This is a genomic window from Deinococcus yavapaiensis KR-236 (assembly GCF_003217515.1).
GTDB classification, from domain to species: domain Bacteria; phylum Deinococcota; class Deinococci; order Deinococcales; family Deinococcaceae; genus Deinococcus_A; species Deinococcus_A yavapaiensis.
Window position 1 is genome coordinate 169891 of the sequence record NZ_QJSX01000008.1, and the last position, 43740, is coordinate 213630.

Consider the following 43740-nt stretch of genomic DNA (forward strand, 5'->3'; position numbering starts at 1 on the left):
GCGCAGGAAGGTCCGCGCAACGCTGTGCGTGCCGCGGCGCTCTCTCGGAGTGTTCCAGTCGAAGAAGGTGAGGTCGCTTCCCGGCGAGCCTTGGGCGTCCGCGTAAAAGAGATGGTAGGCCGAGGTGTCGTCCTGATTGACGGTCTTCTTCACGAGGCGCATCCCGAGGATGCCCGTGTAGAACGCGTGGTTCGCCGAGGCGTTCGCCGTGACGGCGGTAACGTGGTGCAAGCCGAGCAAGTCCATGCTTCATCAGAACCGCTCACGGCGGTTCAGGGTGGCGTTTCGCTCACAAAGCGGGCCTCGTCGTGCGCGCGGATACGCTCGCCTGATAAGCTGCCTCATCGATTCGCACGTTTCATTCGCGCGTCACGGGAGTTTTATGAACGAACTGCAGCACCTCGGCGTCTACGCCCGCGAACTCAAGAAGCACCTGCCGAAAGAAGTCTTCGATCCCGTCCCGGGACGCCTTTGGTGGCTCGTGCCACACGTCTCGATCGTCGTCGGATGCGTGCTGCTCATCACGCTGACCGCCTTGCCGCTTCTCGTGAAGTTGCTGTTGAGCGTCATGATCGGCGGCGCGTTCGCCTGCTTGGGCTTCCTCGGTCACGAGGTGCTGCACGGCTCGGTCGTACGGCGCGCGTGGCTGCGCGATTTCATCGGAGCGGTGTGCTTTTGGCCGTTCGGCGTGTCCACGAAGTTGTGGCGACGCTGGCACAATGTCGAGCACCACGGGCAGACGCAACACCCCGATCTCGATCCCGACGCCTTCGACACCCTCGAAGCGTATGACGGGCACGTCGGCGTGCGCTTCCTCGCGAAGTTGCCGCCGCGCGTGCGCAGCTTGCTGTACTTCGTGTCGTTCACGTTCTGGTTCTCGCTGCACGCCATTCTCGTGCGTCGGGCCGTGCGCCACCAACTGTCCAAGCAAGACCGCCTCACCACCCGCTGGCAGACCCTCGCGCCGTACGCCTTCTGGGTGGCGTTCGGCGTGCTCGTCGGCCCGGCGAACTTCGTGCTGATCTACCTGTTGCCCGTCTTGATCGGGAACTTCCTCGTGATCGCGTACATCGCCACCAACCACGGCTTGAATCCTTTGACGGAGACGAACGATCCGTTGGAAAACAGCCTCTCGGTCGTCAATCCGCGTTGGTTGGACGCGCTGCACCTGAACTTCTCGCACCACGTGGAGCACCACGTCCTGCCGAGCGTGAACCCCGTGCACGCCCCGAAGATCAAGGCGGCTCTCAAGCGCTTGTACCCTGACCGCTACAAGGAACTGCCGTGGTTCGTCGCCCTGAAAGCCTTGTGGTTCACGCCGAGATTTTACGGGCGCGACCGCATGAGCCTCGTGGGACCCGAGGGCCGCACGTACGGCACGCTGGGACACGGCTTGGACGCCCGAAAGGTGCAACCGCGCGACGAGGCTTGACCTCGGCGAGCCGAGTCACTTCTCGACGTTGAAGCCTGGAAGGCAGCGCGACCGCCTTCCAGGCTTCAACGTTTGGTTTGTCGGCGCAAGGCGAGCGGGAAGGGCAGGAGGCCCTGGACGAGAGCTCGTCCGCTGCCCCGGGCGAGCTCATGTCACCCTGTTCGGCGCGGCGACGACTACTCTTCGGACAATCCCTTGGCGCACAAGATGTCCAACGCCGTCACGCCCAGCACCATCGCGAGGGCGGCGGCGGCGTTCGCGCGCTTCTGGCTTTTGAGGCCGACGGCGAGCGTGGCGATGTCGAGGGCGTCTCCGCCGATGCGCGCCAGCACCCAGGGACGCTGAGCGTCCGTGAGCAGCAAGCCCGCGCCCGCGCCGAGTTCCCGCGCGCCGTAAAAGCGCACGAGGCCTTCCTTGCCTTCCAAACCGAGCGCCTTCGCGAGGCGACCGGGCCACACGACCTCCACGAGACCGAGCGCGACGCTGAAGTACCCCAAGCCTTGGGCGAGCGTTCTCGAATTCATACGCCCAGAGTGGAGGCGCCCCGTGAGAGGGGCGCCTCGAGAAGTTCAAGGGGCGTCACGCGAAGGACGACGCCGACCGGAAAGTTGGTCAGAAGCTTTGCTGGGCACGCCGAGCGATCATCAAGAGCGTCCAGGCGAGCGCGCTCAGCACGAGGCACACCGCGAACACCGAGCCGTACCCGAACGCGCCCGCGACCGCCCCGATGCCGAGGCCGCTCAGCAAGGAGCCCGCGTTCATGGTGTTCGAGTACAACGTCGTCGCCACACCCAAACGACCCGGCATGAGTTCTTGAACGTACGCCATGCCGAGCGTCGCGAGAATCGCGATGACGACCGCGCGAATCGCCTGCGCGAGCACGATCGGCAGCACGCTCGGCGCGAGCGCCACGACGAGGTAGTACAGCGCGAACAGCACCAGCCCCCACAAGATGAGCGTCTCGTTGCCCGGACGCTTCTTGAGCAGCACGAAGCTCAACATCACCGGAATTTCCAGGAGGGCGCACAAACCGACGATGAGACCGACGCTGCCGTCCGTGCCGCCGAGGTCGCGCGTGACGTGAATCGGGAGGGCCGTCGAGCCCATGTGCATGGACGCTCCGTACAGAACGAAGGCCCCGGCGACGAGCACGATCGAACGTCCCGCCGTGGTCGCGCTCACGCCGTGCGCGGGCGTGGCTTTCTGCGCCTTGTCGGTTCGCTCGCCGACGCGCGAGAACAGCACGGGCAGCGCGGCGAGCGCGAAGCACACGGCCGTGGCGAGGAACAGCATGTGAAAGCCCGCGCCCGCCAAAATGGCCGCGCCGATGCCCGGCCCGATCACCCAGGCGAGCGAGAAGGCGGCGCGAAGCGTCGTCACGCCTTGCTCGCCGACGCTTCCCGCGCGGTTCTTCGCGAGCGCGAACACTTGCGGAAAGGCCGCTGCGCCCGTGCCGAGCAGAAGCGCCCCGATCACGAGCAGCAACGCGAAGTTCGTGGTGAAGGCCAGCGAGCCGTATCCGAGCGTCGCCGCGAGAATCGCGGCGATCACGATGGGCTTGCGGGTCGGCAGACGGTCGGACAGACGCGCGAGGAACGTGCTGATGACGATGCCGCCAAGGGCGGTGCACGTCAGGAACGCTCCGAGCATGAGAGGCGTCATGTTCGCTTCGCGTACCGCGAACAGCGAGAGGTACGGCGCTGCGAACGACGTCGCGAAGCCGAGCAGCAGCACCGAGACGGCGAGGCTGAGGAAGCCTGGCGTGTTCTTGAGGACGGTCAGCGTATTGGTGGTAGGCGCAGTGCTTTGCATAAGGAGGAGGCGCTCGGAGCGCGAGGACCCAGTGTAACCCTGCCGAGGCAGCGTGCTTCCCCGCGTGAACGAAGCGCGACCATCGGCTCGGGCGCGTCCTCATGCTGAGGTGGAAAAGCAGGCGAGGCAGGCAAGAGGGCCGCCCGGAGGAGGCGGCCCTGCGCGTGGAAGGCGGATTGGAGGGGTCGTTCAGCGAAGCACGAGCTTGTCGATTTCGGCCGTGCCGTTGTAAGGCGTCGTGAGATTCGCGTAGCCCTTGAGGACGACCTTGTAGTTCCCGGCGGCGGGATTGGGGATGTTGACTTCCTCGAAGGTGCTCGTGGACTGTCCGCTGCTGGCGATGAGGCTGCCGTTCGGAGCGTACACGTCGAGGTCCAAGTCGAAGGCGGGATTGCCCCAGTCGGTCTTGATGCGCAGGGCCGTGGCGCCACTCGGAACGCTCACGATGTGCTGATCTTGCGCGTTCACGACGCAGTTCACCGTCGGGGCGCACACGGCGGGATTCACGGTGCCGCTCCACGAGGGCAGCGCGGTCGTCGTCAGCGAGTAGCGCACGGGGTTTTGCGCGACGGCTTCCTTCACGGCGGCGTTGGCGTTGATGTACCCGTAGCCCACTTCCCACAGTTCGCGCTTCTTCACGACGACTTGGTTGGGATCGAGGCCGTTCGTGCTCTGCGCGACGTAGTACATGGGGCGCGACGTCTTCTTGAAGATCGCGAGGACGCCCTCCAGGGTGAGCTTGGGGTTCGCTTCGAGCATCAAGGCGATGACGCCCGACACGTGCGGCGTGGCCATGCTGGTGCCGCTGATCGTCGAGTACAAGGGGTTGTCCACGTCGGGCACGGTTGTCGCCGCGAGGCCGAGGGTGGCGCGCGCCGCGCTGATGTCCACGCCCGGCGCCGTCACGTCCGGGTGCACGAGGGCGTCGCCCGGACGGCCGCGACTGGAGAAGTCGGCGAGGTAGCCTTGCTTGTCGCCCGCCGCGACGCTGATGACGCAAGGGCTGGCCGAGTACGGATTGAGGGTGTTCGCGTCCGGGCCCTCGTTGCCCGCCGCGAAGGTCACGATGACGCCTTGATCGTACGCGCGCTTGGCGGCGAGCGAGATCGGGTTGTACGGCGCGAATTCACCGCTCGAACCCCACGAGTTCGAGATCACGCGGATGTTGTACGTGTCCTTGATGTCGGGCTTGAGGGCGAAGTCGAAGCCTTGCAGGGCGTACAAGATCGAGAGCGCCTCACCGGAACCGATGCCGACGAGCGTGGCGTCGGGCGCCATGCCGACGCGCTTGTTCGGATCGCTCGACGCCGCGCCCGACCCGCCGATGGTGCTGGCGACGTGCGTGCCGTGCCCGCTGGAGGTGTCGGAGTTCGGCGTGTCGACCGTGAGGTAGCCGCCCACGCCGACGTCCACGATCGGACCGACGATCTTGACGTTCTTCGCGACGTTCTTGAGGTCGGGGTGCGTGCCGTCGATGCCCGAGTCGAGCACGGCCACGCCGACGCCCTTGCCGCTCACGCCGTACGTGGCGCGCGCCGTGTCCGCCCCGATGAACTTCGCGCTTTGCGCCAGCAGGTAGTGAAGCGGCGCGTCTTGGTAGATCGACACGAGGCCCGGCAAGTTGGCGGAGAGCTTTTGAATCAGCTCCGGCGTGACGACCGTCTTGAGGGCGATCATCGGAAGGTTCTGGAACGCCCCGAGTCCCTTGCCGAGATCGACGGGCAGGTTCGCGTCCATCCAGGGAATCGCTTGGCCTTTCGTGGCGTCGTCGGCGAAGGACAAGATCAGCGTTCCGACCGAGCCGTACTTCATGCCCGACTGGATCTCGGGGCCGCCCGTGCGCGCCGTGGCGTACAGCGCTTGGCACTCGGTGAGGGTCGTTGCTTGCGCGGTCGCCGTGGCGCGCGCGGAGGTCGCGGACGGCAAGTTGCCCTGGCCGCACGAGGCGAGGAGGAGGGAGGTGCCGAGAAGGGAAATTCCGAGTGCGTTGCGCTGTTTCATGTGGTGAGCCCCCTGATGACGTGTGCGTCTTTGGTTGGAGGCATTACAGCAAAGAGCTCTCAAAAAAATCACAAATCGAGTGGTGGACCGCGTTCATTTCAGGTTGAGCAAAGGTCCAGACCCGTCGAGACGCTCCTGTACTCACGACGATCTCAGAAAACGCCGCTTGCGCCGACCGACTCGACAGGCGGCGACAGTGTGCCGTGCCGGAAGACGCTACATTGAAAGTACATGTTGCCAAGCTCGCTGCAAGCGCGATTGAAGCGAGCGCCTCGCCTCGTCGTGGCGCCCGTCGGGCTCGGCTTCGGGCAAGACGCCTTGACCGAGTGGGCCCGAACTGCCGGGCGCGCCGTCGTTCACCATCCGAACGACGTCACGCCCGAACCTACCCTCCTCGTGGCGCGAAAACGCTCTGATCTCGACGGCCTGCCGTCCGGTTGGACTCTCGAGGACGTGCTGATGCTGCACGAGCGCGACGCGACTCTGAACGAGTCGGACTGGCGAAGCGGCTTGTCACGGGCGCCGATCGAGTTCGCCGAGTCGAGCTTTCGGGAAGCGGAAGGCTGGCCGCGCGCGCTCGAACTCGCCGCTCGCGTCTCGCCGGACGCGCCGAGCCTCGCCGCGCACCCGCTGGTACAAAGCGACTTGCGTCGACTTCTGCCCGCGGGCACGCGCGACCTCGCCGTTCGCGTCGCCGTCACGCCCGTCGTCGTGCCCGCCGTCGTGCCCCTCCTCGATGTTTCGCACGCCGAGGTCGCGGAGCTGCTCGACCTCGGCATCTTGTTCGACGTGGGCGACGGACCGCGCTTGCCGAGCTTGCTGCGGACCGTGCTCCTCGACGTTCGCGCCGACGTCGCCTCCAGCGTGGCGAACGCCCTGCTCGACGCGGGACGCTTGCGAGAAGCGCTCGACGTCTTGGCGGAAGCGGGAGATTGGAACGGTTACCTGGGCTTGCTGGCCCGCACGTCCAAGGCGTCGCAAGGCGAGGATGCCTTGCGAGCCTCGCTGCGGCGCGTGCCCGAGGTTCGCCGTGAACACCCTGGCGCCTTGTACCTCAGCGGGCTCTTGGCGCGCGTGCGCGGCGAGTTCGCGCAAGCCGAGCGGTGCTACCAAGCGGCGGCCGAGCACGCCGACGCGCACCTCGCGCCGATCGTGCACAACGCCCGAGGCGTGACGCTCGCTCTGCAAGGCCGCGCGGACGAAGCGCTCGCGGCCTTCGACGCCGCCACCCGAATCGCGCCCCTGGCGTCCACCATCGCGGGCGAAGCGTGGCACAACCGCGGCGGCTTGCTGCTGCAAGCGAGCCGCTTCGCCGAGGCGGAAGCGAGTTTGCGCGAAGCGACCGCCGCGTTTCGCGCCAGCGGCGACGAAGCTCGTGAAGCGACGACGTTGCAGTTGCTCGGAACCTTCTACGTCGGGCGCGGCCTGCTGCCCGAAGCGCGCGCCGCCTTCGAGGACGCTCTGAACGTCTTGGCGCGGCTCGGGCGCGGCTCCACCGCGCTCGTTCGCGCGAACTTCGCCGAAGTGCTGTGCCTTCTCGGGGACCTCGAACGCGCCGAGGTGCAACTGGAGGTGGCGACGCGCACGCTCGGCAGCGCGCCCGACGCGCGCGCGGAAGGCTGGACGCACCTCAACACCGCCTTGCTGTGCGTCACGCGAGGCGATCTCGACGCGGCCGAACGACACTTGCGCGGCGTGCTGCTCGGCGCCCACCGCGAGCGCTCCCTGCTCGCCGAAGCGCACCTGCTCCTCGCGCGCGTGCACCGTCTGCGCGGCGAAACCGACCTCGCTGTCAAAGCGCTTCAAGGCGCTTCCTCGCTCGGCCTGCGCGCGCAACTGGAAGCCGCCGTCCTGCGCGGCGAAGGCTTCGAGGAAGTTCAAGCGCAAGCGCGTCAAGAGGAAGCGCGTCTCGAACTCGCCGTCGCCTTGCTGCACGGCAGCGGCAGCTCGGAATTGCGCGAAGCCCTCGACCTCATTCGCGCCCACCGCATGTACTCCCTGCTGTCGTTTCCTTCGCACGCGAGCCGCCTCGTGACGCTCGCCGAGGAGGACGAAGGCGTCCGGGACCTGTTCCCGCTGCACCTGCGCCTTCTCGGCGCGTTCTCCGTGCGCTTCCTCGGGCGCGAAGTGCGCCTCGCGGACTTCCCGACGCGCAAAAGCGCCGCGCTGCTTCTCACGCTCGCCCTCGGGCCGGGCCGCGTGTCGCGCGAGGAACTCGCCGAACGCTTCTGGCCCGACGCCAAGAACCCCGCGTCGAACCTCCAAACGGCCGTCTACCACTTGCGCGCGACGCTCGGAGCGTCCGTCGTGCGTTCCGAACGTGGCTTGCTGAGCCTCGGCTTTCCGGTACGCAGCGACCTCGCCGCCCTCGAAGACGCCCTCGCGAACGCAGAGCGGGCCACACCCGACGAGCGCCTGCGTGACTGGCCGCGCTTGTTGCGCTCGGCGGGCCGCTTCCTGCCCGAATTTCCCGAGGACTTCGAAGACCGCCGCGCCGCCGCCGAGGATGTCGTTCGACGCCTGCGCCTCGACCTCGCCGAAGCCGCGCCTTCCACGTCCGACCTGCGCTTGCAACTTCTGCGCGACGTCATCGCCGACGATCCCTACGACGTCACGACGCGCGAAGCGGTCATCGCGCTCTACACCGCGCGCGGCGACCTCGACAGCGCCCTGTCGGAACGCGAGGTGCTGAGGCGCGTCGAGCGGGAACTGCGCGGCTGAACGATCAGCCGAACGCGCTGATTCCGGTGATTTCGCGTCCGAGGACGAGGGTGTGAATGTCGTGCGTGCCCTCGTACGTGTCGACCGTTTCCAAGTTGAGCAGGTGCCGCATGACAGGGTAGGCGGTCGTGATGCCGCTCGCGCCGAGCACTTCCCGCGCGCTTCTCGCAGCGTTCAAAGCGGCTCGGACGTTGTCGCGCTTGGCGAGACTGACTTGGGCGTGCGTGTGCTGCCCCGCCTCCTTCAACACCCCGATGCGCCACGCGAGCAGCAGTCCCTTGGCGTGATCGGCCAGCATTCGCGCGAGTTTCTCCTGCACGAGTTGACGCGACGCGATCGGCGAGCCGAACGTCACGCGCCCCGAGGCGAACTCGCGCGCCGTCTCGAACACCGTCTCCAAAGCCCCGAGCGCGCCCCAGGCGATGCCGAAGCGGGCGTCGGTGAGGCACGACAGCGGCGCCCCGAGGCCCCTCGCGCCCTCTAAGCGGTGCGAGGCGGGCACGCGCACGTCCTCCAGCACGATCTCACCCGTCACCGACGTCCGCAAGCTCAGCTTCCCGTCGATCTTCGGCGCTCGGAAGCCCGCCGTGTCCGTCTCCACCACGAAGCCCCCGACCTTGCCCTCACCGGCCACGTGCGCCCACACCACGGCGACGTCCGCGTGCGGCGCGTTCGTGATCCACACCTTCGAACCGTTCAGGACGTAGGCGTCTCCGTCACGTACGGCGCGCGTCCGCATCGCGCCCGGATCGCTGCCGCCCTCCTCCGTGAGCCCAAAGCACCCGACGAGCTCACCGCTCGCGAGGCCCGGCAGGAAGCGCCGCCGCAAGTCCTCGCTCCCGAAGCGGTAGATCGGCCCCATCACGAGCGATCCTTGCACGGACGCGAGGCTGCGCAAGCCCGAGTCGGCCCGCTCCAACTCGTACATCGCCGCGCCGTACGCGTTTTGCGTCGATTCCGACCCGCCGTACGCCTCGGGAAGCGTCGGGCCGAGAAGCCCCTGCCGCCCGAACGTTCGCAGGAGATCGCGAGGAGCGCCGTCCTCGTCCCACCAGCCGCCCACGTGCGGCAGCACCTCGTTCGTGACGAAGTCGCGCGTCACGTCCCACACGGCGCGCTCGTCGGAAGTCAGAAGCGCGCGGACCGACAGGAAGTCCAGCATGCGGTCATGCTAGCAGGCGCGCCTCCGCCGTGAAGGATCAAGGAGCGGGTGGCGCGTCCGGCGACTGCACGTACGGCTCCGACTCGCCGAGCGGCGAGTCCTCGATCGTGCCGTTCGGCTCGGGGAAGTCCTCACCTCGAGGCTCCTGCGACACGTCACCGTCCGGAGCCTCGTCGCTCGGCGGAAGGGGCTGCACGTCGTCCGGAACGGGAACCACGGTCGGATCTTGGGTGTCGGGCGTCGGCGTCACGTCGGGCAAGTCGGGTAGGCCGTCCTGCGACGACTGATCTTGAAGTTCCTGCTGCTGTCGTTCCTGCTCTTCGGCTTGGCGTTGCAGTTCCTGTTGCCGAGCGGCTTCCTGCGCGGCTTGCTCTTCGGCTTGGCGTTGCAGTTCCTGCTGCCGGGCGGCTTCCTGCGCAGCCTGCTCTTCGGCTTGGCGTTGCAGTTCCTGTTGCCGAGCGGCTTCCTGCGCAGCCTGCTCTTCGGCTTGGCGTTGCAGTTCCTGCTGCCGGGCGGCTTCCTGCGCGGCTTGCTGCTCGGCTTGGCGTTGCAACTCCTGTTGCCGAGCGGCTTCCTGTGCCGCCTGCTCTTCGGTTTGCCGTTGCAGTTCCTGCTGCCGAGCGGCTTCTTGCGCCGCTTGTTGCTCGGCTTGCTGCCGCGCCGCTGCCTGCTGCTCGGCTTGGCGCCGCGCCTCCTCTTGCTGGGCCGCCTGCTGAGCTTGCCGCCGCTGCTCCTGCTCGCGTGTGGCTTGCTGCTGGGACGCTTGCGGCTTTGGCGTGGGAGACGACGTGCGATTCGGGTTCGAACGCCCTCCGAAGAAGTCGCGCAAACCTTGCACGACGCCGCCTCGCGCCGCCGCTTCCTGGACGAAAGCCATGTTCACGCCGCGCACCCAGTTGAAGGTCACGTCGCTCGGCTTCTCGAACGCCACGACGGGCCGACCTCGCAACGTGCCCGCCACGGCAGTTTGCCAAATCGGCGCGGCGATCTCACCGCTGTAGCTGTTGAGCGGCATCGCTCCGCCAGCTTGACGACCCACCCACACGGCGCCCGCCACGCTCGGCGTGACGCCCGCGAACCACAAGTCCTTCACGTCGTTCGTCGTACCCGTCTTGCCGCCGACTTGCCAGCCGGGAATGCGCGCTCGCCACGCGAGGCCGCCCGACCGAGCGCCGAGGTCGTTCACGACGCCCGACAGCATGTCCAACCCCAAGTACGCCACTTGCGGACTCCACACACGCCGCGAAGCCGCCTTCGGCAAAGCGAGCTCTTTGCCGTCGGCGTTCACGACGCGCTTCACGAAGGTCGGTTCGTGGTACGTCCCGCCGTTCGCGAACGTCGCGTACGCCAGCGCCATCTGCAAGGGGCTCGCTTCCAACGTTCCGATGGACAGCGACAAGCCCGCGTCGGGCGGCGGCGTGAGGCCGAGCGCGCGCACCTTGTTTTCCAAGGCGCGCACGCCGATTTGCTGCGCGAGCCGCACCGTCGGCAAGTTGAGACTGTGATCCAGCGAGTACCGCAACGTCACGGGCCGCCCGAGGTACGTCCCCGAGTAGTTCTGCGGCTGATAATCGCCCGAGATCGGCGCGTCGAGAACGGTGTCCGACTGCTTCCATCCTTTTTCCAGCGCGAGGGTGTACAGCAAGGGCTTCACGCTCGACCCGACTTGACGGCGGGCGTCCACGGCGTTGTTCCACTCGCTTTCGCGGCCCGGGCCGAGCTTCTGTCCGACCAAGGCCAGCACTTCTCCGCTGGAGGGCTGCACGAGGGCGAGACCCAGCGTCGCGCCGCTCGGCACGTTTGCTTCTTGCGACGCGACGTTCGCGGCGTTTTGCGCCTGCACGTCCATCGTCGTGTACACTTTCAGCCCTCCGCGCGAATACACCGTCTTGCTGCCGAAACGCTTCACGAGGTCGTCTTGCACGACGTCGAGGAACGCCGTGTACTTGCCTTCCTCGAGCTTGGGCATGTTGCGGATCTTGGCGTCCTTGTCGACGAGGGTGGCCGACACGACGTTGCCCTGCCCGTCGTACCGCACGCGCCATCCCGCCGGCTGTAGAGGCACGCGCCACGCGGCGTCCGCCTGCGCTTTGGTCACCATGCCGTCCTCGACCATGCGGTTCAAGAGGTCGCGCATCAGCGGACGGTAGCCCGCGTAATTGAAGTACCGCCGTGGACTTGGAATGAGCGTCGCGAGGTAGGTGCTCTCGGCGAGGCCGAGCCGAGAGGCGTCCTTGCCGAAGTACGCGCGCGCCGCCGTCTGCGCGCCGACGATGTCGCCTCGCGCGCCGCCCGCGCCCCAATAGATGACGTTGAGGTACGCCGAGAGAATCTCCTCCTTCGAGAAGTTTCGCTCGACTTGAAAGGCGAGGATCGCCTCGCGCACCTTTCGCTCTGCCGTCCGCGCTTGGTTGAGATCGGCGAGGATGGTGTTCTTCACGAGTTGCTGCGTGAGGGTGCTGCCGCCTTCGAGGTCGCCGCGCAGCGTGCTCCACAGCGCGCGCGCCAGTCCTTGGAAGTCCAGACCGTGGTGCTTGTAGAAGCGTCGGTCTTCGCTCGTGACGACGGCCGCCTTCAGCCACGGGCTGAACTCGCTCGCCTTCAGCAGCGTCCGGTTGGCGCGGTCACCGCCGCCGAGCTTCGGGGACAACGTGCCCACGAACTGCCCGGAGCGATCGAAGACTTGCGTCTTTCCGCCGAACTCCAGTGCGCCGAGGCTGTCGACGGGCGGAAGGTCGCGGCCCCAGAACATGACGCCGCCCGTCACCGCCCCGACACCGAGCAGCAAGGTGAGAACCGTTCCGGTCAGAAAACGCATCGAGGCATTCTACGCGAGGGAACTGACGAAAGTTCCCGGCTTCTCATGAGAAGCTCGACGCCCTTGGCGACGAACGCACGGTGAAAAATGCGTTCGGAAAGTGTGATGAAATGAAGATATGACTTCTCCCGCGCCGTCTCCCGAATTGACCTCAATGCTCGACTTGCACCGCCGCAAACAGCACGACGCGTTGCTGGAGCGCGGCCAAGCGCTTCTCGTCGAGCGCCCCGACGAAGTGCAAGCGCGGCTCCTCGTCGCGCAGGTGTTCGCCGAGCGAGGACAGTGGGGAAGCGTCGAGGAGGTCACGCGCGAAGGCTTACGGCTCGATGCGAAGCAGCCCGACTTGCTTCGGTACCTCGGCGCGGCCGTGATGAACCAAGGACGCGTCGCGCAAGCGGCGGGCATCCTGCAAGAAGCTTTGCAAGTCCAGCCGTCGCCGCAAACGGCCGTGAACTTCGCCATCGCGTTGCTGCAACTCGGCCACGAAGCCGACGGCCTTCGCGTCTTCCAGTACGCGGCGAGCCTCGCCAAGAACGACGCCGAACGCGCACGCATCCTGAGCTTCGCCGCCACCCAACTGTTCGCGCGCGACCTTCTCGGGGGCGCCGCGACCCTCTCCGAGGCTTTGCGGCGTCTTCAGCCCGCCGATCCCGTGGGATGGACCGTGTACGCGGTCGCGCTGTTCAAGCTCGGTCGCTTCTCCGAAGCCGTGGAGGTGTGCCTGGAAGGCTTGAGTCACCACCCCACGCACCCCGACTTGCACGTCACCCTCGCCGACGCGTTGCTCGAAGCGGGCCGCCACGACGAAGCCAAGGGGGCCGCCGAGGAAGCCGAGCGCCACCTGCCGCCCGAGCGGCGCGCGTCGTGGCGCCTGCACCGTGCGCTGAGCCTGCCCGTCGTGGCAGACGCCGCGAGCGAAATCGACGAAGCACGCGCGTTCCTGCGCGCCACCCTGGACGAACTGCGCGAACGCGTCCGAGAAGGGGAGAAGCTGTTGCCGCTCGTCGCCGTCGGAGGCCCGCCGTTCATGCTCGCCTACCACGGGCAGGACAACTTGGCGTTGCGCCGAGATCTCGCGGCGCTGCTGCGTGAAGCCAGCCCCGAACTGACGTACACCGCGCCGCACGTCACCGCTCCCCGAGCGCCAGGCAAGATCCGCGTGGGCTTCTTGTCGTTCATGTGGGGCAACTCCAGCCCCACGAAGCAGTGGCTCGGCTTGATTCAAAACCTCGACCGCGAACGCTTCCACGTGACGGTCCTCGCGCTCGGCCCGTTGCGTCAACCCGACAGCCCCGTGGCGCGGGCGCTCCTCGAAGCCGCCGACGAGTTCGTGATGCTGCCGCGCCAACTCGAACAAGCGCGCGAGATCGTCGCGCAGCGAGCCTTGGACGTCTTGCAGTACGCCGAGCCGAACGCCGACGCGCTCGAGTACCTCCTCGCGTTCGCTCGCCTCGCCCGCGTTCAAGGCACCTCCATCTCCTACCCGGAAACGACGGGCATCGACACCATGGACGACTTCGTGTCCACGCCCGAGATGGACCCCGACGGATTCGAAGCGCAGTACAGCGAACGGCTGGTTCGGCTTCCCGGCACGGCCACCTTGACCCACTACGTGGAGCAGACGCCGCCGTCGCGCAAGACGCGCGCCGACTTGGGCTTGCCCGAAGGACGCTTGTACGCCTGTCCGCAAGCTTTGTTCAAGTTCCACCCGGACATCGACGCCCTCTTCGAAACGCTGCTGCGCCGCGACCCCGAGGGGCACCTCGTCTTGATTCAAGGCGAGAACGCCTCGCAATCCGAGAAGTTGCTCGAGCGCCTGGGCCACAACCTCGGTGACGCCTGCGCGCGCGTCGTGATGCTGCCGCGTTTGTCCGGCGACGACTACAACCGCGTGCTGCAACTCGTCGACGTCGTGCTAGACCCTCCGTATTACACCGGCTACACCACCTCCATCGCCGCCCTCACCATGGGAACGCCGGTCGTGACGAGAGAAGGACGCTTCAACCGTGAACGTCACACGGGCGCCATGCTGCGGGCCGTCGAAGCCGACGCCTGCGTCGTGCCGGACCTCGACGCGTACGTCGAGCGCGCCGTCGAACTCGCTCATCCGACGGTTCGCCGTGCGTTCACGCGCGCCACCATCAGCAAGAACGCCCACCGTTTGACTCTCGAGAAGGCGACGGTGCGGGCGTTCGAAGCGTACTTCGAGGAGGTGGTTCGATCGATCGACGCGCAAGGCCGCCGCGCCTAACACCTGTTAGTTCCCGGTGTTAGACTTGAACGCGTGAGCCAAGAAGACCTCAAGAGGACACCGCTGCACGACGCGCACGTTCGAGCGGGCGCGCGCATCGTGCCGTTCGCGGGGTACGCGATGCCCGTGCAGTACGCGGGCGTCATGGCCGAACACCACGCCGTTCGCGAAGGTGCGGGCGTGTTCGACGTGTCGCACATGGGCGAGTTTCGCGTGACGGGACCGCAGGCGCTGGACTTCCTGCAGTTCGCGACGACGAACGACGTCGGCAAGCTCAAGCCGGGCCGCGCGCAGTACAACCTTCTGCCGAACGAGCGTGGCGGTCTCGTGGACGACATCTACGTGTACATGCTGAGCGAGGGCGAGTACTTCGTCGTCGTGAACGCCGCCAACGTCGACAAGGACTTCGCGCATTTGCAAGGAATCGCGGCGCGCTTCGACGTGAATCTCGTGAACGAGAGCGACGCGTGGGGTCTGCTCGCCGTGCAAGGCCCGAAGGCGGCCGAATTGCTGCAGCGTCACGCGGACCTCGACCTCTCGTCCAAGAAGAAGAACAGCGTCTTCAAGGCGACCCTCTTCGACTTCGACGTGATGCTGGCCCGCACGGGGTACACGGGTGAGGACGGCTTCGAGATTTTCGTGAAGGCCGACGAGGCCGAAGTCGTGTGGGACAAGCTTCTCGCCGTGGGCTTCACGCCCGCCGGGCTGGGCGCGCGCGATACCCTGCGTCTCGAAGCGGGCTTTCCGCTGTACGGGCACGAGTTCGGCGACGACATCCACCCGCTCAGTAGCCATTACACGTGGGCCGTGAAGGACAAGGCCTTCCACGGACGCGAGCACATCCTCGAGAAGGCGAGCGGGCACAAGCTTGTGGGCCTCACGCTGGACAAGGTCATCGCGCGCGAGGGAGCGCCCGTCAAGAGTGGGGGAGAAGTCATCGGGCGCGTCACGAGCGGCTCGATGAGCCCGACCCTCAAGGTGCCGATCGCCATGGCGCTTATCGACGCGAACTGCATCGAAGACGGTGAACTCACGGTCGAGATTCGCGGCAAGGAGTACCCCGCGAGGGTCACGGCCTTGCCGTTCCTGAAAAAGTAAGCCCGGATTCACGCCCCATGCCCGCAGGGGAGGCGCGTGGACGGTCCTTGCAATAAACCGCAATTCGTTTTCCCGCCTCGCCCTAGACTCAGGAGTCAACTATGAACATTCCCAGCGATCTTCAGTACATGTCCAGCCACGAGTGGATTCGCGTCGATGGGGACGTCGCCACGGTCGGCATCACGGACTTTGCGCAAGACCAACTCGGAGACGTCGTGTACGTCGAGTTGCCGGAAGTGGGCCGCGTCGTCAGCGCGGGCGAGACGGTCGCCGTCGTGGAGAGCGTCAAGACCGCCAGCGACATCTACAGCCCCGCCAGCGGCGAGATCGTCGAAGTGAACGACGGCCTCTCGGGCAGCCCCGAGCTCATCAACGAGGGGCCGTACGAGAACGGCTGGCTTTTCAAGATCCGCGTGGACACGGTCGGCGACACCATGAGCGCCGACGAGTACGCGAAGATCGCTCAGTAAGCGAGAACGAAGGACCATGACCAAACCTCTGCAAGAACTCCTTCAACAAGACGACTTCCTCACGCGCCACATCGGCCCCAACGAGCAGCAACAGCAGGAGATGCTCGAAGCGCTTGGTGTGGACAACTTGGAGGAACTCGTCGAGACGACCTTGCCCGAAAGCATCCGCTTCAAGGGCGATTTGAACGTCGGCGCGCCTGTTCCCGAAGCGCGGGCCCTGAGCGAGCTCAAGGCCCTGGCGAGCAAGAACCGCGTGACGCGCTCGTACATCGGCATGGGGTACCACGGCACGCTCACGCCCGCCGTCATTCTGCGCAACATCCTCGAAAATCCCGGCTGGTACACCGCGTACACGCCGTACCAAGCGGAGATCAGCCAGGGCCGCTTGGAGATGCTGCTGAACTTCCAGCAAGTCGTGATGGACCTCACGGGCATGGAAGTCGCGAATGCCAGCCTCCTCGACGAAGCGACGGCCGCCGCCGAGGCGATGACGCTCGCCAAGCGCGTCGGGAAGAGCAAGAGCAACGCGTTCTTCGTCGCGAACGACGTGCACCCGCAGACGCTGGACGTCGTGCGGACGCGCGCCGAGTACTTCGGTTACGACGTGGTCGTCGGCGATCCCGAAGGTGAACTTCCCGAGGCGTTCGCGTACCTCATGCAGTATCCCGGCACGTACGGCGTCGTGCGCGACCTCGCGCCGATCGTGGACGCCGTTCACGCACGCGGCGCCCTCGCGATCGTCGCGACGGACCTCCTCGCCCTCACCGTCCTGAAGAGCCCCGGCGAGATGGGCGCGGACATCGTCGTCGGCAACTCGCAGCGTTTCGGCGTCCCGATGGGGTTCGGCGGGCCGCACGCCGCGTTCTTCGCGTGCAAGGACGAGTTCAAGCGCTCCATGCCGGGCCGCGTCATCGGCGTCTCGAAGGACGCTCGGGGTCGCACGGCCTTGCGCATGGCCATGCAGACGCGCGAGCAGCACATCCGCCGCGAGAAGGCCACCAGCAACATCTGCACCGCGCAAGCCCTGCTCGCCAACATGGCCGCCGCGTACGCCGTCTACCACGGTCCGCAAGGACTCGGGACGATCGGCGAGCGCGTTCAGCGCCTCACGGGCATCTTGCACAAGCGCTTGACGAACGCCGGGCTGCGCGTCAACGAGACGTTCTTCGACACCCTCACCTTCGAGGCGAGCGACACGGACGCCGTTCGCGAACGCGCCCTCGCGAAGGGCATCAACGTGCGCTTCGACGGAAACAGGGTCGGCATCTCGCTCGACGAGACGACCACGCCGAGCGACGTCACGGACCTCCTCGAAGTCGTGACGGGTCGGCAAGTCGAGTTCCACGACGACGCCACGAGCGGCATTCCCGCGAACCTCGTCCGCACGTCCCCGTACCTGCAGCATCCCGTCTTCAACTCGCACCGCTCTGAAAGCGCCATGCTGCGCTACCTCAAGAGCCTCGAGAACAAGGACTACAGCCTCGTCCACGGCATGATTCCCCTCGGATCGTGCACGATGAAGCTCAACGCCACCTCCGAGATGCTACCCGTCACGTGGCCGGAGTTCGCGAACATCCACCCGTTCGCGCCAAGCGACCAGACGACCGGATACGCCGAGATGATCGGTCGCCTGGAAAGCTGGCTCGCCGACATCACCGGATACGACGCCGTCTCCATGCAGCCCAACTCGGGCGCGCAAGGCGAGTACGCGGGCCTCTTGGTAATTCGCAAGTACCACGAGGCGCGCGGCGAAGGGCACCGTGACGTGTGCCTCATCCCGTCGAGCGCGCACGGCACGAATCCCGCGTCCGCCGCGATGATGGGCATGAAGGTCGTCGTGACGAAGACGGACGAGGACGGTAACATCGACCTCGCGGACCTTCGGGCGAAAGCCGAGCAGCACTCGGCGAACCTCGCCGCCTTGATGATCACGTACCCCTCCACGCACGGCGTGTACGAGGAGCACGTGAAGGAAGTGTGCGACGTCGTTCATCGACACGGCGGGCAGGTGTACATGGACGGCGCGAACATGAACGCGCAAGTCGGTCTCGCCAAGCCCGGCCTTATCGGCTCGGACGTGTCTCACCTCAACCTCCACAAGACCTTCGCCATTCCGCACGGCGGCGGCGGGCCCGGCATGGGTCCCATCGGCGTGAAGGCGCACCTCGCGCCCTTCCTTCCGAACCACGCCGTTCGCAGCTTGGGCGAGAGCGAGACGGGCGCCGTCAGCGCCGCTCCGTACGGCAGCGGCGCCATCTTGCCGATCTCGTATCTCTACATCCAGATGCTCGGCAGCAAGGGCCTCAGGCGCGCCACGGAAGTCGCCGTTCTGAACGCGAACTACATCGCCAAGAAGCTCGAAGGACACTACCCCGTGCTTTACAAGGGCCAGAACGGTCGTGTCGCGCACGAGTGCATCATCGACATCCGGCCTCTCAAGGCGGCGACGGGCATCACCGAGGAAGACATCGCCAAGCGCCTCATGGACTACGGCTTCCACGCGCCCACCATGAGCTTCCCCGTGCCCGGCACCCTCATGATCGAACCTACCGAGAGCGAACCCAAAGAAGAACTGGACCGCTTCGTGGAGGCCATGGTCGCCATTCGCCGTGAGATTCGCGAAGTCGAAGACGGCCTCATCAAGGCCGAGGAGACGGCGCTGAGGCACGCCCCGCACACGATGGACGACCTCGTGGACGCGAACTGGGACCGCGCGTACTCGCGCGAGCAAGCCGTCTTCCCGACGGGGCACACGCGAACCGCGAAGTACTGGCCCGCCGTGAACCGCGTGGACAACGTGTACGGCGACCGCAACTTCTTCTGCTCCTGCCCCCCCATCGAGGAGTACGCCGAACTGGAGTTCAGCCAGTAAGAACGAACGACAAAGAGGCCTGTCACGAACAGGCCTCTTTGTCGTGGAGTTTCACCCCGGACGCGAAGCCGACTCGCAATGGTAGGGTAACCGGTATGGAAACCCGCGCCCATCGCATCAAACTCAAACCGGGTAGCTTGGAGCGCGTTCGAGAGTGGGCGGCGGAAATCACGTGGCGACGCTCCGAAGCGCTCGCGACGCTTCGTGACGAAACCGTCGTCCTCGAATGCTTCTTCCTCGAGCAGTCGAGCGACGGCGACTACCTCATCGCCGTCATGACCGCCCAGAGCTTCGAGCAATCTCGCGCGGCCGTTCAGACCTCGTTACACGAGATTGACGCGTACCACCAGCAGTTCAAGCGCGACACTTGGGAATCCGGGAAGCAACTCGAACTGCTCGTCGACCTCAACCGTATCGACGAGCTCGCTCGCTGAAGTTCGGTAGGTGCGCGGAACCGCGTCATCACGAGGCGGTCGTCACCCATTTCGTCTGAAGCGGGTCGAGCACTTCCAACGAGTCCCCGAGCTTTTGCGGCAGAAGCGGCAGGAAGTCGGCGACGTGCGATCCGCCCGCACCGCGGGTTCGACGCCTTTCAGCATAGCGGCCAGCGGATCGTGGGCGAGTACGTCGGCGTTCGAGCGCATGACTTTGCGTCCAGCCGTGCGCTTGCGTATCGCTTCGCCAGATTCGGATGATGGCAGACTCACGAGCGCGCGAGTCTGAAACAAGGGCGATTTGAAGAAACGGCGGGCTCAAGTTTCGTGCAAGCCGCCCGAGAAGGTCATGACGATGCAGGGCTTCGGCTTGTGCGGGCGTCCTCACTTGAAGCGGGGCGGCTTGGAGGGCCGTCATGCCAAGTGATCCGTCCTTCGGCGTTCACTTGAAACCCCTGGTTCTGAAAGGCTGCATCGAAATCGGTGCGTGGAGTTCAGGCAGCTCGAACGAGGCGAAAAGGTGTACCGCTTGGTCGCCTGCCCGCGCGGGCCAACTGTCTTCTCCTCACCGCTTCCGAGCGGTACCGTTGTTTTGACGAAACGGACGTGCAGGTTCTCTTCACGACACCTGGGAACGTGTGGAGCACCTTGGAAGCATGGCTTCTCCTTCCTCGTCGCCCCCCAAGTCCTTCTCGGAGGTCATTCAGCACAACGTCGCCGCCCTCGCGGAAATGAGGGCGGAGCAGGAGAAGCGGCGAACGACGCAAGACCGTGTAGCGGACACCATCACGCGGTTCACGGGCAGCATGACGTTCGTGTACCTGCACCTTCTGATCATCGGCGGGTGGGTGATCGTGAATCTCGGCTTCCTTGGAATCAAGCCGTTCGATCCGTTTCCGTTCGGCTTGCTGACGATGCTGGGATCGCTCGAGGCGATCTTCCTGTCGACGTTCGTGCTGATCAGCCAGAACCGGATGTCTCAGGCAGACGCACGCCGCGCCGAGCTGGACTTGCAGATCAACATGCTGACCGAGCACGAGTTGACGCAGTTGATTCGCCTCACACACGAGATCGCCGCGCGACTCGGGGTGGAGGTTCGCGATGAAACGCCCTTGCTCGAAGCGATGGAGAACGTGCGACCCGAGAAGATCGTGGAGGTCATGGAGGACGTGGAGCAAGGCGACGCCTTGTCTCGGCAAGAATTGCAGACGATCGGCGAACGGGAAGTCGGCGACGAGGCGGACGAGTTTCTTCGCGGCGTTCGCGCTCGGCCGCTCGACATTGGCCGGGACGTTGAAGGAACGAAGTAGGGGCGCACAGACGCCTCCCCTCTACAGGGTGGTCCACGTCGGGCCGTTCGGGATGCCTTCGACCGTGTAGTTGTACGTGACGTTTCCGAGCGTGCTGCTGGAGCGAACGATCAAGGTATTCCAGCCTTTTTCGAAGGTGGCGTTCCAATTCATCGTGCGCGTTCCCGAACTGACTTGGCAGACGACGGTGCCGTTGATACTGCCGGGTTGGTCGGCGTACGTGTAAACGACGAGCGTGACGGGGGACGTATCCGTGGAGGCGGTGGTTCGGGCGAGGGAGTGGAAGTCCGTGCCGACGGTGAGGCTTGGCGTTTGCACTTGTGGCGCGGGAGCACTGGCGGTGATGTTGCGGGAGAGGGTGGGGTTGGTTCCGCAACTGCTGAAGGCTTGGCTGTCGAAGAGTTGGGTGGCGGTGGGCTTTGGAAGGGTAACGCTGAAGTCGCCGGTACCGGCGACGTTCGTTTGTGCGACGAGGGCACTTTCGTAGTAGGCCTTGAGAGTGTTTCCACTCGTCGGGTCGTAGTTGACGATACGGCCCGTGAGGGTGAGCGGAGCATCGCCGAGGTGGCCGTTGCCGGTCACGGGTGGGGTGGGAGCGTTCGAGCAGGCGGTGACGGCGAGGGTGAAGGCGGGGAGGGCGAGGCGTTTCTTCATGGTTCCTCCTTGTCGGGACGTGACGGCCATGGGGTGAGTTTCGCGGTCCTTATCAAGGTGGATTCGACCTCGGCGTGGTTCGTCACCAAGGCTCAGATCTCTGCGAGAGTCAAGCGGAAGAACGGCCTCGTCGTGTTCACCGGGTCGAGACGAGGCACGTCGAATGCCCGGCGCGTCTTGTCCAGGTCGAAGTGGTGAACCACCCGTAAGCCTTCGTGTGAGAGAGGGGTGGAGACGGGCCCGCTTGAGGAGCGCCGAGGATGAGGAAATCGCTTTAACTTCCCTTTAACTTCATCTTGTATCTAGGAAGAGGAGGAAGTACGCAATGGTCGGGTTTCAATTTGCCAGACGGCGGTCCACGTTCATCCCATCCTGGCGAGTGCGAACCTGGTTTACCCAGAGACGCTCGAAGAACACGCCTCATCCTCCGAGCGTGCTCGACCAGACAATCCAGCGCGGGAGCGCCCCGATGCCGACCATCGCGTACTGGCGCAGCTCGCACCACCCGCGACCCAGCCCACGCTTTTTCGGACAGGCAGCGTCCTTTGGAGCCGCCATGGAAGCGTGTGAAGCCGCCCACGGGCGCGTGCTCGAATGGCAGGAGGTCGACAGGGGGCATTACACGGCTCGTGCGACCGACTTCGTGTACACCGTGCGTTTCGAAGCGTAACGATCCACTTTGCCGCAGACGTTCCCACGCCACCTGCGGGCGCCTTGCAAAACCTCGCGTGAAAATGCGAGCGAACGTCGAGGTTGCCTCGAGCGCGTCATAAAGAGCGAAGGCCATTCCCCTTCGGGTGTCACGCCTCGGGGAATTGTCCTCACGCCAAGCTGGAAGCGACCACGGGAGCCGTGGTCGCGGTCGGCCGACAAACGTGTCGCTCGGAGCTCCAAGCTCACCGCGCGTCTTCTATCACTCCGCCGTGGTCGGGCTGATCGTGGCGCGGATTTGATGCACGTTGTCCGCTGGAAAGCCAGCAGTACGGGCATGCTCTCGAACCGCTTCCTCGTCCGGAGCGATGTACACACAGTGGATCGCGTTCTCGGTGACGTAACTTTCCACCCACTGGACGTTCTTCCCATCGCGTTGCATGTCGGCGAGCACTTTGTTGGATGTTTGGGCGGCCCCTCGCATGTCTTCACTCGAAAGGTTCCCGACGCCAGGCATTCTTCGCTCGATCAGGTACTTCGGCATGACCACCCTCCATTTGCTTTGTTCGCTTGAATTTATAGGACTCCTCAACAACGACGTTGTAAAGAACCCGATCTTTGTTTTCTCTTCACGTCGTTCCTGTTCGACACCCAGGCGCGACTGGGAGAACGCTTGTTCCCTAGAGGAAGCACGTGTCTTTGGCGTGACCGCGCGCTTACTCCGCCTCGGGGTCAGGGGTGCTCGACGAGTGTTCGTTCAGCAGTGTCTCGAAGTCCGTCCGGACGTCCCCGCCGATCTCGGCCCAGCCGATGACTTGGTAGCGCCCGTCATGAGCGACGTTGCGAAACGTGTCCTCGACATCCTGAGGAGCGCGCACTCGAAACCACATTTCCGATCCCGAGGTGATGTCCCGAGTGACGATGAACAGGGGGTAGGCAGGCATCGACGCGAAGTGTAGCGTCAACTCGTCACCCCGAAGTAACACCCGGCGAGCACTTGCGGGACGACGCTCCGCTGAAGTCGCCCGAGCCCACCGAATGACGAGGTAGGGCTTCACGAGCACCACACGCGGGACCTCGACCTGCCCCGCGCCGCCCTCAAGGCAACGGCGTTCGGGGAAGGGGAGGCGGGAAGGTGGTGAAACCTTCGAGACGGATGTCGAACGTCACCCGTCATCCGAGGCGCCGCGCTGAAGCCGAGGGAGAGTTCCGTGGCGTTCGACCGGGCCGCCGACGGCGGTGTTACACGAGTGTAACGACCCTCCAATATGCTTCGACAAATAACAAATTGATTCGAGGAGGCGCTATGTCAAGACGCGGGACGACACCATGATCGCATTGTCTGCTCGTGGACTCTACAAGGACTTTCGGGGATTTCGTGCCACGAACGACGTGAGCCTCGACGTTGAGGAAGGCGAAATTCACGCGATTATCGGCCCCAACGGGGCGGGCAAGACGACGTTGTTCAACTTGCTGTCCGGCTATCTCAAACCCACGCGCGGTGAAGTACGCCTCTACGACGAGTTGATTTCGCACTTGTCGCCCGAGGAGATCGTGCGGCGCGGCTTGTCGCGCTCGTTTCAGATTTCGAGCGTCTTCTCGTCGCTGAGCGTTCTCGATAACGTCGTGGTCGCGTTGCAGTCGCGCAGCGGGCTTCCGGCGCAATTCTGGCGGCCCGAGCGCGTCATGCGGCAGTTCGAGCCTCGAGCGCTCGAACTGCTGGAACAAGTGCACCTCACGGGGCTCGCCGGTCGCCTCGCGGCGGACTTGTCGCACGGCGAGAAGCGCCAATTGGAAATCGCGTTGTCCCTCACGCAAGAACCGCGGGTGTTGCTGCTCGACGAGCCGACGTCCGGAATGGGCTCGGAAGGCGTGGCGCGCGTCATTCGTCTCGTGCGGGAAGTCGCTCGGGGACGCACGGTGGTCCTCGTGGAGCACAACATGAGCGTCGTCGCGGAACTCGCGCACCGCATCACCGTGCTGCAGTACGGCAGCGTCCTCGCGAGCGGCGCCTACGAGGACGTGCGGCGCGACCCGCGCGTGATCGAGGCCTACCTCGGCGAGGAGGTCGCGTGAGCGAGCCGTTGCTGAACGTGCAGGGCCTCAACGCCTTTTATGGGCAGGGACACGTGCTGCACGACGTGAACCTCACCGTGAAGTCCGGCGAGATCGTGAGCCTCGTGGGCCGCAACGGAGCGGGGAAGACGACGACCCTCAAGAGCATCATGGGCGTATTGCGCTCGCGAACGGGCCGCGTCACCTTCCAAGGCAAGGACCTCACGCGCCTCCCGTCTCACCGCGTGGCGCGCGTGGGCCTCGCATGGGTGCCCGAGGAACGCGGCATCCTTTCGACGTTGAGCGTGCGCGAGAACTTGGAGTTGCCGCCGAAGCGACCGGGCGGTTGGAGCCTCGACAAGATCTACGAGCACTTCCCGGTGTTGCGCGAACGTGGTCGGCACCCGGGCAGCAAGCTGTCGGGCGGCGAGCAGCAGATGCTGGCGATCGCGCGCGTGCTGAGCAGCGCGCCGAAGTTGCTGCTGCTCGACGAGCCGTCCGAAGGGCTCGCGCCCGTGATCGTGCAGCGCATCGGGGAGATGCTTCAAACGCTGCGCGACGAGGGCATGAGCATCATCTTGGTAGAGCAGAACCTTCGGTTCGCCGCGCGACTCGCCGATCGTCACTACGTGATGGTGAACGGCGCGGTCGTCGAAGAAGTCGCGCGGGCCGACATGGCCGCGCGAGAAGCGGACCTCTTGCGCTATCTGAGCGTTTGACGTTTCGAACGTCTAAATCAAAGGAGCACATCATGAAGAACAAAGTCTTGATCCTGACGGCCATCCTCTCCAGTGTCGCTAGCGTCGCGGGCGCGCAGAAGCTCAGCGACAACGTGATTCGCGTGGGCGTCCTGACAGATCTTTCGGGCGTGTACTCCGAACTCGCCGGACAGGGATCGGTGAAGGCCGCGCAGATGGCCGCCGACGACTTCATGCGCGCCAACCGCAGCTACGCCGGGAAGGTTCAAGTCATCGGCGTAGATCACCAGAACAAGGCGGACGTCGCGAGCAACAAGACAGCCGAGATGATCGACCGTCAGAACGTCGACGTCATCATGGACCTTCCGACGTCTTCGGCGGCGCTCGCGTCGGTGGAAGTCGCGCGGCAGAAGAAAGTCGTCGCGATGGTCGTGACGGGCGGCACGACGGCCCTCACGAACCAAAGCTGCAACCGCTACACCTTCCACTACGCGTACGACAACTACATGCTCGCCAACGGCACGGGCACCGCCGTGACGAAACGTGGCGGCAACAGCTGGTACATCATCTACCCGAACTACGCGTTCGGGCAGGACCTCAACCGGCAGATGACGGCGGCCGTGCAGGAAGCGGGCGGCAAGCTCGCCGCGCCGAGCGACGCCACACCCTTCCCGAACACCGACTTCTCCACGTACCTCCTCAAGGCGCAAAGCCTCAAGCCCAAGGTCTTCGGAACGATGCAGGCGGGCGCGGACCTCGTGAACGTCGTCAAGCAGTACAACGAGTTCGGTCTGCGTCAGCAAGGCATCGGGCTCGGCATCGGCTTGCTGTTCGAGACGGACGTGGCGGCGCTCGGGCAAAACGCGTTCGCGGGCGCGCTCGCGACGGTGCCGTGGTTCTGGAACCTCGACGACCGTTCGCGCACCTGGGCTGCCAAGTTCGAGAAGACCTTCGGCAAGAAGCCGACGTGGGCGCAAGCGGGCGTGTACAGCGCGACGTACCAGTACCTCAGCGCCGTGGCGCGCGCGAAGACGGACAACAGCGACGCGGTCGTCAAAGCCTTGGAAAACTACCGCTTCAGCGACTTCTTCGCGCGCAGCGCGTACGTCCGTCCGCAAGACCACCGCGTCATCCTGGACGTGTACACCGTGCAGGTGAAGAGCAGCGCGGAAAGCAAGGAGCCGGGCGATCTGTTCAAGATCGTGGCGCGCATCCCGGCGAGCCGGGCGTTCCTGCCGCTCAGCGAGTCCAAGTGCGAGATGAAGTGACGCCGTTCGCCGTGACGGCGGGCGGGCGTGGTGAGGGGAAGCGCGCGTGAACACGCAACTCATGTTCATTCAAGTGTTCAACGGCCTCGTGAACGGCGCGTTCTTCGCGCTTCTGTCGCTGGGGCTCGCCGTGATCTTCGGGCTTTTGCGCATCGTGAACTTCGCGCACGGCGCGCTGTACATGCTGGGCGCGTTCGTGGCGTTCGCGCTCGGGCAGGCGCTCGGCTTGGGCTTCTGGCCCGCGCTGATTCTCGCGCCTCTCCTCGTCGGGGCGCTCGGCGTTGCCCTCGAACGCGGCTTGCTGCGCCGCCTGTACGGCCTCGATCCGAGCTACAACTTGCTGCTCACGTTCGGCTTGACGCTCTTGGTGCAAGACGTCATCAAGCAGGTGATGCTGTCGCGGTACGCCGTGTCGAGCGCGCCGTACACCATTCCGCAGGAGCTCGTCGGCGCGACGAACCTCGGCTTCGTGTTCTTCCCGACGTACCGTCTGTTCGTGATCGTGTTCGCCCTCGTCGTGTGCCTCGCGACGTGGTTCGTGATCGAGCGGACACGCGTCGGCGCGGTGATTCGCGCGGCGACCGAGAACCCGACGGTGACGCAAGCCTTCGGAATTGACGTGAGCCGCTGGGTGACGATCGTGTTCGGCCTCGGCGTGGCGCTCGCCGCGCTCGCCGGGGTGCTGGCCGCGCCGATCTACAGCGTCGAGCCCTACATGGGCTCCGAGCTCATCATCGTGACGTTCGCGGTCGTGGTGATCGGCGGCATGGGCAGCATCCTCGGCTCGGTCGTGACGGGCTTCGCCGTCGGCGTGCTCGTCGCGCTCGGCTCGGCCCTCTACCCACCGATCGCGAATACCCTCGTGTTCGTGTTGATGGCGCTCGTGTTGCTGCTTCGTCCGAACGGACTGTTCGGCTTGCCGGAGGCGAAGTGACGGCCTTGCCCCTCACGCGCGGACGCGGCCGGACCGGGTGGGCGCTCACCTTGATCGTCTGCGCAGCGGTCCTGCTCGTCTTGCCGCACGTCATCTACCCCGTGCTCGCGCTCGACATCCTCGCGTTCGGGTTGTTCGCCGTGGCGTTCGACTTGTTGTTCGGCTTCAGCGGCTTGCTGTCGTTCGGACACGCCGCCTTTTGGGGAGTGAGCGCGTACGCGACGGCGTACCTGCTCGGGCACGGGCAGTCCGTGCCGGTCGCGCTTCTCGGCGGGTTGCTCGCGGCGGTCCTTATCGCGTGGCCGATCGGCTTTCTGTCCGTTCGGTCCATCGGCATCTACTTCTCGATGATCACCTTGGCGTTCGCGCAGATGCTGTCGTTCCTGGCGCTGCAGTGGACGGACGTCACGGGCGGCGAGAACGGCTTGCAAGGCCTTGCCCGGCCGAACCTGCTGGGACTCGACTTCTCGAACGGCTTCCACCGCTACTACTTCGCGCTCGCCGTGTTCGCCGTGGGCTTTTTCGCCGCGTACCGCACGGTACGCTCGCCGTTCGGCAAGACGCTCGTCGCCGTGCGCGACAACGAGACGCGGGCGCGCAGCGTCGGGTACTCGCCGACGCGATTCAAGCTCACGGCCTTCGTGATCTCGGCGGCCCTGTCGGGACTGGCGGGCGCGCTCTTCGTCTTCGGGCACGGCGTGGTCAGCCTGGAGGTCGTGAGTTGGCGCACGTCGGGCGAGGTCGTCATGATGACCTTGCTCGGCGGAACGGGCACGCTGTTCGGTCCGGTCGTCGGCGCGGCGGTCGTGCTGTTGCTGCGCGACGTCCTCTCGACGGCGAATCTGCCCGTTGGCATCGTGACGGGCCTCGTGTTCGTGCTGACGGTGCTGTTCTTCCGGCGAGGCGTCGTGGGCACGCTGCTGGGATGGTTGGCGCGGCGCGGCTGACGATCGGCGGTCACGGAAAAGCCTCGCGGAAGCAGTTGGCCGCGAGGCTTTTCTTTTCACCGCTTCGTGACGATCATCGGAAGTCCGTTTTTGGCGCGCAGGGTGATGGTTTGTTCCAACTCCATCCGAAAGCCCTCGGCGGGCTGGAAGTCGAAGCGGCTGGCCAGGGTGGCGAGCAACAGGGCGCCTTCCATGACGGCGAGGTTCGTGCCGATGCACTTTCTCGCGCCCGCGCCGAACGGCAGGTACGCGAAGCGGTGCGCCGGAAGCCGTCCGGTCAGGAAACGGTCGGGATCGAAGGTCTCGGCGTTTGGCCAGAAGGCAGGGTGACGGTGGATGTTGAAGGTGGACACGAAGACGTTCGTCTCGGCGGGGACGCGCCACCCGCCAAGCTCCGTGTCGTGCGCGGCGCGCCTCGGGCTCGTGACGGGCGCGGCGGGGTAAAGGCGCAGCGTCTCGTCGAGGACGGCGCGCGTGAACGGCAGGTTCGGAAGGTCTGCGACCGTGGGAAGGCGTCCCGCGAGGACGCGGTCGAGTTCCTCTCGCAGGCGTGCGACGACGTCCGGATGCTGCGAAAGGACCCAGCAGGCGAACGTGAGGGTATTCGCCGTCGTTTCGTGGCCCGCTCCGAAGATCGTGAGGACCTCGTCTCGAAGTTGTTCGTCCGTCATGCCTTCACCGGTGTCCTCGTCGCGCGCTTCGAGCAGCATGTCGAGCAGGTCACCTTTGGTTTCGCCGCTCGCTCGGCGTTCGTCGACGAGACGCCGCACGATCGCGTCGATCACGCCTTTTTGCCGCGTGAACGCCTTGTTGGCGGGCGTCGGCCAAGACATCGGGGGTGAGAAGGGCGCTTGGATGCGCGCTTGCACGAAGCGCGTTCCGGCCGCGACGGCGGGGCCGACCTTGCCCGCCTCGCCGAGCAGGTCGGCGCTGAACATCGTCTGCGTGATGATGTCGAGGGTGACGCTCGTCATCTCCACGTCGATGTCCACCGTTCGTCCGGCTTGCGCGCCGAGGCGGTCTACGAGTCGCGCGGCCGCCGCTTCCATCTTGTGGGCCATCGTGGCGAGCCGAGCTTTGTGGAACATCGGCTGCATCATGCGACGCTGCGAAAGCCACGAAGCGTGATCGTGGTTCGTGACGAGGCCGTTTCCGAGCAGAAGCCCGAGGCCGAACCGCACGTCGCGCTTGGGAAAGGTGGCGGCGCCGTCGACGAGAACGTGCTGCGCGAAGTCTGGGTGCGAGACGATCAGCAGGGTGCGGCCCGCGATCTCGAAGCGAACGAGGTCGCCGTACTGACGCCATCCGCTCGTCGTGGCGTGCAAGAAGCCTTGCCGAAACGCGTGGGCGCTTCCGAGCGGCCACGTGCCTTTCGGGCCGGGCGCGAGGGGAAGCGGTCGGGGCGGAAGGGACGTGGTCAAGAAAGCCTCCTTTCGGAATTATGCGCTCCCTCGCGTCGCCGCGGCATGAAGACGCGAACGCCAAGGTTTGGAACCACTTCCTGTCCGTTCGGGTGACGGTTCCGTATTACAGTGGCTCATGGACACGTTGAACGTGGGAATCCTCGGGGCCGGGTTCATCGCGGGCGTCGTCACGCCTGCCATCAACGCTTCTCGAAACGCTCGGGTGACCGCCGTGGCCGCAAGGGACGCGGCGCGCGCCGCCGAGTTCGCGTCGCGGCATGAACTCGCGCGGCACCACGAGAGCTACGACGCCCTCTTGAACGATCCCCACGTCGACGCCGTGTACGTCACGCTTCCTCCTGCCTTGCACGCGCCTTGGACATTGCGCGCCCTCGCGGCGGGCAAGCACGTCTTGTGCGAAAAGCCGTTCGCGCATGACGCGAAGGACGCGCGAGCCATGAATCTCGCCGCGCGCGAGGCGGGATTGGTGTTGATGGAAGCGGCGATGTACCGCTTTCACCCTCAGTTCGAGCGCACCCAGGAACTGCTGAGCGAAGGCGTCGTGGGAGACGTTCGGGTCGTACGCGGCTCGTTCTTCGTGGATCTCGCCGCCTTCGCGCCGACCGACAACTTTCGCTGGCAAGGTGATATGGGCGGAGGGGCGCTCCTCGACCTCGGCTACTACCCGGTGAGCGCCGCTCGTACCCTGTTGGGCCGCGAACCGATCGAAGTGCTAGGCGTGGCGTCCTCGACGGCGAACGGAGTCGACGAGGCGTTCCATGGCGCCTTGAACTTCGGGGAGTCGACGTGGTCGAGCGTCGATGCCGCCTTCGCCCCGCCGTTTTGGCAGGGCCTCGAAGTGGTGGGCACGAAGGGGGTGCTGTCCTTGCCGCGGCCCTTTTTGCCGTTCGAAGACGAGTTCCTGACGATCTTCGTGAACGGCGAGGCGCAGTCCGTTCGCTCGGCGAATCATTACCAACGCATGGTGGAACACTTCGCGGACGTCATCTTGCGTGGTGTGCCGCTGCGGTACGGACCTGAAGAGGCGGTCGCTCAAATGGCTGTTTTGGACGCCCTCGGACGTTCGGCGCGGCAAGGAAGTCGCGTGTCGCTCGGCGAAGGTCACGAGGCACGTTCGAACTCGGTCGCGCGGGAAGCGACGTTGCAGGAGCCTGAAGCGTAGAGGGGGACACGACGGGAAGTCTTGCGTCCGCTCGATGTCCTGACCACGTGGCGCGCTCCACGGGAAGGCGAGGCCGCGATCCTCGTGTGAGGCTGCCGAGCTCCGACGACGGCGTTTCACGAGTTGCAAAGCCCACGTGCTGACGGATGGCCGCTGGAAGGGGAACTTGCTCGGATTCATCTGTCGGGCTTTTCCGTGAATCGCGTGATGGGTGACGTGGCGGGCTCTGGGACCGGTAGCCTTCGCGGCATGATCAAAGCGATGGCCGGGGCGTCAGGGTGAAGACCGTGGAAGCAAAGATGTGCCCTGCCAAGACCGAGAAGGTCACGCCGGCATTTTGAACAGGCCTGAAGGCCGAGGGCGGGCCGTATCCGTTCGTGGAGGTGCGCTGACTTCGTGGCGGAATGCGCGGACGTCTGCCCTGTTGTCTAGGGAGCACGAACGAGGGAATGCAGTCGGGAAACGGTGACCGGGAAGAGGAGATCGTCGTTGTAAATTCGCGTGTACGATAGACTCATCGGAACGTGGAGAGCCGCCACGTCGCGAATTGCACGCTCTAGTTCATAAGCGCCGACTCGAAGACTTGGTCGTCATCACGACTCGGCAGTATGATGCCACGCGTCAGAAGATGGTGACTTGCGCACCATTTGGCGAGTCTTCCTCTTGCTTACATTCTTGATTTATTTCTCAGGAACCCTTAAGCTAACGGAAGAGATTCGGTCCGCCGTTTAGCGGTATAAGGAGAACTGTCGTGATCACCACCGTCACCACCGTCACCACCACTACGACCGTCACGACTGCCACTGCCATGAAGGCTGCGACAGCTATGACCGTGTACGACGAGAATCAAACGATGATTCTCGGCGTGGTCACGTTGGTCACCTTGCTCGCCTTGCTCGTGACGAAGGAAATAGCGAGTGCCGTTCCAGGAGAGCGCGCGGCACTGCTCACGAAGTCCACGAACCTCAGCATTTTGCCCTTGGCGATGGCATTCATCGCTATTGCCGTCTACAAGCTCTTCTTTTAAAGGACGCAGTCGACGAGTGAAGGCGCTCCACCGTGGAGCGCCTTCACTCGTCGAGTTGCTTCATGAAGTGGCAGCGAGAACCCCTCACTGCAGTTCTTTCAGCGAGAGCTTCGGACGAGCGACGTCGACGTCGCCAAGACGATGTCGCTCATCCAAAGTCTCACGTCGTCAGATCACGGAGCGTTGGGCGTGTAACGCGAGGCTTGCAATTCGTACAGACGCGCGTACTCACCTCGGCGCGCCATGAGTTCGGCGTGGGTGCCTTGCTCGACGAGCTGACCTCGCTGAAGCACCAGGATTCGATCCACACTTCGAATGCTCGCCAAGCGGTGCGTGACGATCACGACGATCTTGCCGTCGGAAAGCTCTTCGACGCGCTCGAAAAGATCCGCTTCCGCCCTCGCGTCGAGCGCCGACGTAGGTTCGTCGAACAGAACGACGTCCGCTTCACGCATGAACGCCCGCGCGACGCCGAGCTTCTGCCATTGACCGCCTGAAAAATCCATTCCTCCGAACGACACGCCCAGCAAGGTGGCATATCCGGACGGCAAGCCCTCCACGTCCTCGTGGAGCCGAGCTCGACGCGCCGCATTCGACACGCGGGCCTCGTCCGTACGATGCTGCACGTCGCCAAGCCCGATGTTTTCGCTCACCGACAAGTGATACCGACCGAAGTCTTGCAAGACGGCGGCGATACGCGACCTCCACGCCTCGACGTCGATGTCCGCGAGTGGCCGCCCGTTCACTCGAATCGTGCCCGAACTGGGGTCCATGAAGCGGCACAGCAACTTCAAAAGAGTCGTCTTGCCGGCCCCGTTTTCACCGACGATGGCAACGCGTTCTCCGTGCCGCAAGGTGAACGTCAAGTCGAACACCCCGCCCTGACCTTCCGGGTAATGGTACGAGACGCGCTCGAACTCTAAGCCGTCTCTCCAAGGCGAGGGCGGCACGGGCAAGTTCGCCTGACCGAGCAAGGTGGCAGGCTGATCGAGGAATCCGAACAGCTCTTGGAAGAAGTGCAAGTGACCGCGCAGCACACCCAGCGATCCGGCCACGCCTCCCACGTACACCAACAGCGACACCAGCACTTGTAACGCCAAAACCAACACGCCGATTCCCAATTCGCCCGAAAGGGCGCGCGACGTGACCCACGCGAAGGTGATGCCGTTCACGGCCACGAAGGCACACGCGGCGAGCAAGGGCATGATCAGTAAGCGCCGACGCTGACGCAAGGCGTCAGCGTGTGAACGCTCGAAGGCTTCCACGTAACGCTGCTCGAAGAATTCCGCCAGACCGTACAAGCGAATTTCCTTCGCGTGCGCCTCGCTGACAGCCAAACCGCTGAAGTACCGCATCGAACGATTCGAACCGGACCGTTCCAGCTGCATTTGCCACGAGGCGCGTTGTAGGCGGGCGTTCGCCTGGCCGAGCGGCACGGCGCCCAACACCAGCAAAAGGGGAGCCCACCAAACGATCCATCCCAGCAAGCCCAGCAGTCCGACGGTCGTCAAGGCGCTCGGCAGCAGATTCGAGAGCGCGGCGAGCAATCCCATGGGCCGCTGTCCCGCTTGACGAGACAGGAGTTGCAGACGGTCATGAAACGCCGGGTCCTCGAAAAGACGCAAATCGACCACGCGGTTGGCGTGCCGCATCAACATCAACTCCACGTGCGCCGTGAATCGCTCGTTCAAGCTCGCTTGCAGCAACAGGCTTTGCACGTGCAGCACTTGAGTCGCCAAGACGGCGACGCCCAACACCAGCAGGATTCGAACGGTGTCCGCCGCGTGACCGTGCGAAATCGCGTCTACCAGCCCTTTGATGAGCCACAAGCTCAACGGCGCCATGCCGCCACGCACGATCAAGATCAGCACGAACGAGACGGCGAGGCGAGGCTGCGCGGACCACAAGGTGAGCGCCGTTCGGCGAACGAGTCTGCCGATCGGCGCCCACCGAGCTTCCCAAAACACCCTGACCGTCATGGTGAAGCGTGTTCGATGTTGACGGTGTAGCGCCTTCGGACGAACTCGGCGTCGAAGTAGCGAAGAGGCTTGCCGTCCAACTCGATCCAGGCGTGACCGACGACCGCGCCGCCGACGCGACGAACGCCGCTCACGAAGACTGGTCGATAGCCGTAGCGGCGCAACGCCACGTAAAGCGTCAAAGAGCGCGGCAAGCAGACGTCCTCGCGTTTCCCGTACAACCACATCGTCCACTTCACTCCGCGCGCCACACGCTGCACGTCTATCGTCGGCGACGAACCGAAGGGGAGCTCGTCGAGTTTCTCGAACAAAGCGTGAACGTTACTCTCGGGACGCAGCATGGCGCGCACGGCGAGGTAATGCGGAAGCTCCCGCGTCATGTCGGCGAGGTACAGCGGAAACTTCGTCAAGACGAGCGTCGACAAGTCCCAAGCCCGCACCATTCGCCAGTCCAACTCGACGTCACCTCGTTCTTCTCGAATGCTGGCGTCGAATGCGGCTCGCTCAGGCGCCGTCAGCCGCTCGAGGCGAACGTGTCGGCGCCAAGGATCGAGGATCTTCAGGACTTGCAGCAAGGTGCGCCGAGCGCCGAATTGCTCGGCCCGCGCCGTCACCGCCTCGAGCGTCACGCCGTGACGTTCGATCAGTTGCTGCATGTCCGTGTAGTCTTGCGGCTTGAACACCCACCGCTCGCTCGGATCGCAATACCAGGCGCGTCCCAAGACGAGCGGCACCAGCACGGCGTCGACAGGCGAGAGCAGGTGGACGTCCATTCCTTCCCAAGTCACGCGTCGCGCGGCTTGCCAAGACAAGCGTTGCACGCGGCGTTGCCGTGATTGACCGAGCAACGTCCGTTGCGTGGGGTGTCGCTGAACTTCCACGTGCGCCACGCCGCTCGGGGACACCAAGCGAAGCACCTCGTGGTCGAACCACGCTCCGGGCGGACGGCGCCAGTCCACTCGCCACCCCAAGCGCCGCGCGAGCCGCTCCGCGACTGCCGTGTTCTCGTCGTGAATCACGATGTCGATGTCGCCGTAGTGCCTGGCACCGGAAGCGGCGTACTCGAACTCGGCGAGCGCGAAACCTTTGATGAGGAGCACGTCGATGCTGGCGTCCCGCCAAGCGCGGAGCAGCGGAATCAACTCGGCCTTCGTCACTTCATGACGTGCCGCCGCCAGGCGGTAGGCGAACCGAAGCTGCGAGCGATCCGGTGTGTCGGGCGACGCGTGAACGAACGCGTACCCGACGAGCTTGGTCACCTCGAGCAACGTTCGGGACGGCAAGGTCGACGACGTGCCCAGCAGAAAGTGTTCGAGCGAAGCGAGGGACATCGAAGCGTTCACGACCTCCGCTCATCATAGCAAGCAAAGAAGACGAAAGAACCGAAGCGCTTCTCGTCGTCCTAGGCGGCGGCCCCCGGGGTGACGGCCGGAAACGCCGAAAGCGACTTCAACGCAAGTGCCCCAACGCGTACTCCCGAAGCGTCGCGATCCCTTCGTGGAACACGACGCCGAGCGCTCCCAAGCGATCGGCGGGTGTGGGTAGGGCCGGATCGAACGATCGGTCGGGCGTCGGCACCGCGATCACCTCCGGCACGCCCGCCGCTTCGAAGAGCCGCTTCGCGCGCCACTCGTGCCAGGCCGACGTGACGAGCAGCACTCGGCGCCATTGGCGCGCGCGAACGAGTGCGGCGGCGGCGCGGCTTTCGTCGAAGGTGTCGCGAACGCCGGGCAATTCGAGCATCACGGGGAAGCGCTCGGGATACAGGCGCCGCGCTTGTGCTTTCGCGGTTTGCGCCATCGTCGGACAATTCGCGCCGAACAACTCGGGTGCTTGCGCGGACACGACCACGTTGGGCGCGTATCCCGCCGCCCACAATTCCAAGCCTCGGATCAGCCTCTCCTGCCCGACGGTGTTGAGGAGCTCGCGTTCGCACTGAAGGCTCGATCCGAGCACGACGATGGCGTCCGCCGACTCGGGAAGCTGAACCACCGACATCGCGCGCAAGGCAGGCGTCAACACGGGTGTGAGCACCACGAGGGCGCCGACGAGGTACACCACGACGAAGGACGTCAGCAACATTCGCCGCAGAGCTCGCCGAACGGCGCACACCGCGCACACGAGAATCGCCAAGAGGTCGACTCGGTCGGTCAAGCCGACGTTCAGCAAAAGGCCTGGCAGCACGATAAGGGCAACTCCCAACGCGGCCCCCAGCGTCAACGATCGAAGCACGTTCGTCGCGGATGGATCAGGACGTCGGGCAGAGGATTGCAGAAGCGGCATTCCGTCCAGTTTGCCACTTCTGCCGTCAACTCCTTCGGGCACTCAGCAAAATAATGAGTTCAGTCTGTATGTTGGTTAAAGGAAACGCTTGCGACTCGGTATCGTGAAGAAGCAAGAGAAACGGCCCTCTTCCCACTCGTCTTTCAGCAGCAAACGGGGTTATATCGTGAACGTCACCATCATCGGATCAGGCTATGTCGGTCTCACCACAGCGGTGGCTTTGGCCCTCATCGGGCATCGCACGCGCGTCTACGACATCGACAACGCCAAGATCGAAGGTCTGCGCGTCGGACGCGCCCCTTTCTACGAGCCGGGCCTCGAGGAAGCATTGCAAGCCGCTCAAGCCAACTTGCAATTCGAGTACGAACCCTCGCGAGCCTTCGAAAACGCCGATGTGGTCATGATCGCCGTGGGTACCCCTCCCACGCCCGCGGGTGGAGCGAACCTCGGGTACCTCTACACAGCGCTGCGCGACCTTACCGAGCACAACACCAACCACGACGTTCTCGTTGTCACCAAGTCCACGGTGCCGGTCGGTACCGGCTCGAACGTCTCGGCGTTCTACGAGCAGGCCACCGGACGCACCCCCTTGATCGCGAGCGCGCCGGAATTTCTCCGTCAAGGTCGCGCCCTCGCGGACACCCTGTATCCGGAGCGGCTCGTCTTCGGCACCCGTGATCCTCGCGCGCTGACTCTGCTGCGCGAACTGTACGAGCCGATCATTTCCCAGACGTTCGAGCCGCCCGCTTACCTGCCGCAGCCTCAGCAACGTTCGACCGTTCCCGCGATCGAATGCTCGATCGAAAGCGCCGAGCTCGCCAAGTACGCCGCGAACGCCTTCCTCGCCACCAAGATCTCCTTCGCCAACGAAATCGCCAACGTCTGCGACCTCGTCGGGGGAGACGTGCAAGACGTCATGGCCGTTCTCGGCCTCGACTCACGCATCGGCGCGCAATTCCTGCAGGCAGGACTCGGGTACGGAGGCAGCTGCTTTCCGAAGGACACCCGCGCGCTCGCACAACTCTCCAACCGAGAAGGCTACAGCTTCAAGTTGCTGAGCGCGACCATCGAAGTGAACAACGATCAACGCTTCCGCGTCATCGACAAGCTCGAACGGCACTTCGGAACCCTGCAAGGCAAGGACATCACGGTGCTCGGACTCACCTTCAAGGCAGGCACCGACGACTTGCGTGACGCTCCCAGCTTGGACATCATCGCCGAACTCGTGTCGAGAGGTGCGCGCGTGACCGCGCACGATCCCGTCGCCCTCGACGCGGCCGGGAAAATGCTTCCCGCCCATGTCCGTCTGTGCTCCGAGGCCCAAGAAGCCTTGAAAGGAGCGGACGCCGCACTGCTCGTCACCGAGTGGCCCGAGTACCGCGCGCTCGACTGGCGGGCGGCCCAGCGCTCCATGCGCCATAACGTGATCATCGACGGCCGTAACGCTCTGGATCACCACCTCCTGGCCGAGATTGGCTTCGTGTACGAAGGTGTGGGACGTGTGGGACGCCGGGCGCTTCCAGCTCCGACCTTCGTCTAATTCATCTCGAGCTCGTAACTCTTTTACAGAGAGCGACTTGCTCCCACCTTGTGGGAGCAAGTCGCTCTCTGTTGGAGATGAACGCTTGGCATTTCCACGCTCGGCCGCACAGATGCACAATGGCGAGTGTGATCACGCTCGTTCGTAGACTCTTATCCCTGCTTGTGAGTCGACGTGCGGGCGCCGCTGTGCTCGGCTCACTTCTCCTTGGCTGCTCGCCTCCGTACTCCGAGAGCGACATCCTTTCTCAAGTTCTAACGCAGAGCCGCACCGAGGGGCCGCTCTTGAGCCGCTACCACTACAACCTGGAGGTCGCCGGGGCCATCCAGACGACTTATTCGTTCATGATGTACCGTCCGCGTCAAGTTTTGACGGGCATCGAGGTCGATGTCACGAAGCCCGTCGGCGAACGCGCCACGATCCTGGAGCCCGGCAAGTACAAACGATGGGACCTCCTCGTTCTGCGTAACCACCCACAAATCGCCATACTGAGTTCGCTAGATTTCCTGGAATTCACCTTGAATCGACCCGCTCGCGTCGCCGTCGCCTTACGGGGCGCTACAACTCCTTCCTGGCTGCGAGGCTGGACGGAAAGCTCGCCCGTTACGCTGACTCAAAATGGGCGCGTCGTGGTGACACGAACATTTGAGAAGTCGTTTCCGGCGGGAACTGTAACCCTGGGAGCGCTTGGCGCGCCCAGAAATCGAGTTGACGACATGTACTTCGTGATGCTCGCCGAAGAGCAAGGTTCACCATCAACGGAGCCTGGCGTGCCCGTGGGTTTGGAGAAGCCCAAACCGAATCTTCCTTGCCCAGCATGGGTTCACGATCAATACACGACCGTCGGGCCGGATGGAAAAACCTATCCGACTTGGCATCCGCAAATCGATCCCCGCTATTGGTGCTTGTTCGGCCACGAGCACGGCTCGGATCCATCGCTGGCCGGGCTGGCCTATCGCCCCGCGTTCGGTTACACGTCCAAACGTCACGATATGGTCGAAGCCCATCCTGGCTTCAAAGTTTATACCGTTCCCTCTGGAAACGACTTCTGGGTGATCACGCAGCATTTTGGTACGGGTGGACACGCGAGAGTATGCGAGTCGTTCCATACGATCGACGTGGCCTTTGTACAAAAAGGAGTGTTGCAGGCAGATCTACACTTTATGGGAGATTTCGGGGCCGCAAAAGTTGTAAGTAGAGAATTCGATCAGATTGTCACAGGCTGTAGTCAACCTTCTCGCTCTGACTCTGTCGGAGCTCGACACCTCCTTCTATTTCCGAATATCGGGTACGAGCCGTGGAGAGCGGACTTGTCCAAACTGCGTCTCGGTTTCAGTTCTCCGTCGATCACCTTCGATACCGGCGATCCTCAGACGGCGTGCTTGGACGTTGATTGCTCGCAGTTGAAGCGATTGGAGAATGCGTGGGGCGCTCAGCACCGGGTGAGTATCAATACAATCTCGCTTCGCTCGCAGGAGAGCATTCGGGGGACGTTTTACACCGACCCGCTCGGACGTGAAGTGGTTTCATCAAATAGTACAATGGCGACAAAGCAGTACATCGCCGCAAATATAAATGTGGGCATGGAAATCAATGAGACTTGCTATACCTTAGATCCTTGGCGCGGCCAAATGCAGTGTGACTCTCCTTTGAGAGACACCGATATGAATCTTGAAGGATCCCTGGGAGATTCAAACTAAGCGCCTGCTGTAGAAGTGAATAAAGCGTTGAGTTACCGAGATAGTGCCAACAGTGCGGACGACGGAAGTGGGCAGAGCTTGAGGGTAGTACAGGGCCAAGAAGGCCAACGACCGCAAGCGTCACGCTTGGTCTCGTGCGGCACGTCAAAGTGCACACGGCCAATTTGTAAGACCGGGCTGAGGCGAAGCTGCTGTTCGCGCATCCCGAAATGCTCTGTTCAGCCTTTCCGCTAATGCACCTTGATGGTCCATGGAACCAACTCGACCGACAAGCCCAGACGCACCGCTAAGGACGACGGAGCGGTGCCGTAGGCTGCGGAAGCGCTGGTCTTCGAGGTGATGATCCGCTTGATGTTACGAAGTTTGGCGAAGTTATGACCCAAAGGGAACTGGAAGCGCGCCGCTTGGCGGCGGTGCCCTTGTCGTAATTGCACTCGTGGTCGACTCACACGCTGGCAGCGTAGTTGGGCGTGTGCCAGAGCACAGTCGAACGCGTGGCAGCAAAAGCTGCGGGGGCGGGTTTACGTGCGTGGACGGCCGAGGCGGTTGTCGCGCGAACAGGAAGCTCAGGTGTGCCTGTGGTTGCGGATGGGTACAAGCACCTTCGGGTTTCCGAGTGACACTTGGCAGAGGGCGTAGGTGCAAACGTTGAACGCGAGGAGTTTGGTGTTATGTACCACCGAGACCACGTGTTTCCGCTGCTGCGTCGCTTGGGTTTCGTTCGCTAACATTAAAAAATACTAAGCGTGAATTGACTCGACGCTCTCATCTAAGTTTTTCTCGTTTACACCGCTTTTCAAAGGCACTTTAAGAAGTTCAGCAGGACGTTTCTCGCATGGACGATGGCGAAAACGCCATAGGCCAAAACAGCGATACAGCGTGCGTCAAGAACGAACGCCCCTTTCAGCGCGGCGTTTAAGGTATTGTGTGGGATTCAGTTCCGGGCGTTCTTCACCGTAGAAAGCACTTTCTTTGCTGAGACGACTTTTCACACCTTCTCCTCGTTGTGATGAGTAGGCAGCCTGTCACCTCATCTTCGATTATTTCTAAAGTAGGGGCTCTATAAAAACTACTTAAATATGCTGTCAAATACGGAATTGGATTTTAGAAATTGGATTATATTAAGTGTAAGCTTCGAAAAAGTAAGATTAGATGTTTTGCCATTCACTAATTGACTGCCCCAATAGTTTGTGGCAGCATTGAACACAATACCAGAATTAATATTTCTTTGCATAGCAAGAATAATAGTGTAAGTATCTTTTCCACCCCATAGTGTTTTATTGTATCCAAATGAGGCAATTCTGTAAAACTTTAATATATCGTTGTTTATTATGGGTGATCCATCCACAGAAGTGCCAGACACCACGGTTCCGTCAAACTCCGGCAAGCCGTTGTAGTCTTTCCCAGTCATTGATTTTGTACCAACATCAAATGGTATTAGATCTCCATCCTTTATATCGATTCCATTGTAGAACGCCGATTTGGTTGCCAAGGCCTTATAGCCCCCGAAGCTTTTCTTGCTGTCAACCATTCCGCCGCGCTGATACTCGGCTCCTACCGACAAAATCGTCGGTAGCCCCAAGGCCCCAGAAACCCAATATAAATTTGTTTTGTTCAACGGATTAGCTTCAGGATCAGTTAGGGTCTTGTAGCATATCAAAGTATTATCCTTGCCATATCTCACAGGCCACCACATATTATTACCAGAAAATACTGCAGCATTTCCGCCAGCGCTAACAAATTTATCAAAGTTGATTCTAGCCTGTCTGCTCCAGTACTCACTATGACCAGCTATTACTAAAAGCTTTGCTGACCGAATTCTTTCATATTCGTCTAAGTCAGAATCGGCAATATAAGATACAGATCCAATTTCAGTTTCATGAATCTTCATCCATTTTAAAAACGGATAAATTAAAGAACTTTTAAAATCAAGGGGCCGCATAAAGGATACAACACCAGCCGATATATTATCTCCACAAATACGATCATATAAACTATTTCCTCCAGAGCAAGAGTAGGCGTTTATTGTATTTGTATCGACGACAACCACTACGTCTTTAGCCGCGATTGACCTAACTATGAATGGAACTTGATCATTCCAAAAATAGACTCCTGAGGCAAGAGAATTTGGAATACTATAACTATAGCTCACTTTATAACCGTAGCCATTTACAGCTGGCGCGTTTTTTGAAGCATATTGTGGGCCAAGTTTTGCCTTGACGCTTCGGATGCTCGACCCATCAACGCTTGTTATATGTACGAATCCAGAAAATGGAACTCGGGCATTTATCATTACATTTTGCACGTCTCCAGCTTGAACGGAAAGCTTGTCTACGTATCCGTCGACAATATCAGCCTCTTGTGCCACTCCTGTGCTGAGCACTAACGCCGTCGCCAAGCTCAACCGTACATTTAACATTCCTTAATATAAGCTCTCAAGCATGATGTTGATAAGAATTACGTTGAGGATAATCGTATAGATGTCTATACCTTATTATAAAACTGATACAGAAGGTTATCGTAGAAGCAACGTAGACACGTACACTTCTCCGTTGACTGTAATAGGAGGCTATTCGCAGGATCTGCTCTACAAACGTCACCTGGATGGCGTTCGATTGCGTTCAGGACACACTTTTCTCGTCGGTAATTCGAGCGAGCATCAAGCGAACCATCGCCGCGTACCTGAGCCCCTCACCGGTTTCCGGCAAGCGCTCGTAGTCCTTCGCCAGGCGAAGGTACGCTCCACTACACCGTCTCGAAATGTCTCGGAATGACTCTGAAGTTACAAAAGCCTCGGAAGGTCTTGATTTGCTCGAGCGTCAATTCCTGCCCTTCCGGCAACCGATATGTGCGGATATTCGCATTGAGGCGCGGCGCCACCTCGACGGTACAGCGCAACGTCTGTTTGACCCACTCGACCCACGTCCCTTTGTACCCACCATCGACGAACAGATGTGACAAGGGAGCGAACAGTGGCCTGGCAAGCGGGAGTAGGAGCTCACCGTCGAGTCGGTCCGTGACCTTCGCCGCCAAGATCTTGACTTTCACGAGCAGACCTTGCATGTCAACCAGCATGTGGCGCTTGTGGCCCTTGATCTTTTTGCCTCCGTCATAGCCCTTCACACAGCCCTGCTCAGTGGTTTTCACGGTTTGGCGATCGACAACCCCCGCTGAAGGCTGTGCAAGCCGACCTGCCACTACCCGAACCCGCTCACGAAGATGCGCGTTCAATGCTTCCCACAAGCCTCAAATGCGCCAGATATGGAAGTAATGAAAGACGGTTTGCCAAAGTGGTAGCAGTCAGAGAGGTATCGTTAGGGGCGTGTCAGGAAGGGTTTGTCGCCCTCATCGGATGTGAAGTGCGTGGTCGTACCGTAAGGCATGAAGTACGAGGTGCACCTCACAAGTGAGGAACGCGCCCACCTGACGGCGATCCTCAAATCCGGTGTCGCGCCCACTCGCAAGATCACCCATGCCCGGATTCTCCTCAAAGCCGACCAGAAGACCCGAGGCCTCGACGACCAGCACATCGCCGAGCAACTCGAAATCAGCGCCCGTACCGTCGCTCGCGTGCGACGCCGCGACGTCCTCGACGGCTTCGAAGCGGCGCTCGACCACCTACGCCCTCAGCGACTCAAACCGAAGAAACTCGACGAGCGTAGCGAAGCGCATTTGATTGCTTTGTCGTGCAGCACCGTGCCGGACGACCTCGGGCACAAGACTTGGACGCTTCGTCTGCTTGCTGATCGAATGGTCGAACTCGGGTATGTCGAGTCGATTTCGCACGAAACGGTGCGCGTCTATCTCAAAAAAACGTCCTCCAGCCCCATAAGCACGAACAATTCGTGATTCCACCCGAGCAGAATGGCGCGTTCGTCGCGGCGATGGAGGATGTGCTATTGATTGCGGCATTGATTTGCGTGAATAAGACGGGCAGGCAGGTCGATATACCGAACGCGTTGCCATGCCACCACCAACTTCGCCTTTAACTCCGTCAACGACCGCGCGCAGAAGTTCCCCAACACGTGGCGCTTCACGTACGCCCACACTCGCTCGATTGGATTCAGTTCCGGCGCGTACGGCGGCAAAAACACCAAGGACAAGCGTTCGTGTCCTTGTACAAAGCGCTGCACCTGCTTCGCTCGGTGAATGCCCGCATTATCCAGCACCACGATCACCTCACCCGTCACGTGCCACAACACGTGCGTCAAGAAGCGCACGACGTCCGCACTTCGGATCGCGCCCTGTTTGGTGTTTTGAAAGAACCGCCCCGACGACGTGATCGCCCCAATGGTCGAGAGTTTGAGCCAATTCGCCGGCAGTTCCACCACGGGTGTCACGCCCCGCATCCCCCACGTTCGACGTCGCACGCCCTTCATGGCGAAGCCGACCTCATCGAGGTAGACCAGCGTCGCGCCGTCAGCGACCTTTTTTTTCCAACTCGGGGCGCACCTGCTCAACCCACGTCACGATGCGGTGGTCGTTGCGCTCCCAGGCCCGCCCGTCGGGCTTTTGTGGCGTGAAGCCGAGCGCACGCAAGAGTTTACGAACATGATCGCGGTGGTACCACACGCCGAGGTGCTGACCGATCACGTCGCGGACGCGAGGTGTCGTCCACGTGGCGTCGGGAAAGCCGTGCGAGAGCGCGCCTTGTCGAAGGCGGGTTCGCACTTGGTCGCGCTGCTCGTCGGTTAAGCGTGGGGTGCGGCCGGGAGTGACGGTGGCGTTGAGGGTGCCGTGTTTCTTGTGGCGTTCGACCCACGTGGAGACGGTCTTGACGGAAACGCCAAAGTAGTCGGCGATGTCTTGGTGGGTGTGCGTTCCGGCTTGCAGATGGTGGAGGGCGGCGAGGCGGCGTTCTTCGAGTTGCGCGCGGGTGTACCGTTTGGGCTGCCAGCCGGTCATACCGCAGCTTATACCTTCAAAGCTAAGCCGCAATCAATAAAGTGCGTTTGATAAGCCTCAGGACGTACTTTTGACCAGTCGGCGCACCATCAGTCGAATCATGACCTCGTACACGAGATTCTCCGCCGTCTC

General features: G+C 63.1%; 34 protein-coding genes (1 of these 34 only partly in view). 18 read left to right on the plus strand and 16 right to left on the minus strand.

The window, feature by feature from the left end:
• Nucleotides 1-246 carry the 5' portion of a ring-cleaving dioxygenase gene (locus DES52_RS11740; protein WP_110886998.1) on the minus strand. 693 nt of this gene lie to the left of the window's left edge, so only the first 246 of its 939 coding nucleotides appear in the window; its start codon is at nt 244-246; the stop codon falls past the left edge of the window.
• Nucleotides 247-382: 136 nt separating this feature from the next.
• Here DES52_RS11740 and DES52_RS11745 point away from each other — a divergent pair, with 136 nt between their 5' ends.
• Nucleotides 383-1432: a fatty acid desaturase family protein gene (locus DES52_RS11745; protein WP_170131020.1), complete on the plus strand. Its 1050-nt coding sequence runs from the start codon at nt 383-385 to the stop codon at nt 1430-1432.
• Nucleotides 1433-1608: 176 nt separating this feature from the next.
• Here the strand turns inward: DES52_RS11745 and DES52_RS11750 are convergent, their stop codons facing one another.
• From DES52_RS11750 to DES52_RS11760, 3 genes are all read right to left on the minus strand, one after another.
• The gene (locus DES52_RS11750; RefSeq protein ID WP_110887000.1) at nt 1609-1956 is read right to left on the minus strand and encodes a hypothetical protein; all 348 of its coding nucleotides are present in this window, start codon (nt 1954-1956) and stop codon (nt 1609-1611) included.
• Between the two features lie 88 nt (nt 1957-2044).
• Nucleotides 2045-3244 (minus strand): sugar efflux transporter, encoded by a 1200-nt coding sequence (locus DES52_RS11755; RefSeq protein WP_110887001.1) that lies wholly within the window; start codon nt 3242-3244, stop codon nt 2045-2047.
• 189 nt (nt 3245-3433) lie between these two features.
• A complete protein-coding gene (locus tag DES52_RS11760) occupies nt 3434-5245 on the minus strand; it encodes a S8 family serine peptidase (protein WP_110887002.1) in 1812 nt (603 codons plus the stop codon).
• A gap of 231 nt (nt 5246-5476) precedes the next feature.
• On the opposite strand from DES52_RS11760, the gene DES52_RS11765 reads away from it, so the two are divergent.
• The gene (locus DES52_RS11765; RefSeq protein ID WP_110887003.1) at nt 5477-7966 is read left to right on the plus strand and encodes a tetratricopeptide repeat protein; all 2490 of its coding nucleotides are present in this window, start codon (nt 5477-5479) and stop codon (nt 7964-7966) included.
• 4 nt (nt 7967-7970) lie between these two features.
• Here the strand turns inward: DES52_RS11765 and DES52_RS11770 are convergent, their stop codons facing one another.
• Nucleotides 7971-9128 carry an acyl-CoA dehydrogenase family protein gene (locus tag DES52_RS11770; protein WP_110887004.1) on the minus strand — a complete coding sequence of 386 codons (1158 nt, stop codon included), beginning with the start codon at nt 9126-9128 and terminating at the stop codon, nt 7971-7973.
• 37 nt (nt 9129-9165) lie between these two features.
• A complete protein-coding gene (locus DES52_RS11775) occupies nt 9166-11946 on the minus strand; it encodes a transglycosylase domain-containing protein (RefSeq protein ID WP_110887005.1) in 2781 nt (926 codons plus the stop codon).
• 118 nt (nt 11947-12064) lie between these two features.
• On the opposite strand from DES52_RS11775, the gene DES52_RS11780 reads away from it, so the two are divergent.
• From DES52_RS11780 to DES52_RS11805, 6 genes are all read left to right on the plus strand, one after another.
• Complete coding sequence (locus tag DES52_RS11780; protein WP_110887006.1) at nt 12065-14197, plus strand: O-linked N-acetylglucosamine transferase family protein; 2133 nt, start codon at nt 12065-12067, stop codon at nt 14195-14197.
• A gap of 33 nt (nt 14198-14230) precedes the next feature.
• A complete protein-coding gene (gene gcvT / locus DES52_RS11785; RefSeq protein ID WP_110887007.1) occupies nt 14231-15295 on the plus strand; it encodes a glycine cleavage system aminomethyltransferase GcvT in 1065 nt (354 codons plus the stop codon).
• Between the two features lie 101 nt (nt 15296-15396).
• Nucleotides 15397-15765: a glycine cleavage system protein GcvH gene (gene gcvH / locus DES52_RS11790; RefSeq protein ID WP_110887008.1), complete on the plus strand. Its 369-nt coding sequence runs from the start codon at nt 15397-15399 to the stop codon at nt 15763-15765.
• Between the two features lie 16 nt (nt 15766-15781).
• A complete protein-coding gene (gcvP, locus tag DES52_RS11795) occupies nt 15782-18637 on the plus strand; it encodes an aminomethyl-transferring glycine dehydrogenase (RefSeq protein WP_110887009.1) in 2856 nt (951 codons plus the stop codon).
• A 95-nt stretch (nt 18638-18732) separates the two neighbouring features.
• Nucleotides 18733-19071 (plus strand): DUF6176 family protein, encoded by a 339-nt coding sequence (locus tag DES52_RS11800; protein ID WP_110887010.1) that lies wholly within the window; start codon nt 18733-18735, stop codon nt 19069-19071.
• 656 nt (nt 19072-19727) lie between these two features.
• Nucleotides 19728-20381 (plus strand): DUF1003 domain-containing protein, encoded by a 654-nt coding sequence (locus tag DES52_RS11805; protein ID WP_110887011.1) that lies wholly within the window; start codon nt 19728-19730, stop codon nt 20379-20381.
• A 21-nt stretch (nt 20382-20402) separates the two neighbouring features.
• Here the strand turns inward: DES52_RS11805 and DES52_RS11810 are convergent, their stop codons facing one another.
• From DES52_RS11810 to DES52_RS22560, 3 genes are all read right to left on the minus strand, one after another.
• Nucleotides 20403-21035: a hypothetical protein gene (locus tag DES52_RS11810; protein WP_110887012.1), complete on the minus strand. Its 633-nt coding sequence runs from the start codon at nt 21033-21035 to the stop codon at nt 20403-20405.
• Between the two features lie 913 nt (nt 21036-21948).
• Nucleotides 21949-22230 carry a DUF4242 domain-containing protein gene (locus DES52_RS11815; protein WP_110887013.1) on the minus strand — a complete coding sequence of 94 codons (282 nt, stop codon included), beginning with the start codon at nt 22228-22230 and terminating at the stop codon, nt 21949-21951.
• A gap of 172 nt (nt 22231-22402) precedes the next feature.
• Entirely contained in the window at nt 22403-22630 is a 228-nt protein-coding gene (locus DES52_RS22560) for a hypothetical protein (RefSeq protein WP_146237269.1), read from the minus strand.
• 385 nt (nt 22631-23015) lie between these two features.
• Here DES52_RS22560 and DES52_RS11825 point away from each other — a divergent pair, with 385 nt between their 5' ends.
• Genes DES52_RS11825 through DES52_RS11845 form a run of 5 tightly spaced genes read left to right on the plus strand, consistent with a single transcriptional unit; the run spans nt 23016 to nt 27588 of the window.
• Complete coding sequence (locus tag DES52_RS11825) at nt 23016-23762, plus strand: ABC transporter ATP-binding protein (protein ID WP_110887015.1); 747 nt, start codon at nt 23016-23018, stop codon at nt 23760-23762.
• The gene (locus DES52_RS11830) at nt 23759-24460 is read left to right on the plus strand and encodes an ABC transporter ATP-binding protein (RefSeq protein ID WP_110887016.1); all 702 of its coding nucleotides are present in this window, start codon (nt 23759-23761) and stop codon (nt 24458-24460) included. The genes DES52_RS11825 and DES52_RS11830 overlap by 4 nt, the downstream gene beginning before the upstream one ends.
• Before the next feature lie 32 nt (nt 24461-24492).
• Entirely contained in the window at nt 24493-25707 is a 1215-nt protein-coding gene (locus tag DES52_RS11835) for an ABC transporter substrate-binding protein (protein WP_110887017.1), read from the plus strand.
• A gap of 46 nt (nt 25708-25753) precedes the next feature.
• Nucleotides 25754-26641, plus strand: a complete 888-nt coding sequence (locus tag DES52_RS11840; RefSeq protein ID WP_110887018.1) for a branched-chain amino acid ABC transporter permease — start codon at nt 25754-25756, stop codon at nt 26639-26641.
• The gene (locus DES52_RS11845; protein ID WP_110887019.1) at nt 26638-27588 is read left to right on the plus strand and encodes a branched-chain amino acid ABC transporter permease; all 951 of its coding nucleotides are present in this window, start codon (nt 26638-26640) and stop codon (nt 27586-27588) included. Before DES52_RS11840 ends, DES52_RS11845 begins: the two co-directional genes overlap by 4 nt.
• A 56-nt stretch (nt 27589-27644) precedes the next feature.
• Here the strand turns inward: DES52_RS11845 and DES52_RS11850 are convergent, their stop codons facing one another.
• On the minus strand, nt 27645-29009 hold the full coding sequence (locus tag DES52_RS11850; protein ID WP_110887020.1) for a cytochrome P450: 1365 nt from the start codon (nt 29007-29009) through the stop codon (nt 27645-27647).
• A 118-nt stretch (nt 29010-29127) separates the two neighbouring features.
• On the opposite strand from DES52_RS11850, the gene DES52_RS11855 reads away from it, so the two are divergent.
• Nucleotides 29128-30174 carry a Gfo/Idh/MocA family protein gene (locus DES52_RS11855; RefSeq protein WP_110887021.1) on the plus strand — a complete coding sequence of 349 codons (1047 nt, stop codon included), beginning with the start codon at nt 29128-29130 and terminating at the stop codon, nt 30172-30174.
• A gap of 751 nt (nt 30175-30925) precedes the next feature.
• Nucleotides 30926-31201, plus strand: a complete 276-nt coding sequence (locus DES52_RS11860) for a hypothetical protein (RefSeq protein WP_146237270.1) — start codon at nt 30926-30928, stop codon at nt 31199-31201.
• Between the two features lie 173 nt (nt 31202-31374).
• Here the strand turns inward: DES52_RS11860 and DES52_RS11865 are convergent, their stop codons facing one another.
• The 3 genes from DES52_RS11865 to DES52_RS11875 all read right to left on the minus strand — a co-directional run bounded on the left by DES52_RS11865 (nt 31375) and on the right by DES52_RS11875 (nt 35364).
• Nucleotides 31375-33180 carry an ABC transporter ATP-binding protein gene (locus tag DES52_RS11865; protein WP_110887023.1) on the minus strand — a complete coding sequence of 602 codons (1806 nt, stop codon included), beginning with the start codon at nt 33178-33180 and terminating at the stop codon, nt 31375-31377.
• Nucleotides 33177-34523, minus strand: a complete 1347-nt coding sequence (locus tag DES52_RS11870) for a lasso peptide biosynthesis B2 protein (RefSeq protein ID WP_110887024.1) — start codon at nt 34521-34523, stop codon at nt 33177-33179. The genes DES52_RS11865 and DES52_RS11870 overlap by 4 nt, the downstream gene beginning before the upstream one ends.
• A gap of 106 nt (nt 34524-34629) precedes the next feature.
• Nucleotides 34630-35364, minus strand: coding sequence for a YdcF family protein (locus DES52_RS11875; protein WP_170131021.1), 735 nt, complete (start codon nt 35362-35364; stop codon nt 34630-34632).
• 265 nt (nt 35365-35629) lie between these two features.
• Here DES52_RS11875 and DES52_RS11880 point away from each other — a divergent pair, with 265 nt between their 5' ends.
• Nucleotides 35630-37003, plus strand: a complete 1374-nt coding sequence (locus tag DES52_RS11880; protein WP_170131022.1) for a UDP-glucose dehydrogenase family protein — start codon at nt 35630-35632, stop codon at nt 37001-37003.
• Between the two features lie 128 nt (nt 37004-37131).
• Complete coding sequence (locus DES52_RS22565; RefSeq protein WP_146237271.1) at nt 37132-38703, plus strand: hypothetical protein; 1572 nt, start codon at nt 37132-37134, stop codon at nt 38701-38703.
• Between the two features lie 1069 nt (nt 38704-39772).
• On the opposite strand, the gene DES52_RS22570 is transcribed toward DES52_RS22565, so the two are convergent.
• Both DES52_RS22570 and DES52_RS11890 read right to left on the minus strand, forming a co-directional pair.
• Nucleotides 39773-41122, minus strand: coding sequence for a N,N-dimethylformamidase beta subunit family domain-containing protein (locus tag DES52_RS22570; RefSeq protein WP_170131023.1), 1350 nt, complete (start codon nt 41120-41122; stop codon nt 39773-39775).
• Nucleotides 41123-41448: 326 nt separating this feature from the next.
• Nucleotides 41449-41946 carry a transposase gene (locus DES52_RS11890; RefSeq protein WP_110887028.1) on the minus strand — a complete coding sequence of 166 codons (498 nt, stop codon included), beginning with the start codon at nt 41944-41946 and terminating at the stop codon, nt 41449-41451.
• Between the two features lie 138 nt (nt 41947-42084).
• On the opposite strand from DES52_RS11890, the gene DES52_RS11895 reads away from it, so the two are divergent.
• Nucleotides 42085-42552: a helix-turn-helix domain-containing protein gene (locus DES52_RS11895; protein ID WP_110887029.1), complete on the plus strand. Its 468-nt coding sequence runs from the start codon at nt 42085-42087 to the stop codon at nt 42550-42552.
• A 47-nt stretch (nt 42553-42599) separates the two neighbouring features.
• Here DES52_RS11895 and DES52_RS23290 read toward each other — a convergent pair.
• Nucleotides 42600-43608, minus strand: a protein-coding gene (locus tag DES52_RS23290) for an IS630 family transposase (RefSeq protein ID WP_211317916.1) whose coding sequence is annotated in 2 segments (ribosomal slippage) — nt 42600-43139 and nt 43141-43608 — 1008 coding nt in all. Because the reading frame shifts where the segments join, the coding sequence is not laid out codon by codon here.
• Nucleotides 43609-43740 lie beyond the last annotated feature (132 nt).

What these genes read in the sequence shown, in the direction of transcription:
- DES52_RS11745 (WP_170131020.1), top strand. Translation starts at nt 383, where the DNA reads ATGAACGAACTGCAGCACCTCGGCGTCTACGCCCGCGAACTCAAGAAG.
- DES52_RS11750 (WP_110887000.1), bottom strand. Translation starts at nt 1,956, where the DNA reads ATGAATTCGAGAACGCTCGCCCAAGGCTTGGGGTACTTCAGCGTCGCG.
- DES52_RS11755 (WP_110887001.1), bottom strand. Translation starts at nt 3,244, where the DNA reads ATGCAAAGCACTGCGCCTACCACCAATACGCTGACCGTCCTCAAGAAC.
- DES52_RS11760 (WP_110887002.1), bottom strand. Translation starts at nt 5,245, where the DNA reads ATGAAACAGCGCAACGCACTCGGAATTTCCCTTCTCGGCACCTCCCTC.
- DES52_RS11765 (WP_110887003.1), top strand. Translation starts at nt 5,477, where the DNA reads ATGTTGCCAAGCTCGCTGCAAGCGCGATTGAAGCGAGCGCCTCGCCTC.
- DES52_RS11770 (WP_110887004.1), bottom strand. Translation starts at nt 9,128, where the DNA reads ATGCTGGACTTCCTGTCGGTCCGCGCGCTTCTGACTTCCGACGAGCGC.
- DES52_RS11775 (WP_110887005.1), bottom strand. Translation starts at nt 11,946, where the DNA reads ATGCGTTTTCTGACCGGAACGGTTCTCACCTTGCTGCTCGGTGTCGGG.
- DES52_RS11780 (WP_110887006.1), top strand. Translation starts at nt 12,065, where the DNA reads ATGACTTCTCCCGCGCCGTCTCCCGAATTGACCTCAATGCTCGACTTG.
- gcvH (WP_110887008.1), top strand. Translation starts at nt 15,397, where the DNA reads ATGAACATTCCCAGCGATCTTCAGTACATGTCCAGCCACGAGTGGATT.
- gcvP (WP_110887009.1), top strand. Translation starts at nt 15,782, where the DNA reads ATGACCAAACCTCTGCAAGAACTCCTTCAACAAGACGACTTCCTCACG.
- DES52_RS11800 (WP_110887010.1), top strand. Translation starts at nt 18,733, where the DNA reads ATGGAAACCCGCGCCCATCGCATCAAACTCAAACCGGGTAGCTTGGAG.
- DES52_RS11805 (WP_110887011.1), top strand. Translation starts at nt 19,728, where the DNA reads ATGGCTTCTCCTTCCTCGTCGCCCCCCAAGTCCTTCTCGGAGGTCATT.
- DES52_RS11810 (WP_110887012.1), bottom strand. Translation starts at nt 21,035, where the DNA reads ATGAAGAAACGCCTCGCCCTCCCCGCCTTCACCCTCGCCGTCACCGCC.
- DES52_RS11815 (WP_110887013.1), bottom strand. Translation starts at nt 22,230, where the DNA reads ATGCCGAAGTACCTGATCGAGCGAAGAATGCCTGGCGTCGGGAACCTT.
- DES52_RS22560 (WP_146237269.1), bottom strand. Translation starts at nt 22,630, where the DNA reads ATGCCTGCCTACCCCCTGTTCATCGTCACTCGGGACATCACCTCGGGA.
- DES52_RS11825 (WP_110887015.1), top strand. Translation starts at nt 23,016, where the DNA reads ATGATCGCATTGTCTGCTCGTGGACTCTACAAGGACTTTCGGGGATTT.
- DES52_RS11835 (WP_110887017.1), top strand. Translation starts at nt 24,493, where the DNA reads ATGAAGAACAAAGTCTTGATCCTGACGGCCATCCTCTCCAGTGTCGCT.
- DES52_RS11855 (WP_110887021.1), top strand. Translation starts at nt 29,128, where the DNA reads ATGGACACGTTGAACGTGGGAATCCTCGGGGCCGGGTTCATCGCGGGC.
- DES52_RS11865 (WP_110887023.1), bottom strand. Translation starts at nt 33,180, where the DNA reads ATGACGGTCAGGGTGTTTTGGGAAGCTCGGTGGGCGCCGATCGGCAGA.
- DES52_RS22570 (WP_170131023.1), bottom strand. Translation starts at nt 41,122, where the DNA reads ATGTTAAATGTACGGTTGAGCTTGGCGACGGCGTTAGTGCTCAGCACA.
- DES52_RS11895 (WP_110887029.1), top strand. Translation starts at nt 42,085, where the DNA reads ATGAAGTACGAGGTGCACCTCACAAGTGAGGAACGCGCCCACCTGACG.